The organism is Paucibacter sp. DJ2R-2, assembly GCF_025717675.1.
Taxonomy (GTDB): Bacteria; Pseudomonadota; Gammaproteobacteria; order Burkholderiales; family Burkholderiaceae_C; genus Paucibacter_A.
Window position 1 is genome coordinate 112,737 of sequence record NZ_JAJIRT010000005.1, and the last position, 55,877, is coordinate 168,613.

Below are 55,877 nucleotides of genomic sequence, written 5' to 3' on the forward strand. Positions count from 1 at the left end.
AAGATGAAGAGACGCGCTTCTGATCGGCGGGCCGTCGGCGCCGCCCCATGGCTGGTGCTTGCTTCCCTGAATTGCTGTGTTGCAGCGGCTTTTGCGCAATCCAGCGATGAAAAGGGACCGGCTTTTTTTGGCTTGTCCTTGGAGCAGCTGGCGGAGGTCAAGGTGGCGGCCGCCAGCTTTGTGGCGGTGGCGCAGTCCCGAGCGCCTGCGATCGTTTCAGTGATCGGCCGCGAGGAGATCGAGGCCTGGGGTGATCGCTCGGTGGCCGATGCTTTGGCCCGCGTGCCGGGCTTGTATCGGGTCGATGCCCAAGGGTTTCAGGACCTTGGCGTACGAGGCTTGTTTGGTGGCCAGCGAGCCTGGAATCGTCAGATCAAACTGATGATCGACGGCCAGCCACAAGCCTTTCGGCCCGATGCGGCCAATTTCCTCAGTGCGGCTTTGATGCCCATGAGCACCATAGACCGCATTGAAGTCGTGCGAGGCCCAAGCTCGGCCTTGTACGGCGCCGATGCCTTTCTTGCCACGGTGAATGTGGTCACTCGCAAGCACTATGTGGGTGCTAACGACGCAAGCTTGCGGGCCCGTGCCTATGGTGGTCGAGCGAACGGGCTGGACTTCAGCGTGGCGGGAGGCAATGGCCGCCTGGGTTTGTTGTTCGCGGTGCAAGCGGAACGCTATCAGCTCAATTATTTGCGCGTCCCGAAAAGCTCGCCAATCCTGGGCGCTCAGCCCAGCTTGCGTGATTTGAAGTCCAGCGATGCCTGGCAGCGCCCGCTGTCCTTGCTGGCGCGCGCCAGCTTGGATACGGGCGCGCTGCAAAACCAGTTGGAGATCAACTATTCGCGCATTGACAGCGTGGCTCAGTTCTTGGATTTTGGAACGCTCAGCCCTGGCAATCGCTATTCACAATACCGCGCGCAGGCCGGTTGGCAGTCGTTCTGGGAAATCAGCCCGCAATGGCAGGCCAGGTTTCGCTGGAATTTCAGTCGAGCAGCGCCAAGCCCCGCAGAGCGACTCTCGATCAACTCAAGCACCAACTACCCCCAGAGGGACTTTTCTTCCCTGGCCAATGATTTGGGCTTGAACATCAATTGGGCGCCGAATCCCGATCACAGCTTCAATGTGGGGCTGGATCACACCGATGATCGGCAGCAGAGCATGCAGGTGACTCGGGTTGCTTCGAACGGGAGTACCAGCCTGCAGGGCAAGCCCAGTACTGCTTTGCGCTTGTCCAACACCGGCGTTTTCGCCCAATACCTGTGGCAGTTCACCGATCGCCTGGGGCTCAGCGGCAACTGGCGACAAGATGATCACAATCGTTTCGGAAGCAATCAAAACTGGCGAGCTGCTGCGGTGTACGAGCACAGCCAGCAGCTCAATGCCAAATTGATCTGGAGCACCTCGTACAAGGCACCCAGCGTGTTTGATCTGATGGCGCAGCCCTTGTACAGCGGCGATGTCGTCGGCAATGAATCCTTGCGCGCTGAGACCGCGCGTAACACCGAACTTCAGATCAACTGGCGACCCAGCCCCAAGCTCCATCTCAGTGCCAATGTCTATCAATTGGAGGTCAGAGACAAGATTGAGTTGCAGCAAACCGGGCTCAACTACCAGCCCGTCAATCGTGGGCGCTTCTCGGGTCAGGGTGCCGAGTTGGATATTCGTTATGAAGACGGGGCGCATCGTTTGGGCCTCGCTTGGACCGGGCTGAACCTGACTGAGCGCGATCCGATTCCCTTGGTGGGCGACTTGGTCCGGCCGCCGGAGCGATTCCCTGAACACTCAGTTCGAGCGGAGTGGCGCTGGCATTCAGCAGATTTAGGGCAGTGGGCGACCGAAGTGCTCTACGCCTCGCGGCGCCACGCCACTTTCAGCAACGCCTTCGCAAACTTCTTGACGCCCTATTCCCTGGCCCCGAGCACCCGGATGAACTTGGTCTGGACGAAGACTTGGGCCGCCCATGAGGTACAGATGCGCATGGACAACCTGTTCAATGCCAGCTATTCCGAGGTGGGCTATGGCAGTGTTGACTTTCCCGGCAATGGCCGCAGCCTCATGCTGAGCTATCGCTATCGTTGGAACTGAGCATCATGAGTACATCCATGTTTTCTGTGCGCAGCATCGTCGGCCTGGGTTTGATCGGTGCGGCCTTGTTGAGTGCCTGCGGCGGTGGCGGCGTTGAAGGCAGCAGCGCTCAGGCCGAAGGTCCGGTGGGCAGCATGCGTCCGGGTATTCAAGGCGAGTTGATGATTGGCGTGCTCTACCCGTTTTCCGGCACGTCCTCCGCCAACTACGACTCCCGTGAACGCTACATTCGACAGGCGGTCGCGGAGATCAATGCCGCCGGGGGCGTCAACGGCAAAACTCTGGGCTATATGGTCCGTGATACCAAGGCGGGCACCACCGAGGGCAGCGAGGCGCAAATTGGCGAGTATCTGGACCTGGTCAATGCAGGTTGCTTTGGCGTCATCGGCCCTTTGACCAGCGCCGAGGCTCTGCTGCTGGCGCCGACCATCATCAAGACGGGGGTGCCCGTGGTCGCCACCGGTCCCAGCACCACTGATCTCGACACCATGGATCGGGGAACACCTAGCGTTTTCTATCGACTGATCGTTTCCAATTCCTTTTCCGGCGGTGTGGCCGCTCAGATTGCTCGACGCGATGGCAAGGCAACTGTCGCCATCATTCACTCCGACGATAGTTTTGGTGTGTCGGCGCGCGACAATTTCAGCAAGTCTTTTGTTGCCCGTGGCGGCGTGGTGCTGGCGAGTTCTTCGTTCAAGGCGGGCAAGACCTCGGACTTTGCGGCTGTCGTCAGCCAGGCCATGAGTGGCGGCCGGCCGGATGCGATCTACATCGCCGCCCAGTCCGCTGAGGCTGTTGGGCTGAGCAAAGATCTGGCCTCGGGTGTGGCGAAGCCGCGTCCGTCGATGTATGCGGCGAGTTCGCTCAGCACCTCGCAGTTTGTCACCACCGCGGACGCCTCGGTGGTCGAAGGCATGACCATCATGGGGGCAGACAACAACCCCAAGCGACCTGAGTACCTGGCCTTCGCAGACTTGTTTACCCAAGCCTATGGCACGCCGCCCGATGTGGGCATCAGCCCTTCCGGCTATGACGCGGTCTATCTGTTCGCGCTGGCGGCGCAGGCAGGGGGCAGCACCGACAAAGCTTCTGTGGCCAAGTGGTTGCGTCCTGTCTCACGCCCCGACACGGCCTCGCCTTTGAAGATCACCCCCGGGCAGTTCGGCTTGGCCCTGAAGAATCCAGGCAAGGACTGGGACTATGAAGGCGCCAAGACCGCCGTGAACTGGGATGCTCGTGGCGACTTGAGCACCGGCTCGTTCATTGTCTACAGCGTCAAGCGAAACAGTGCCGGGCAACTTGCGCTGGTGCAGGTGGACCAGGTGGCGCCGGACTGAATACCAGGTGCGGCGGCTGCATCGGGTTGATTTCAGTCAGGCAAGTGCCCAGCGCAGCCCGGCTGGGCTGATCTGTGTTCATCAGCTCTTCAAGGCCAGCACCGGCCGCATGGCCATGGCCTTCAAGCCATGGTGCAGGCTGGCGAGCAAGCTCACCAAGAGCAGGCCCAGCAGGGCCAGGGTTTGCGGCCACAAGCCCATGGCTGCCCGGTCGGCAAACTGGCTCAGATAGCTCTGGCCCAGGAACCAGGACAGCGGCAGGGCCAGCAGGGCGGCGATCAACAGCAGGCCGGCGAACTCGCGCAGCAGCCGGGTCAGGGCCTGGCGCGGCGAGGCGCCGTAGAGCTTGCGCAGCACCAACTCACGTGCATGGCGCTGCACCAGATAGGCCGCCAGCGCATAGACGCCGAAGCCCGCCAGGGCCAGGGCCAGCACGCTGCTGGCCGTGACCAGCTCGGCCAGGCGCAGGTCGGCGCGGTAGGGCTCCTGCATGGCCGCTTCCACCGCCTCCAGCTGCATGGGTTGATCCGGCACATAGCGCTTCCAGATCGGCGCGATGAAGGCCTCGGCCCGCGCCAGGCTGGCGGGTTCACCATCGCGCAGGCGCAGATTGAGCACCCAGGCGCCGCGCCCTGTGGCCAGCACCTGCTCGCTGGTCTTGAGCGCGAAGGCATGGGGCTGGCTGGGTTGGCGCGTGTTCTCCAGCACCTGCCGTGGCACCACGGCGGCAACGCGCCAGCTCTGCTGACGCTGGCCCAAGCCGGTGTAGGCGAAGCGCAGTTCCTGACCCAAAGCCTCAGCGGGCTGGTTCCAGCCCATGGCGCGCAGTGCCGGCAGGTCCAGCACCGCGGTGTCCTGCGTGCCCGCACGCAGCTCGCCGCTCAGCAGGGGGATGCGGTAGAGCGCAAAGAAGTCGGCATCGACATGGATGACACGCAGCTTGCTGGCCTCTCCGGTTTGCCCATCCCGCAGAAAGCCGCCCTCCCGCTCGATCCGGCCGCTGCCGGGCACGCTGTCGCTCCAGGCCAGGGCCTGCACTTCGGGGCGCTGGGCCAGGGCCCGGCGCAGGTCTTCCGCCAGGGCCGGGCTGGCGCCATCGGGCATGCGCAGGGCCAGCACGCCGTGGGGGTCAAAGCCCAGCTCACGCGCCAGCACATGGCGGTTTTGCAGGCTCAAGACCAAGGCCAGGCTGCTGGCCAGCAAGGCCACGCCGAATTGCAGCACCGTCAGCGTGCGGCGCAGCCAGCGGCCCGAGGCGCCTTCGCTGGCCTGCCGGCCCTGCAGGGCGGCGGCCGCGTTCATGCGCCATGCCAGCCAGGCCGGGTAGAGACAGACCAGCAAGCCCAGCAAGGTGCAGCCCGCGGCCAGGCCCAGCAGGGGCAAGGCTTGCAAGAGGCTGTCCGGCACCGGCAGCTGCAGCACGCCGGCCAGCCAGGGCACCATCAGCCAGGCCAGCAGCACCGCCAGCGCGGCCGCCAGCGCGATGCTCAGCTGCGCCTCGGCCGCGAACTGCAGCAGCAGTCGCAGGGGGCCCAGGCCCAGGCTTTTGCGCACGGCGATCTCGCGCTGGCGCTGTACCGTGCGCACGCTGCTGAGGTTGATGAAATTGAGCAGGGCCAGGCTCAAGAGCAAGGCCGCCACCCCGCCCAGGGCCAGCAAGGCCTGCACGCGCAGGCGGCCCTCGCGGCCCTCGAAGGGCAGGCAGGTGATGGGCAGGGCTCGCATGAAAGCGGCCTTGCGGCCACCGGCCGTCCAGTCCTGCGGCAGCATCTTCATGATGGGGCTGGCGTCGAGCAAGGCTTGCGACAGCGTGCCGACTTGATCGGCGCTGGCGCCTGGGGCCAGGCGGCCGTAGATCCGCCCCGTGATCTGGAACCAGGCACTGCGCATCTCCTCGTCCAGCTCGGCGGCGGGCGAGTCAAAGCCGACCAAAGCCGGCTCGCGCAGCGTGCTCTGCGAGCCAGCATCGGGCAGCAGGGCGCAGACGCTGAGCGGGTGCTTGCCGGCACGGAGCACGCGGCCCAGCGCCCGCTGCTCGCCGAAGAGTTGGCGGGCCAGGCTCTGGCGCAGGGCGATGGTGTCGGGCCGGGCCAGGCAGGCTCGCAGATCGCCCTCCACGCTGCGCAGGCCGAACAGCTCGACGGCGCTGGCGTCCAGGGCCAGCACGGCGCTGCGCTGTTGGCGCTCGCCCACGCGCAAGGTCAGCCAGTCGCTGCTGCTGCGGCTCAAGTGCTGGAGCGGCGCGCCGGATTTCTGCAGCGCCTCGTGCAGGGCAAAGGGCGCACCCAGAAACCAGTCCTCCTGGCGGCCCGGCATATTGCCGTGGAAATCGAGCATCACGATGCGCTCGGGTTCCTGCAGCGCCGGGTCGGGCCGGTAGCGCTCGCCCAGCATCACCGCCAGCAGGTAGCTCGCGGCCAGGGCCAGGGCCAGGCCCAAGATCAGCACCGAGGCATTGAAAGGGTCGGCCCGCAGCTGACGGGCCGCCACACGAAGGTCCAGAAAGCGCATGGTGCGGCGGCCTCCTTCAGTCAGTCGCGCAAGGCCAGGATGGGCCGCATGGACATGGCCGCCAGGGCATGGCGCAGGCCGGCCAGACCGCTCATCAGCAAGGTGACCAGCGTGGCCGCCAGCATCGGCCAGCCGCCCATCTGCGCGCGCTCGACAAAGCCACTCAGGTACTGCTGGGCGATCCACCAAATCAGCGGCAGGCTGATCAGGGCAGCCAGGCCCAGCAGGGGCGCGAACTCCTTGATCAAGAGCGCGGCGATGTGACGGTGGCCGGCACCGTGCAGCTTGCGGATGACGATCTCCAGCGCCGCGCGGCGCACCGTGTAAGCCGCCAGGGCGTAGACGCCAAAGGCGGCCAGCAGCAGGGCCAGCAGGCTGGTCGCGGCGATCAGGCGGCCGATATTGCGGTCCAGGCGGTAGCGCTGGGCCAGCTCTTCGTTCACGCTGTTCATCACCAGCACATCGTCCGGAAAGTAGCGCGGCCAGGCCTCGCTCACGGCCGCACGCAGGGCGGCCATGTCCGGGCCGTTGAGGGTCAGCACGCTGTGGCCGTTCTGATGCAGCATGAAGAGCTGGGGCTGTTGCAGCTGGCGCGCCGACTCTTGGCGGATGGCGCCGGCCACGGCGACCACGCGCACCTGCAGCTCATCGGAGCGGATGATCTGCCCCAGTGCCTCCTGGGGCGATGCGTAGCCGAGAGATTGGGCTGCGGTGGCGTCGATCACAGCGGGCCAGACTTCCTTGGCCGCCTCGGGGCCGCGGGGTGGCTGCTCGGGGATCTGAACACCCTCCAGGCTGCCGGCCAGGAAAGGGATCTCGTAGCTGCGGAAGAAGCCCGCATCGCCGGCGCTGTTGCGGGTCGAGACCTTGGTCTCGCCGCGCACCATGGTGGTCACGCTGCCGATGCCGTTGCGGCCCGGGATGTCGTCGCTCATTCCCAGCTGCTTGACCGCAGCCTGGGCTTGCAGGACATCGAACAGGCCGCGCTTGGCCTCTCGCTTGGCGGTCTCGGGCAGGTCGATAGCCAGCAGGCCTTCGGTCTTGAAGCCTGGGTTGATGCGGGCCACGAACTCGCTTTGCCAGACCACCACCACGGCGGCGCCCGACAAGGTCAGCGCGGCGCCGAACTGCAGCACCGTCATGGCGCGGCGCAGGCGGCGGCCGGCTGCACCTTCGCTTTGTTTGCGGCCTTGCAAAGCCGGTGCACAGTGCACGCCCAGGGCCACGCGCGCCGGGTAGAGCCCGGTCAGCGCACCCAGCAGCAGGCAAGCCAGGGCCAGGCTGATCAGCTGCGCCGGGGCGAACAACTTGGTGGCGAACTTCACATCGAGCAGATCGGCAAAGCCCGGTGCCAGCAACCAGGCCAGCAGCAGGCCCACGCCGCCGGCCAGCAAGGCCACCAGGCTGGACTCCAGCACGAACTGCAGTCCCAGGCGCGCCGGGCTGGCGCCCAGGCTCTTGCGCACCGCAATCTCGCGTTGGCGGCGCAGGGTGCGCACGCTGCTGAGGTTGACGTAGTTGATGGCAGCCAGGGCCAGCATGGTCAGCGCCATGAGGCTGAGTGCGCTGTACAGCATCAGCCGGGTCTGGCTGCCGCTGCCCTCGAAGGGGATGCGGGTCAGGGGCACGGCGCGCACGAAAGCAGTCTTGCGGCCACCGGCGCGCCACTCGGGCGGCACCTCGGTCGTGCCGGGACTGCGGTCGAAGATGGACTGCATCAGGGTGCCGAGCTGTGCCGCACCGGCGCCGTCGGCCAGGCGGGCGTAGACATTGCCGTTGATGTAGTACCAGGCGCTCAGCATCCACGGCGCTTGGTTGGCCGCTGGCGATTCGAAACTGGCCAGCACATCGAACTCCAGCTCGCTGTTGGCGGCCTGGCGCGGCAGCAAGGCGGCCACGGTCATTTCCTGGCCGCGCATGCGCAGGCGCTGGCCCAGCACATCGCTGCTGCGGCCGAACAGGCGCTCGGCGGCGCTGGTGGTGAGTGCCACCGTGTCCGGCTTGCTCAGCGCCGCCTTCACATCACCGCTCAAGGCCTTGAGGCCGAAGATGTCGACCAGCTCTGGGTCGGCGAACATGATGCGGTTCTTGCTGATCTGCTCGCCCACGCGCAGGCCGAGGTTGCTCTCCGTCACCCGCGCCACATGGCTGAGCGGCGCTTTCGCATCCCGCAGGGCGGAGCGGAAGACATAGGGCATGGAGCTGAACCAGTCGTCGTTGCGACCGGGGATGTTGCCCTTGAATTCCAGGCGTACGACCCGGTCGGGCCGCGGCACGCTGGGGTCAGGCAGCCAGCGGTCATTGAGCAGCAGGGCGATCAGATAGGCCGCGGCGATGGCCACGGCCAGGCCCAGCACCACCACCAGGGAGTAGGCAGGTTCGGCCAGCAGCTGGCGCCAGCTGACGCGCAGGTCTTTGAGTTTCATGGGCGTGCTTTCGGGTTCAGGCTGCCAGAGCGTCCACGAGGACGCGGCCGTCCAAGAGTCGCAGGCAACGCGAGGCATGGGCGGCATGGGCCGGCGAGTGCGTCACCATCACCAGGGTCGTGCCTTCCTCGTTGAGCTCCCGCAGGATGCGCATCACCTCGTCGCCTTGCGCGCTGTCGAGGTTGCCGGTCGGCTCGTCGGCCAGCAGCAGGGCCGGGCGCGAGACGATGGCGCGGGCGATCGCCACGCGCTGCTGCTGGCCGCCCGAGAGCTGTGAAGGCCGGTGATTGGCGCGGTGGTCAATGCCCAGGCGCTGCATGGCGGCATCCACTCGACCGGCGTGTTCGCTGCGCGGTACATCGCCGTACTCCAGGGCCAGCTCGATGTTCTCGCGCACGCTCAGGTCGTCGATCAGGTTAAAGCTCTGGAACACAAAGCCGATGCGGCCGCGGCGCAGGGCGCTGAGCTGGCGCTCGTTCCAGCCGGTGACGTTCTGGCCCTCGAACCAGTACTCGCCGCTGCTCGGTGCGTCGAGCAAGCCCAGGATGGACAGCAGGCTTGATTTGCCGCAGCCCGAGGGCCCTGTGATGGCCAGGTATTCGCCGGCCTCGATCTGCAGGTCGATCTGGTTCAGGGCGGTGGTTTCGACCTCGCTGTTGCGGTGCAGCTTGCTGAGGTTTTTCAGTTGGATCATGGGGTGTTCCTTCCTCGTGGAGTGTTCTGGGCAAATGGGGTGGGGTCAGGTCTTGAGCTTGAGCAGCGGCGCGTCGCCGTAGGCGCGCACCTTGGAAACGATCACGCGCTCGCCGGGCTGCAGGCCGTCCAGCACCTCGATGCGGCCGGCTGCACGGCGGCCCAGGCGCACCGTGCGGCGCTCGGCGGCGCTTCCTTCGGCATTGAGCACATAGACCCAGGCGCCGCCGCTGTCGCCGTAGAAGGCGCCGTCGGCTATCAGGCGGGCGCGGCTGGGCTGGCCCAGCACGATGCGGGCGTCCAGGCTCTGGCCGGCCTGCAGGGCCGGCGGCATGCCCTGGCTGAATTCCAGCTCGACACCGAAGCGGCCGTCCTTCACCTGCGGCAGGCGCTGGCTGACGGTCAGGGGCCAGGTCTTGCCTGCGGCCTCCAGCGTCGCTTGCAGGCCTTTCTGCACGCGCGCCAGGTAGAACTCATCGACATTGCCGGCCAGCTTGAAGCTGGCGATGTCGTCGATGCGGCCGAGGCGGTCGCCCGGCTTGACGCTGCTGCCCACCTGCAGGCTGAAGCCGCTGAGCTGGCCGTCGCGCGGCGCCCGGGCGGAAAGGCCGGCGGCGGCCTGCCGCACCACGGCCAGGCCTTCGCTGAGGCCCTTGACCGCGCGTTCCATCTCGGCCACGGCCTGCTCACGGGTGCGGATCTCGGCCGCGCCGTCCTCGCGCGCCTGGGCCAGCAGGCGCTGCTGTTGCTCGCGTTTGAGCTGCGCATCCTCCAGCACCGATTTGGAGACAAAGCCCTGCGCGGCCAGGCTTTGCTGGCGGGCCAGGTCGTTCTCGGCCCGGGTCAGCTCATGCTGCAGACTGCTGAGGTCGCGGCGCAGCATGCTCTGTGCATTGGCCAGCGCCGTGCGCTGCATGGCTAGATTGGCCTGCTGCTGGGCCACCTCGGCCGAGCGCTGCAGCACCTCCTGCTCGCGCTGCGGGTTGGACAGGCGGTAGAGCAGGGCGCCGGCCTTGAGCATGTCGCCGTCGCGCACCAGCACCGCGTCGACGCGACCGGCGTCGGTCGCATCCAGCAGAACCTGGTGGGCCGGCACGACCTGGGCGCGCAGGGTCAGCTCATCGCGGAATTCGCCGTCGGCCACGGTGGACAGGCTCAGCTCGCTCAGCGGCACCGACAGGCCGCGCGGCACGCTGAGGTAGAGCGCGGAGGCCACCGCCAGCGCGGCCAGGCTGAAACCGGCCCAGCGCAAGGCGCGGGCGTACTTCTTCTTCGGCAGGGGGCGGTCCATGGCGGCGCCGGTGACGGGGGGCAGGCGGTGCAAGTTCGCATTCATTCCGGTATTGAACGCAAAGCGCATGCCAGCTTGTACTGCCTGGTTTTCGGGCGCAATGGCGCCGGGCCTGTCCGGGAGCGGACACCCGGCTGCCGCTTCGCCTGAACACCTGTCCGGAATCGGACAGGTGGCCGGCCCGGCGCGCTGCTAACCTCGCGTCATGGCGATTTTGATTCTGGACGACGACCCCGATGTGGCCTTGGCGGCGCGCTTGCTGCTGCAGCGCCGCTTCGGCCCGGTGCGTCTGCTTCAGCAGCCCGAGGACCTGGCCCCGGCCCTGGACTCGGGCGATGTGGAACTGCTGCTGCTGGACATGAATTTCCTGCCCGGCCGCACCGATGGAGCTCAGGGTTTGGAGCTGCTGCAGCGCGCTCTGGCGCACAGCCCGGAGCTGCCGGTGATCGTGATGACGGCCTACGCCGAAGTGAACCTGGCCGTGGCCGCGCTCAAGGCGGGCGCTTTCGATTTCGTCACCAAGCCCTGGGACAACGCCAAGCTCTGCGCCACCGTGGCCGCGGCCCTGGCCCGGCGTGCGCCGCAGGGCGGAGCCGGCCAGCCTTCGACCTTGCTCGGCGAAGCGCCGGCCATGCGCGAGCTGCGGGCCTTGATCCAGAGCGTGGCGCCGACCGAGGCCAATGTGCTGGTGCTGGGCGAGATGGGCTCGGGCAAGGAATTGGTGGCGCGCGAGATCCATGCCTGGAGCAAGCGTGCCGGCGAAACTTTCCTGGCCGTGGACCTGGGGGCCCTGTCCGAGACCACGCTGGAGAGCGAGCTCTTTGGCCACAAGCGCGGCAGCTTCACCGATGCGCGCCAGGAGCGGCCCGGCCGTTTTCAGGCGGCCGCCGGAGGCACCCTGTTCCTCGACGAGGTGGCCAACCTGCCCCTGGCCGGTCAAGCCAAGCTGCTGACCGTACTGGAGCGGCGCGAGGTGACGCCGCTGGGCGCCGACCGGGCGCTGCCGGTCGATGTGCGCATCGTCAGCGCCACCAATCTCGACGAAGCGGCGCTGTTCGACCCGCAGCGCTTCCGCCCCGATTTGCTTTACCGCCTCAATACCATCGTGCTGCGCGTGCCGCCACTGCGCGAGCGCCGCGAAGACATCCCGCTGCTCGCCCGTCACTACCTGGCCGCCTATGCCCAGCAGTACGGCAAGCCCCTGCGCGACTGCAGTGCCGCGGCCTGGCAGGCCTTGCAGGCGAACGACTGGCCGGGCAATGTGCGCGCGCTCCGCCATGCCTGCGAGCGAGCCGTGATCCTGGGGCAGGGCGCGCAGCTGGAGGCGGCAGACTTTGGCTTGAGCGCCGCCACCAAGCCCGCCCCAGCGGCTGCGGCGACATCGAGCGCCGGCCCGAGCCTCAGCCTGCATGAGCGTGAGCGCGAGGCCCTGGACGAAGCCCTGCGCCAGGCCGAGGGCAATATCAGCCAGGCCGCGCGTCTGCTGGGCCTGAGCCGCGCAGCGCTCTACCGGCGCATGGAAAAGCATGGGCTCTGAGCGCGCGCCGTTGTCGCCGGCACAGCTTCAGCAGCGGCGCAGCCAGCGCCTACGCGGCCGCGTGCTGCTCGCCGCCTTGCTGCTGGCGCTGGGTGCCGCTGGCCTGGTCTGGCAGCAGGGCTCGCCGCGCTGGCAGGTGCTGATCGTGCTGGCCCAGCTGGCCGTGGCGCGCTGGGGCTGGCTGGCTTTGGGTCGTTTGCAGCTGCCCGCGCCCGCCCTCGATCAGCCGCAGGGCAATCCGGCGCTGCAGGCCGATCTGCAGCAAAAGCTGAGCCTGCTGGAGGGCGAGTTGGAGCATGTGCCGGTGGCCTTGCTGCGCATCAGCGGCGAGCATGTGACGGCGCTCAATGTGCGCGCGCGCCGCCTGCTGGCGCCCGGTGGGGCGCTGGAGCGCGAGGCCCTGCTGGCCCAGCTGCGCGAGGCCCGCGGCGAGGCCGGGCGCGAGCTGCTCAGCATCGCCACCGAGCGCGGCCAAGAGCGCTGGTTGCTGGCCGGCAGCCATCTGAGCTTGGGGGGCGTGGACGCGCGCCTGCTGGCCCTGCTGCCGCTGGAGTCGGAGCTGGAGGCGGAAACCCTCAAGGCCTGGCGCCAGCTGGTCCATGTGCTGACGCACGAGATCATGAATTCGCTGACCCCCATCGCCTCGCTCTCGCGCACCGCGCGCGAGATGCTGGGCGACCCCGAGGCCGGCCCCGACCTCAACCTGGCCCTGGACACCATCGCCCGCCGCGCCGCCTCCCTCGCGGCCTTCGTCGGCCATTACCGTAGCATCAGCGAGCTGCCCGCGCCCCAGCCCGAGGTGCTGCAGCTGTCCGAGCTGTTTGCGCGTTTGGAGCAACTGGTGGCTGCCGACTGGCGCGCCCGTGGCGGCGAGGTCAGTTTCACGGTCGAGCCCGAGAGCCTGAGTCTGCGCGCCGACCCGGGCCAGTTGGAGCAGGCCTTGCTCAACCTGATCAAGAACGCCGCCCAGGCCACCACCGGCCTGGCTCAGCCGCGTCTGAACGTGCGGGCCCGCCTGGTGCGCGGCGGCCGCCTGGCCCTGGAGGTGCGCGACAACGGCCCCGGCGTGCCGCCGGGTCTGGAGAACGACATCTTCCTGCCCTTCTTCAGCACCCGCAGCGCCCCCCAGGCTCGGGATGACGGCAGCCACGGCATCGGCCTGGCCCTGGTCCGCAAGCTGATCCACGGCATGGGTGGCACGGTGCGTTACGTCAAGCCGGTGGCGGGCGGGGCGTGTTTTGTTTTGAGTTTCTGAGCGTGGGGGCTTTCACCTGCCACTCTCGCGATGGGTGGGCCGCGTAGCGGGACGCCAGCCGCCGGCTGCATCGCAAATGGCATTTGGAATTGGAGTTATGTCTGATTTGCGAGGCTCGCTCGAGAAAAGGTGGCGCTGCGGCGAGCTTGTGCCGCGTTGCTGAGTGGCTTTAGCGAGGCCACACCACGCGAAACTGCTCGCAGGCCAGCAACAGGTCTTCGCTGAAACGGCGGCCGGCGCGCTCGCATTCACGTGTGAAGTAGGCGCGGTGCGCGTCTTGCCAGTAGGCCAGGGAGCCGTCACCCTCGCCTTCGATGGCGGCGAACTCGGCCGTGACCTGGTCGAAGGGCAGCACATCCACCTGTGTGGTCTCGATGATGCACAGGGGTCGGCCTTCAGCGTCCGTGACGATGCTGAACAGGCCCGGCCGCGGCAAACCCAGGCCCGAGGCTTCGTAGGACCAGACGGCGCCGGCGGTCGCGCGCTTGCGGCCGCTCAGCACCAGTTGGGCCAGCTCATCGATCAGAGCTGGCGAGTCGCCGAACTGGCAGGCCTCGTAAAAGCGGTCCTCGGACAGGCCGCCGACGCTGGCGGCGTAGGCCTGCCAGATGGGGCGCAGATGGGATGGGATCTGGGTCATCGCTCGCATTCTGTCTCGGGGCGAGGAGCCAGTTCAACGTGCCGCGTCGCTAGCCATCAATCCATGCGGCATATGGGCTTCGAGCAAAGCCATGGTCCGCTTCACCGCATCCTCCTTCTCCCCCACCGGCGCCACATAGTGAATCGCCTCGCGCGCCGCCTCGACACCTTGCAGGCGAGCGATCAACCAGGCGGCCAAATAGCTGGAGGCCAGGCAGCCTCCGGCGGTGGCGACATTGCCGCGGGCGAAGAAGGGCTGGTTCAGCACTTCGACACCGGCTTCCTGCACCCAGGGCTTGGTCGTCAGATCGGTGCAGGCGGGCAGGCCGCCCAGCAAGCCCAGCTTTGCCAGGATCAAAGCGCCTGAGCATTGCGCCGCCAGCAGTTGCCGCTGCGGGTCCAGGCCTTTCAGTTGCTGCATCAGGGCCGAATCTTGAACCAGCTCGCGGGTCTTGATGCCGCTGCCGATCAAGACGGCATCGGCGGAGACGGCGTCTTCCACCGTGCACTGTGCTTCGATCGTCAGGCCACTCAAGGAAACCGGCCGGGCCACGGGGCTGGCGATGCTGACGCGCCAATCAGGCGTGCGCGCGCGCATCAGGATGCCGTAGGCAATCAGGGAGTCGAGCTCGTTGAAGCCGTCGAACGTAAGGATGGCAATGTGCATGGCTTGGGTGCGCTTGGGTGGAGCGTTTCGGATCCCGATTGGATTTGCGCCCATGCTAGGAAGAAACACCATGACAATCAAAAAATTGTCATGGATACATTGCGATGGGCGAAGCGCGTTACAAACAGGTGGTGGACCGGCTGGCGGCCGAAATCCGAGCGCAGCGCTTGCCGCCGGGCAGCCGCCTGCCCACCCATCGCAAGCTGGCGGCGCAGCATGGCCTGGCGCTGGCGACGGCCACGCGTGTCTATGCCGAGCTGGCGGCCATGGGCCTGGTCAGCGGCGAGACCGGGCGCGGTACCTTTGTCCGCGAAACCCAGCTGCCGCGCGGCCAGGGCATCGAGCAGCAGGTGGACGACGCGCGCATCCTGGATTTGAGTTTCAACTATCCGACCTTGCCGGGCCAGGCCGAGTTGCTGCGCAGTGCCTTGCGCCAGCTGGCATCTGGCGGCGATCTGGAAGCCTTGCTGCGTTACCAGCCCCATGGCGGCCGCCCGCATGAACGCGCCCAGGTCGCGGCCCATCTGGCGCGGCGAGGGCTGACGGTGAGCGGGGGTCAGCTGCTGCTGGTCGATGGCGCCCAGCATGGGCTCAGCTGTACGCTGATGGCCTTGCTTCAGCCCGGTGATGTGGTGGCAGTGGACGCGCTCAGTTACCCCGGCTTCAAGGTCTTGGCCCAGGCCCTGCATTTGGAGCTGCTGCCCCTGCCTGCAGCTGGCCAGGGGCCGGACCCGCAGGCGCTGGACGCGCTGTGCCGGCGGCGCCGGGTCAAGGCGCTCTACACCATGCCCACCTTGCACAACCCCCTGGGTTGGGTCATGAGCCTCAGCCACCGCAAGGCTTTGGTGGCGGTGGCGCGCCGCCATGGCTTGCTCATCATCGAGGACGCGGCCTACGCCTACTTGGTCGAGCCGGCGCCACCCCCGCTGGCCGCTCTGGCGCCGGAGCTGACGGTCTACGTCAACGGCTTCTCCAAAAGCGTGGCCACCGGCCTGCGCGTCGGTTGTGTGGTGGCCTCGATTGAGCGGGTGGAGCGCATCGCTCGCGCCATACGTGCCACCACCTGGAACACGCCCGGCGTGATGACTGCGCTGGTCTGCGGCTGGCTTGCCGATGGCACGGTGGCGCGGCTGGAGACCGCCAAGCGCGCGGACGCCCGCGCCCGTCAGGCCTTGGCCGCGGAAGCCCTCGGGCATGTGCGGCGCCTGGCGCATCCGGCGTCCTATTTTGTCTGGCTGCCGCTGGGCGAAGAGGTCCGCGCCGACCGGGTCGCGGCCGATTTGCTGCGCGAAGGGCTGGCGGTGTCGACGGCCGAGCCTTACGTCAGCGCAGGCCCGGTGCCGCACGCCTTGCGCTTGGCGCTGGGTTCATTGCCGCTGGCACAAGTCGGGCCCGCGCTGGCGCGCGTGGCGGCGGTGCTCGACGCGCACAGCTTTTGAGCATCGAGCCGGCAGCGCTCCGATCAAGGCAGCAGGTCGGCCACGTCGTTCCAGGCCTCCGGCGCGATGCGGCCTTCGTAGCGGCGCACCACCCGGTTCTGTGCGTCAACGACCAAGGTCAATGGCAGCTTGTTGGGGCTGGGGCCGGCGTCCAGATGCAGTGAGTGCAAGCCTGGCACGGGCTTGTGCATGACGTTGCGAATCTGCTCATAGCTGCGCCAATCGTCGGCCAGTTTGTCGACATTGACCTGCACCACCGACACCGGTTTCTTGCTCCAGCCGGCCAGGTTGGCGCGCAGCTCGGGCAGCGTGTCGCGGCAGACAGCGCAGCTGGTGGACCAATAGAACACCACGGCGACACGGCCTCGCAACTGGCTGGGTATGAAGGCCTCGCCGTTGAGGCTGCTGGCTTGCAGTTGCCAATTGCTGGGCAGGCCTGCACCACTCGGGCCAGCCATCAAGAGCGCATTGAAGTCGGTGTTGCCGCTGTTGATGTTCGCCGCCGAGGCCTGCAGAGTGGCCGCGGTCTTGCCGGAGGCTTTGCTTGGAGCGGGGGTCTGGCTTTGGCTTTGGCCAATCGCGCTGTGGCCGACCACGGCCATGGCCACCAAGATTGGAAGCGCAAACAAGCGGCGGCTTTGGCAGGACGAGGGGCTGGGCTTGCGGCTTGAGGGCAGTGGCATCGCTGAAAGTCCTGGGATGGTGGTGAAGTGCCAGCATGCTCAGCTTGGGCCAGGAATTCAACTGCGAACATGGGGGTGGGGAATATCACCCGGGCTGCACTGTAAACTTATCCAGTGATTTCGACCGATGCCACCGTCCCCGCACCGCCCACGCTCACTCGCCCGCAGCTGAGCCGCCTGATGAAGATCTGGCGCTCGGGCGGCTGGCCCTGCCGCGACCCGCTGGAGATCGACCTGCTGGCCGGCGGCTGGGTGGAGTTGCGCTGCCCGCCCGGCGGCCACGAGACCCTGCAGCTGACGCCGGCCGGTATCGCTGCGTTGGCGGCCTCGCGTCAGCGTGGCCAGCGGGCCTTGAGCCTGCATGACCGTCTGGCCCGGCGCATGAGTGAGCAGCTCATGCAAAAAGACGGCCGCGTCGTCTGGCGCGAGCTGTCGCTGCGCGCGCAAGTTCAGGCCGAGGAGATGGTGCCCACCATGACGGCTTCGCCGGCGCCCTTGTTGTTCGGCGAAGACCTGCTGGACGCGCCGAACGAGGCCCGCCCGAAGCGGCCCTGGCGCATGGCCCGCCCCGATCTTTTTTCGGTGCGCAACACCTCGGTGGCGGCCTATCTGCAGCCGGTGGTGCACGAGGTCAAGGCCAGCCGGGCCGATCTGCAGTCCGATCTGCGCCATGCGGCCAAGCGCGAGTCTTACCAATGGCTGTGCAGCGCCTGCTACTACGTCTTCCCAGCGGGTGTGGCCGAGCCCGAGGAGCTGCCGCCTGAATTCGGCGTTTGGGTGCTGCATGGCAAGGTCGAGACTGGCCGGCTGGAGTTGCTGCGCCCGGCGCGCTACCAGCCCTGCGAGCTGCCCTTTGCCGTCTGGATGGCGCTGGCGAAGGCCACGCCCGACCGGCTGGAGGGCGAGAGCCCGCAAGCCCATCTGGGCGAGCCGGGGGCGCAGCCCGAGGCGGATCTGCTCGGCGATCCAGGCAGCACGGTGTGAGCGATCTCGCTGCAGCCGAAGAGCTGGTCGTCGCCGTCCGCGCCCTGTGCGAGTTCAGCGCCAAGGCCGGCGATCTGGATCTGCGCTTCACGCCGGCACCCTCGGCGTTGGAGGGTATGGCCGGCCATGCCCTGGTGGCCGGCCGGCGTGGCAGCGGCTACCAGACCGAGCTGAGCCTCAGCGGCGTTTTCCTGGAGTCAGACAGCGGCACCCGTTTGCGCGTACGCGGCCGCGCCGATGGCTGGGACGCCGGACGCCAGCGCCTGGAGGAAATCAAGACCCACAAAGGCAGCCTGGACGCTCAGCCCGCCAACCACCGCGCACTGCACTGGGCCCAGCTCAAGGTCTACGGTGCCCTGCTGTGCGCGCAAGAAGGCCTGTCCCGGGTCGAGCTGGCCCTGGTCTATTTCGACGTCATGGCGCAGAGCGAAACCGTGTTTGCCGAGACGCACGGTGCCGCCGATCTGCAGGCTTTCTTTGCCGAACAATGCGGGCGTTATGTCGCCTGGGCGCAGCAAGAGCAGGCGCACCGCGAGGCGCGCGACGCGGCCCTGCTGGCTCTGGCGTTTCCGCACGCGGACTTCCGCCGCGGGCAACGTGCCCTGGCCGAGGGGGTCTACAAGGCCGCGGTCTCGGGCCGAGTGCTTTTAGCCCAAGCGCCCACCGGCATCGGCAAGACGGTGGGCACCATCTTCCCCATGCTCAAGGCCATGCCGGGCCAGAAGCTGGACAAGCTGTTTTTCCTCACGGCCAAGAGCTCCGGTCGCCAGCTGGCACTGGAAGGCGTGGAGAAGCTGAAGACCCCGCCAGGCAGCTTGCGTGTGCTGGAACTGGTGGCGCGCGACAAGGCTTGCGAGCACCCCGACAAGGCCTGCCACGGTGAGAGCTGCCCGTTGGCTCAGGGCTTTTATGACCGCTTGCCGCAGGCTCGCGCTGCCGCTGTGCAAAGTGGCCTGGCGCTGGAGCGGGCCGCCGTGCGCGCCCTGGCCCTGGCCTTCGAGGTCTGCCCCTATTACCTGAGCCAGGAGCTGGTGCGTTGGGCCGATGTGGTGGTCGGCGACTACAACTATTACTTCGACAGCAGCGCTTTGCTTCACGGGCTGACTCAGCAGAACGGCTGGCGCGTGGGCCTGCTGGCCGACGAGGCGCACAACCTGCTCGAACGCGGACGAAAGATGTACTCGGCCGAGCTGGAACAAGACAGCTTGCGTGGTGCCAAGCTGGTGGCGCCGCCCTCGCTGAAAGCGCCGCTCGATCGCCTGCAACGGGCCTGGACCAAGCTCAGCAAGAGCACGGCCGGCGAAGAGGCGGCCGAGCCCTACCAAGTCTTGAAGGAGTTGCCCGAGGCCTGGATGCAGGCCTTGCAGCAGGCCACCGCGGCCATCAGCGAGCAGCAGGCCGGCTCGGCCAAGCCGCTGGAGCCGGCGCTGCAGAACTTCTTCTTCGAGGCCCTGGCCTTTGCCCGTCTGGCCGAGCAGCTCGATGCCAATTCGCTCTGCGACCTGACCCTGCGCAACAGCAATGCCCCCGGCTTTGCAAAGAGCCAGGCCAAGCTGCACACCACCCTGGCCCTCCGCAACATCGTGCCCGCGCCCTTTTTGCGGCCGCGCCTGCTGGCCGCCCACACGGCCACCTTGTTCTCGGCCACGGTGCAGCCGGCCGGCTTTTACGCCGACCTGCTGGGCCTGCCCGAGAACTGGGCCTATCTGGAGGTGGAGTCGCCGTTTGAGGCCGCGCAGTTGGAGGTCAAGGTGGCACGCCAGATCTCGACCCGCTACGCCGATCGCCAGCGCTCTCTGGCCGCCCTGGTGACCCAGATCGGCGCGCAGTTCGAGGACCGGCCCGGCAACTACCTGGCCTTTTTCAGCAGCCACGACTACCTGCAGCAGGCGGCCGAGCTGTTCGCCCGCGAGCATCCCGGCGTGCCGCTCTGGCCGCAGGCGCGGCGCATGAGCGAGGCCGAGCAACAGGCCTTTCTGCAGCGCTTCACGCCCGAAAGCCAGGGCATTGGTTTCGTGGTGCTCGGAGGCTCCTTCTCGGAGGGTGTGGACCTGCCCGGTGCGCGCCTGATCGGCGCCTTCATCGCCACCCTGGGCCTGCCCCAGGTCAACCCCGTCAACGAGCAGTTCCGCGCGCGGCTGGAGCAACTCAAGGGTGCGGGCTACGACTACACCTACCTCTACCCGGGCCTGCAAAAAGTGGTGCAGGCCGCCGGCCGCGTGATCCGCACGACTGACGACCGCGGTGTGATCCATCTGCTGGACGACCGTTTTGCGCGGCGCGAGGTGCGGGCTTTGCTGCCGAGCTGGTGGCGGGTGGAGGGCTGAGGCCTGGGCTCATGAGCGGCGCTTGGCTCGGCAGCGCTTGTGCCGATGGGTCTCGAGACCTGGTCTTGGGTCCAAGGTCGGATTGCACAGCGGTCCGCATGTTCGGACACTGACCCGGCTGAAGTGTTGGTGAGCCTGTTGGGCGAAGCCAGCCCGCCGTGCCTCCCACACCCTTCAACCCGAGAGAAACCGATGCATGCTTTGACCAAACAGACCTTGAAGACGGTCGCCCTGCTGGGCGCCTTGAGCTGCGCGGGCCTGACGCAAGCCGGCCCGGTGTCTGGGCAAGGTACCTGGGAAACCACCTTGCTGGGGCGTGATCTCGACGGCAATGCCGCGAATGGCTTTGAAGCCTTCTACGACACGGTCTTCAAGGTCACCTGGCTGCGTGCCGGCAGCAGCAAAGGGATGGTCTGGGCAACAGCCAAGAGTTGGGCCGAGCAGGATCGCTTCGGCCTGAGCGGCTGGCGCTTGCCGACCACGGTGGACAAGGGCAACGACGGATGCAGCTACAGCAACACGGGTGGCACCGATTGTGGCTACAACCCGGACAGCAGCGTCACCACCGGCAGTGAGATGGCGCACCTGTTCTTTCAGGTTCTGGGCAACAAGAGCATACGGGTACCAGGCAGCTACGCTCAGCAAGCGGGTTATGGCTTGACGAACTCGGGTGATTTCGAACATCTGGATTCCCGTGGCTACTGGTCCGGTACGGACAACGTGACCAATCCCAAAAGCAGCGCCTGGGGCTTCCACATGCTTTGGGGCTTCCAGGACATCGCCTCCAAGAACACCGCCAGGTACGTGCTGGCTGTGCGCGATGGCGATGTCTTCGCCGCAGTGCCGGAGCCCCAGAGCCTGGCTCTGACGCTGCTCGCCTTGACCGGCGCATTGTGGGCCAGTCGCCGGCGCACATTCAGAGGCTTTGACGCGTCGAGCTCTTCAGGTCTTGGAGCCAGGCCGCCCCGCATGGGCGGCCGAACTTGCAATCCGCTTGCTGGCCTTCGGCGTGCCAGCCATCCGCTCCAATGCTGGGCGCAGCGCGAGGCGCGGGTCATGCTACCGCGCTGGTGGCAGATCGGGGATTGAATGGCGCGACCTTGGGTGGCGTGGCCCGGGGCTTGTGCCATGCCTCGGCCGTTCCATTTTTCTTTGATTTGGCGCCGCTATCCTCGGGCGCCATGAAACCGAGTTCTACCGCACTGCTTGTTCTGACCCTTGGGCTCACCCTGGCGCTGGGTCTGTCGGCGGCTCAGGCCGAGGTTTCGGCGGCCGAACGCCCTCGTTGGCGAACCCTCGGAACCGGGCAGTTCGGTGACCTGAAGGTAGGCATGTTGCAGGAGCGATTGACCGGCTATGTGGCGCCGCAGCTGCTGGCCGGTTGGCCGGCCGCCATCATGCAGCGCTTCAATGCGGCGCGCGCGCAAGAGCTGAGGGCGCAAGTCCGGGAGGATCTGGCCGATCCCACGCTGAGTTTGGAAGACACCGGCCATCGCCGCCTGGAGTGGTTCTCGCGCGACTGGCTGGTCTGGTGGAACTACACGTGGACCGCTTACCGCGACCCGCCGCATCCGGGGGTGTCGGTCAGCAGCCAGGTCTTTGATCTGCGCACGGGCGCGGAGGTCGATGTGCTGTCAACCTGGTTTGAGGACTCGCCTGAGCTCGACCGCTTGCTCGTGCATGAGCTGCGCAGTCCCGGTAAGGGGGCGCTGCGAGGCGGCTGCGAGTTCTTCGAACAAAGCCCAGACGCGGCGCTCTACACCCGCAACGAGGCGGGCCGTCCGATCTTGCGTGTCGGCATCCGCGCGGGGTCGTTGCCGACCTCGTCCGATGAGGTGTTGCTGGTGCCCACGCGGCGGGGTCTGGCCTTGCGAACCGACGGTTGGGCCGAGCCCTCGCGCACCTGCCGCGGCGAGGACCTGGCCCTCATCTCATGGGCGCGCTTGCGGCCCTTCATGAAGCCTGAACTCCAGGCCCTGTTTTCAACTCAGGGACGCCGTCTGCGTGAGTCATCCTTGCGGGCTCAGTCCCGCTGATAGGGCGGCAGCACTGCCCCGCAATGGCGGCAGAACTTGGAGTCGGCCTGGTGGCCTTCGCTGAGGCAGGCGTGGCAACTGCGTGTGGTGGCCTTGAGTGGAGTGCCCATGCGCAGTGCGCTCATTTCCGCCGTCACGATGCCCGTGGGAACGGCCAGTACGCCCCAGCCCAGCAGCATCATCAGGGAGGCAATCGCCCGGCCCAGATCGGTCTTGGGCGTGATGTCGCCAAAGCCCACTGTGGTCATGGTGGTGATGGCCCAGTAGACGGAGGTCGGGATACTGCTGAAGCCGTTGGCCGGCCCTTCCACCACATACATCACCGTGCCCATCACCAGCACGATCATCAGCACCGCGGTGATGAAGACCGAGATCTTGCGCGAGCTGGCCCGCAAGGCCTGAGCCAGGCTGGCGTACTCGGCCACATAGGCATTGAGCTTGAGGATGCGAAACACCCGCAGCAGGCGCAGCACGCGCACATCGACCAGGGCGTAGAGCTCCGGCACGAAGAAGGCCAGGTAGGTGGGCAGCACGGCCAGCAGGTCGACGATGCCATAGAAGCTCAGCGCATAGCGCAGCGGCTGGCGTACGCAAGCCAGGCGCAGCAGGTACTCGACCGAGAAGATGGCGGTGAAGAAGATCTCCAGCCCGGTCAGCCAGCGGCCATGCTCGTTGTGAATGCTGGCCACGCTGTCCAGCATCACGGTCAACAGGCTCAGCAGCACCATGGCGATCAGGCCCAGGTCAAAGAGCCGGCCGGCGCGGGTGTCGGCCTCGAAGATGATGGTGTAGCAGCGCAGGCGCCAGCCTTGAAGTGGGCGGCCGAACTCGGGCGGTCGGGCAGAGCTTGGAGACGAAGTCATGCCGGCGATTGTGCCGCTGCTAAGAGGCATCCCAGGCGGCGTGCCATTGTTCTGCTTCGCCCTGGTCGAGCGCCCGCACCAGGCAGGCCGAGGCCGCACCGGTGCGGCGCGTGGCCGTGACGCGCTCGCTATCGGTGATGCCGCCGATGGCCACCACCGGCCGGCCGGCCATGCGCACCCACCAGGCCAGGTTGTCCAGGCCTTGCGGCCGCCAGGGCATGTCTTTGGTGACCGTGGCCCAGACCGGACCGCCGGCGATGTAATGCGGCGCCAGGCTGCGCGCGCGCGCCAGCTCCCAGAGGCTGTGGCTGGACAGGCCCAAATGCACGCCGCTGTCCAGGATCTGCTGGCGCTGGTCGTCCGTGAGCGCGGTCCAGTCCTCCTGGCCCAGGTGCAGGGCTCGGGCGCCGGCTTGCAGAGCCAGCTGCCAGTGGTCGTTGATCCACAGCGTTGCGTTTGGGTGGCTGGCGGCAATTTCCACCGCGGACGTGATGGCCTGACGCAGCGCAGCCTCGCTCAGGCCCGGGTGCGACTTGATTCGCAGTTGCAGCTGTGGATAGCCGGCCCTGGCCAAGGCGGGCAGGCGCTGTGGGTCATCGGTGATGGCGTAGAGGCCTAGCGCTGCCGGCGAAACTGCTGTGGGCGCGCTAAGTACCTGACACCAACGTTGCACGGTGCCGGCATTGAGCGGTTCGGCGCCAAAGCTCAGCACCGGCATGGCGCTGGGGTCGGCGATGAAGTCGGGCCCGGCGCGCACCGGGCCGGCGCCTGCGCCCGCCGCGTGGCCGGCGCGCAAGGCGCTCCAGGTGGCCATCTTGGCCAGCACCAGGGCATCGGCCAGTGGGAAGCCGCGCGCCAGGGCGGCTGCGGCTGAAGTAGCAAAGCTGCAGCCGGTGCCATGGTGGTGGTGGCTGGGCAGGCGGGGCAGGGCCAGCCAGCCCTGGGCTTGATGGTCCTGCGCCTGCACATCGAGCCAGTCCAGGGCCAGCTCCCGCTGGGCCGGGGCGGAGGCGTCGTCACCGCCGGTGATGCAAACCGCGCACGGGCCCAGCTCGCGCAGGGCTGCGGCCAGGGCAGGTGGGCTGTCGGGACTGCCGGGCGGCAGGCCCAGCAGGCGTTCGGCCTCGCGCCGGTTGGGCGTCAGCAGGTCGCAGCGCGGCAGCAGCTGCTCGCGGTAGGCTTGCAGCAAGGCCTCGTCGCAAAACGCGGCGCCGCCGGCCGTGGCGCCCAGCACCGGATCGATGACCAGCAGCACCGTTTGATCGCGCCGCAAGGCGTCGATGACCTCGCACAAAGCCTGCACGGCGGCGACCGAAGCCAGCAGGCCGGTCTTGATCACCCGCGGGCTCAGGTCTTGCGCAAGGGCCTGCAACTGGGCGCGGACCTGGTCGGCGGGCAGCGGGAAGACGGCCGCCACGCCTTGCGAGTTCTGCGCCGTCACGGCGGCCAGCACCGGGCAGAGATGCACGCCAAAGGCCGCCGCCGCGCGTGTGTCGGCCGAGAGTCCCGCGCCGCCCGCGCTGTCGTGGCCGGCCAGGCTCCAGATCACCGGTGGCGCCGGGTCTCGCAGCCAGTCGGCAAGGGGCTGGTCGGCCGCCCAGGGCGAGGGCAGGCTGGGGTGGGGGTAGAGCCTCGCGCCTGGGGCTTCGCTCATGGCGCGCTCCCGAGCAGAAAGGCATGGCCGCTGACCGGGGTCGAGGGCACGGCGAAGTCCTGTGCGGCCATCAGCCCGGCGCGGTAGGCGGCGCGGCCGGCCTCGATGGCGGACTTGAAAGCGCCCGCCATGACCACCGGGTCGCGCGCCTGCGAGACCGCGGAGTTGAGCAGTACGGCATCGAAGCCCAGCTCCAGGGCCTGGGCCGCATGCGAGGGCGCGCCGATGCCGGCGTCGATGATCAAGGTGGTGTCCGGCAGGCGCTGGCGCAGGCTGCGCAGGCCGGCAATGTTGTTCAAACCCTGGCCCGAGCCGATCGGCGCGCCCCAGGGCATGAGCAGGGGGCAGCCCGCGTCGAGCAGGCGGCGGCACAGCACCAGGTCTTCGGTGCAGTAGGGAAACACCTCGAAGCCTTCGCGCACCAGGGTCTGGGCGGCGCTGAGCAGCTCGAAGGGATCGGGCTGCAGGGTGTGCTCGTCGCCGATCACCTCCAGCTTGATCCAGCGCGTGCCGTAGAGCTCACGCGCCATCTGCGCCAGGTTGATGGCCTCGCGCGCGCTGCGACAGCCGGCGGTGTTGGGCAGCAGGCGCGCGCCCTGGGCTTGTGCCGCTTGCAGGGCACCGGCGACAAAGCCGTTGTCGCCCGCCTGCAGGGTGCGCTTGAGGCCGACCGTCAGCACCTGCGTGCCCGAGGCGGCAATCGCGCGCGCCAGGGTGTGTGGGTCAGGGTAGCCGGCGCTGCCGAGCAGAAAGCGGCTGTTCAGTGCGACGCCGGGGAGATGGAAAAGATCGGTGTGGGTGCTCATGGCGGAAGGGCTTTGCAATCGGGCTTAGCCGCCGACGATGGGTTGAAACAAGAGCACTTGATCGCCCGCTTGAAGCGTGGTGCTGGCCCGCGCTTCGCGGCGCAGGAACTGTCCGTTCAGGGCCGTACCCACGCTCTCGGGCGGGCGCTCCAACTGCGCCAGCAGATCGGCCACGGTGTGGCCGGCCGGCAGGGTCAGGTCTTGCTCGTCGAGGCGGATGGTGATGTGGGGGGCAGCATTCATGTCGTGGCGGTGCAAGGTTCTTCGTGGGCCGCGAGCGAGGCCAGGCCGCAGTGCAGCAGCAGCAGCTGGACCAGGGCGGGCGCCAGCAGCCAGCCGTGGCGGTAGAGGCCGTTCAGGCGCAGCAGGCCGGGCTCCGTCAAGCTCAGCGGGCGGTGGTCGGGCAGGGCGGGGCGCAGATTGACATCGAGCCGCGTGATGCGCGCCTCGGCCAGCGCGGGCATGACGCTGTGGGCGGCGGCCATCAGCTCGACTGCGCTTTGCAGGCTGACGGGCGAGCGGTCCTCGCTCTCGATCTCGCTGGCGCCCAGCACCAGGCTGTTGGGCGTGCGCGGCACGAGGTAGATGCGGTGGCGCGGATGCAGCAAGCGCAGCGGTCGCTGCAGGCCATGGCCGCTGAGGCTCAGATGCACCACCTCGCCGCGCACGCCACGCAGGCCCGCAACTTGCGGCCGGGCGCCCAGGCCGCGGCAGTCGATGGCCCAGTCCGCGGCGATGCGCTGGCCGCCTTGCAGACGAAGCTCGCCGGCCTGCACAGCCTCCACCGGCGATTGCCAATGCCAGCGCACGCCGGTGGCTTGATCGTGCAGCGCAGCCATCAGCCGCGGTGGATGGATCAGGCCTTCGCCCGGCAGCAGCCAGGCGCGTGGTCCACGCAAGAGGCTGGGCTCCATGTCTTGCAGTTCGGCCTCGCTCAAGGCCTGCGCCCGGCCGAGTTCGGGGTGTTCACCCAGGCGGGCCAGCACCCGCTCGGCCGCGCCCAGGTCCTGGCGGTGCGCAAGCAGCAGGCTGCCCTGGGTTTGCAGGCAAGACCTGAGCGCCAGCGCCTCGCAGACCTGGGGCCAGAGCTGCAGCGAACGCCAACCCAGCGCGGCCACCTCGGCCTCGGCCCGGTCCAGCTCGGCCAGGGGGCTGAGCATGCCGGCGGCGGTGAAGGCGGCCGCGCCATGGCCGTCGAAGCGCGGTTCGGGGCCGGGGCCGGCCTCGAAGACCTGCACGGCGTGGCCGGCGCGGCTCAGCGCCCAGGCGAACAGGCGCCCGGCCAGGCCGGCGCCCGCGATGGCGATCTGCAAGCCCATCTCAGACGGGCTGGATCGGGATGTAGATCTCGCTGCCCTGAGCCTTGAACTCCGCGCTCTTGGCCGCCATGCCCGCCTCGGCTTCCAACTGAGCGGAGTATTCGCGCACGTCCTGCGTGATCTTCATCGAGCAGAACTTGGGGCCGCACATGGAGCAGAAATGTGCGACCTTGGCGCTGTCCTTGGGCAGGGTTTCGTCGTGGAAATCGCGCGCGGTTTCGGGGTCCAGACCAAGGTTGAACTGGTCCTGCCAGCGGAACTCGAAGCGGGCCTTGGACAGCGCGTCGTCGCGCGCCCGGGCGCCCGGGTGGCCTTTGGCAATGTCGGCCGCGTGGGCGGCGATCTTGTAGGCCATCAGGCCGGCTTTCACATCGTCGCGGTTGGGCAAGCCCAGGTGTTCCTTGGGCGTGACGTAGCAGAGCATGGCGCAGCCGAACCAGCCGATCATGGCCGCGCCGATGCCGCTGGTGATGTGGTCGTAGCCGGGGGCGATGTCGGTGGTCAAGGGGCCAAGCGTGTAGAAGGGCGCTTCGTCGCAATGCTTGAGCTGTTCGGTCATGTTCGCCTGGATCATGTGCATGGGCACATGGCCGGGGCCTTCGATCATGGTTTGCACATCGTGCTTCCAGGCGATCTTTGTCAGCTCGCCGAACGTGCGCAACTCGGCGAACTGGGCCTCGTCGTTGGCGTCCGAGAGGCTGCCCGGGCGCAGGCCGTCGCCGAGCGAGAAGCTGACGTCGTAGGCCTTCATGATGTCGCAGATCTCTTCGAAGTGCGTGTAGAGGAAGTTCTCCTGGTGGTGGGCAATGCACCACTTGGCCAGGATGGAGCCGCCGCGCGAGACGATGCCGGTGCGGCGCTTGACCGTCATCGGGATGAAGGGCAGGCGCACGCCGGCATGGATGGTGAAGTAGTCGACGCCTTGCTCGGCTTGCTCGATCAGCGTGTCGCGGAACAGGGCCCAGGTCAGGTCTTCGGCCACGCCGCCGACCTTCTCCAGCGCCTGGTAAATCGGCACGGTGCCGATGGGCACGGGGCTGTTGCGGATGATCCAGTCGCGGGTGGTGTGGATGTTGCGGCCGGTGGACAGGTCCATCACCGTGTCGGCGCCCCAGCGGGTGCTCCAGACCAGCTTTTCCACTTCCTCCTCGATGGAGGAGGTGACGGCCGAGTTACCGATATTGGCGTTGACCTTCACCAGGAAGTTGCGGCCGATGATCATCGGCTCCAGCTCGGTGTGGTTGATATTGGCCGGGATGATGGCGCGGCCGCGTGCCACCTCGTCGCGCACGAACTCGGGCGTGATGATGCGCGGGATGGCTGCACCCATGGGCGTGCCGGCCAGGCGGGCTTCGCGCTCGGCATCGGCCTCGTACTCGCGCATCCATTCATGGCGCTGGTTCTCGCGGATGGCGATGTACTCCATCTCGGGCGTGACGATGCCGCGGCGGGCGTAGTGCAGCTGGGTGACATTGAAGCCAGCCTTGGCGCGGCGTGGCGTGCGGCGCAGGCCGGCGCTCAGGGCCAGCAGAGCTTCTTGCTGCTCACTCTCGCGCAAGCCGTCGTCCATCAGCTGGATGGCACGGCCGGCGTAGGGCTCGGTGTCTTGGCGCGCTTCGACCCAGGCGGCGCGCGGGGTGGGCAGGCCACGCTTCACATCGATGGCTGCGGCTGCATCGGTGTAAGGGCCGGAAGCGTCGTACACGCTGACCACCTCGCCGTTGCTGAGCGCGATGGCGCGCATGGGCACGCGCAGCTCGGGGTGTTGCTGGCCGGCGAGATAAATCTTGCTGGAGCCGGGCAGGGGCGTGCGGGTCAGCTCAAGGCTGGTGTTAAGGCTGTCGCTGGCGCTGGCGGTTTGCAGGCCGGGGTCGGTGATGCTGTTCATGGGGATGCATTCCTCGCTGTGCTGGTGGGGCTGCGAGGGCTGGCATCGACATGGTTGCGCTACGGCACAAGGGCGGGCACGACCGGGCAGCGGCGGGGCTGCTTCAACAGGACTGGGGAATGCGGGGCCCAGGACGGGCGTCGGGCCGGGGTGTCACAGCGGCGGTGAGGGCGGACCGGGCGCCACCTTTGAGGTGTGGTCTCGTTCGCGTTCACTGCGGCTGGCCCTGGTGCGATGCATGTCCAGGGCCCGCACCCCAGGCGGGGGTCGGGCTCTTCTTACGCCGGTATCAACCGGATCAAGTTCAGCGGGTCCGTGGCTTCCACCACATCTCAGCCCGGTGCATCGTGAACGATTGCACAACAGGGCCCCCCGGAGCGAGGCCGCAGTATATCCACATTAGGTGCAGCACTCTGTACTGCGGGCAAACCCGAGCAAGCGCAAGGCCCGGCCTTCCCTAAACTTCGGTTCGCCGCAGTCTGCGGCCGCGCGCATTCCCCCATTTTCAAGGAGCACAGCATGTGTCGAAGCAAGCGCCGGGCCCCGAGTCTGGTGGGTCTGGCCGTGGCCCTGGTTACCAGTCTGGCCGCCGTGCCGGCCGCCCAGGCGCAAGCCGGAGCGGACGCCAGCAAGGCCAAAACGGAGTTGAGCCCGACCGAGCGGGCCCAGCGTGACGCCGACAAGGTGTTCCAGTGGATACGCTTTCACGCCGACAAGCCGGGCGCCAAGCCCGCCATCATCCTGCCGGGGCAGAGCGCTGCGGCGCCCGCTCCGGCGCCTGCCGCGGTGGCCGCCAAGCCCAACAACAACCGGGCCCCTGAGCGCAATGCCGATGCGGCCGGTGCGCGGCGCAATGCTGCCGCGGGCAACCCTGACCGGCGTGGCATCACCGAAACGGTCGCCGATGTGGCGGTCGAGGCGGGCCGCGCCGAATCGACCGCGGCCCTGAGCCCTGAAGCCACCCAGCTGGCTGCGGCCAGCTTGAGCGCGACGAATGTGCCAGCCGTGCTGCCCGAGACCTTGGCGCCGACGGCCGCGCCGGCTGCAGCCGCTGTCTTTGCCGAACCGCCACCGGTGGTGGAAACCCCGCTCAAGGCCATCAAGATGGTGGAGCCGGAGTTCCCCCGTCAGCTGCAATCGACCTTGCGTTCGGGCACGGTGCAGGTGCGCTTCACGGTCATGCCTGATGGCTCGGTCGGCCGCGCCGAGGCCATCCAGACCACGCATCGCCGGCTCAACCCGGCTGCCCTCGATGCCGTCAATCAGTGGCGCTTCGAGCCGATTGCCAAGGCCCGCGAGGCCACGGTCGAGCTGGTCTTCCGAGTCGATTGAAGGCAGCCGCGCGAGCGGCCCTTCTCAATTGCCGCGGCGCACGCCCAGCCGCGCCAGCAGGCTTTCCATCAGACACCATTTCGTCACGCCGCTCTGCAGCAGATTGAGGCCGACGAAGGCCGTGAAGGCCAGCCACCAGCTGGAGACAAACAGCGGGCTGGACGGCAGGCCCAGGGCCAGCGAAATCAGGATGAAGCTGCCGGCGGCGATGCGCACGATTTGCCAGGTGCTCAGAGTGTTCATGTGAAGTTCCTTTCGGCTTGGGTGGTAGAGACGGGTGGCTGGCGATAGGCCATGAAATACAGCAGCGGAATCACCACCAGCGTCAGCGCGGTGGAGACGGCGATGCCGAAGATCAGCGAAATGGCCAGGCCATTGAAGATCGGGTCGTCGAGGATGAAGAAGGCACCCAGCATGGCCGCCAGGCCGGTCAGCAGAATCGGCTGAGCGCGGGTGATGGCGGCGCTGACGACGGCGCGTTCCAGGCTCATGCCGCTGCGCAACTGCACTTCGATGAAATCGACCAGCAGGATGCTGTTGCGCACGATGATGCCGGCCAGGGCGATCATGCCAATCATGCTGGTGGCGGTGTACTGGGCATGGAGCAAGGCGTGTCCGGGCATCACGCCGACCAGGGTCAGCGGGATGGGCGCCATGATGATCAGCGGCGTCAGGTAGGAGCCGAACTGGGCCACCACCAGCAAGTAAATCAGCACCAGGCCCACGGCATAGGCCAGGCCCATGTCCCGGAAGGTCTCGTAGGTGATCTGCCATTCGCCGTCCCACTTGACCGCATAGTCCCGCTGGGCTTCCTTGGGCGGCCGGACGAAGTACTCGAGCAGCGGCCCGCCACCGGGCACTTGGATGTCCTTGAGTTCACCGCGCAGGCTGAACAGGCCGTAGAGCGGGCTGTCGATGCGCCCGGCCATGTCGGCGTAGACGAAGTGGACCGGCAGCAAGTCCTTGTGAAAGATGGGCTGTTCGCGAGTGCTGTCGCTGATCTGCACCAATTCGCGCAGCGGCACGGCCTGCCCGGCACTGCCGCGCACGGTCAAAGCCAGCAAGGCCGCGATGTCCCCCTGCGTGCTGTCGGGCAGTTGCAGCCAGGCCGGCATGGGCAGCTTGCTCTGGTCGTGCAGATAGATGGCCGCCTCACCGCCCAGGCCGGCGGCCAGGGTGCTAACGATGGCGCTCTGCGGCACACCCAGAAGGGCAGCCTTGCGGCGATCGACCTGCAGCAGCTGGCGCGGGGCGCTGGCGATGCCCGAGTCGTCGATGTCGACCAGGCCCGGTGTGCGCTCGAACAAGGCGCGCAGTTGCTGGGCCACCTGCCGGCGTCCGGCGGCGTCGGGGCCGTAAACCTCGGCCACGATGGGCGACAGCACCGGCGGGCCCGGCGGCACTTCCACCACTTTCAGCGTCGCGCCATGGCGTCGGGCAATCTCCTGCAGCAGCGGGCGCAGGCGGGTGGCGATGGCATGGCTTTGCTCGCTGCGCTGATGGCGGTCGAGCAGATTGACTTGGATGTCGGCCTGCTCCGGCGCGCTGCGCAGGCCGTACTGGCGCACCAGGCCATTGAAGTTGATCGGCGAGGCCGTGCCGGCATAGGCTTGGTAGTTCAGGACCTCGGGCTGGCGGGCGAGCAGGGCGCCGAGCTCGCGCAGCACGCCGGCGCTGCGCTCCATGGGCGTGCCCACGGGCAGGTCGACGATCACTTGGAACTCCGACTTGTTGTCAAAGGGCAGCATCTTGAGCAAGACCAGGCCCGTGGCCGGCAAGGCCAGTGAAACAGCGATCAGGGCGGCGACGGCCAGGCCCAGCAGGCCGCGCATGCGCCGGCCGCTGCGGGCGTCCAGCAGGGGATGAAAGATGCGCTCGAACAGGGGCGCGAGCCGGGCGCTGAAGCCGTGCAAGGCATGGGCGTCAGCGGGTGAGCCTGTGTCTGTGTCTGTGCCTGTGTCTGGTTCAGCCGGCAGCGAAGGCTTCATCCACAGCCGGGCCAGCCAGGGGGTCAGCACAAAGGCGATGGCCAGAGACAGCAGCATGCCCATGCTGGCGTTGATGGGGATGGGGCTCATGTACGGGCCCATCAGGCCGCTGACAAACGCCATCGGCAGCAGGGCGGCGATGACGGTCAGCGTGGCCAGGATGGTGGGCCCACCGACCTCGTCCACCGCGCCGGGAATCAGCGCCACCAGCGGCTTGCCGGGAAAGAGCTGTTGGTGGCGGTGGATGTTCTCGACCACCACGATGGCATCGTCCACCAGGATGCCGATCGAGAAGATCAGCGCAAACAGCGACACCCGGTTCAAGGTGAAGCCCCAGGCCCAGCTGGCAAACAGGGTCAGCATCAGCGTCAGGATGACGGCGGTGCCGACGATGGCGGCCTCACGCCGGCCCAGGGCGAAGAAGACCAGGGCCACGACGGCCGCCGTGGCGAACAGCAGTTTCTGGATCAGCTTCTGCGCCTTGTCATTGGCCGTGGCGCCGTAGTTGCGGGTCTCGGCAACCTCGATGTCGGCCGGGATCAAGCTGTTGCGCAGGCTCTCCATGCGCTCGCGCAGGGCCAGGGCCACGTCGATGGCGTTTTCGCCGGCGTTCTTGCTGATCGACAGGGTCACCGCCGGGTACTCCTGGCCGCCGGCTTCGCCGTGCCAGACCGACTGGCTTGCGCGCATCGGCCCTTCGCTGATCGTCGCCACCTCACTGAGGAAGACGGGCTTGCCCGCATGCACGCCGACCACCAGCTGCTGCACCTCTTCGGCCGTGCCCAGCCAGGCGCCGGCTTCCAGGGCCAGGGCCTGGTTGTTGATCAGCAGCGAGCCCAGCTCGGCCGAGCCGTGCGCGCCCTGCAGGGCCTGGCGCAAATCGGCCACGGTCAGATCCATGCTGGCCAGGCGCGCCGGGTCCATCGCTATGCGCAGGGCCCGACCCGGGCCACCGATGGTCTTGACTTCGCGTGTGCCGGGCACACGCTTGAGCTCAATCTCCAGGCTGCGCGCCACCCGCTCCAGCTCATAGGCGCCGATCTCGGGTTTGCGGCTGAACAGGGTGAAGCTCATCATCGGCACATCGGCGATGCCCATGGGCTTGATCAGCGGCGGCTGAACGCCGAGGCCGCGCGGCAGCCAGTCGGCATGGCCGCCCACCGCTTCTTGCAGGCGCACCAGCGCCTCGCTGCGCGGCACGCCGACCTTGAATTGCACGGTCAGCAGCGCCATGCCGGGGCGCGACAGCGACATCACATGCTCGACGCCCGTCATCTGCGACAGGATTTGCTCGGCCGGTGTGGCCACCATCTGCTCGACGTCGCCGACGCCAGCGCCCGGAAAAGCGACCATCACCTGGGCCATGGTCACATCGATCTGCGGCTCCTCCTCGCGTGGTGTCACCAGCACGGCGAAGACACCCAGGAGCAGGGCCAGCAAGGCCAGCAGCGGCGTGATCTGTGCCGACTGGAAGTAGGCCGCGATGCGGCCTGACACGCCCAGCTTGTGCTCGGGCGTCTCTTGAACAGGGGTCGGAGTCATTGCTTTTGCCCTCCTTGTGCCAGCGGTGGAACCGGCTGGCGGGCGGCGACGGCCGGTTCGGTGGCAATGCGTTCGCCGGCGCTAAGGCCGCTGAGTACTTCGACCTGATCACCTCGCTTCGCGCCCAGGCGCAGCTGGCGCAGCAGGGCCTGGCCGGTCTGCGGCACGATCACATAGACGAGATTCAGTTCGGCGCGGCGCAGCACGGCACTGCGTGGGATCAGCAGTGGCCGGCCGGCTTGCGCGGCAGGCGCCGGGCTGGCGTCGTCCAGCCAGACGCGGGCGAACATGCCTGGGCTCAGGGCGGGCTGAGCTGCCGTTCCTGCCGCCACTTCCGTCTCCGTTCGTGCGGACGTTTGTGGCAGATCCAGGCGCAGCTCCTGGCTGTGCGTGGCCGCATCGACGGTGGGCATCCACTGGCGGCGCAGCGGCAGCAGGCGTGCGGTCTGGCCCGGGATCTCGATCTCGATCAGGCCCTCGGTGGTCTGTGCACCGGCCTGGCTTTGGGGCACATGGGCTGTCACGCGCAGGGCTTTTGGGTCGTAGACCGTCAGCAGGGGGCGGCCGGGCATGGCCATATCGCCCAGGGACACCGGGATCTCGGCCACCACCGCGTCGTAGGGGCTGCGCAGCAGATGCTGGCCGCTTTGCGTGCGCGCCACGCCCAGCTGGGCCAGCTGAGCGTCCAGCTGTGCGCGTGTGGCCTGGTACTGGTTCAGGGCCTGGTCCAGCGCCGCTTGGCTGATGTAGTGCTGCTTGAACAGCTGCTGCTGGCGCTCCAGCTCGCGCTGGGCCAGCTGTAGGCCGGCGCGTGCGGCCTGGCCTTGCGCTTCGCTGGCGCTGGCCGCTTGTTCGGCGGCACGCGCGTCCAGGCGCATCAGCATTTGTCCGGCGCGCACCCGGTCGCCCGGCCGCACGGCAATTTCGACGATGGCGCCGGCCACTTGTGCCGCCAGCACCGTCTGGCGCTGGGCCTCGACCACGCCGTCAACACTTTGCCGGCGTGTGGCGCCGCTCGCCTGCACCACCAGGCTTTGCAAGTTGGGCGCAGAAGCTGTGCTTGCTGCTGGTGCTGCGGTCGCGGCAGCGCTGAGCAGCAGCAGGCCGGCCGTGCCTTGCCGCAGCAGGGCGCGTACCGGCATCACCGCTGCGGCAGCAGCGCGCAAGGTCATGAAAGCGTGGGGCAGATTCATGGTCGGCAGACCAGCGCGGGGCTGGACGAAAGATGATTGATGGTTCATTATTTGCGCAATCACGCAAATAGTCAATCAAGTGAACACGCAAGGAGCCTTTAGAATGACAAGCCTGCCAGCCTCCTGCCGAATCCTGCACACCATGGAAGACCTGCCCCTTGCCGCGCTGACCCAGGTGGCGGCCTATTTCCAGGCCTTGTCCGAGCCGACCCGCTTGCAGATCCTCAATTTGCTGCGCCAACAAGAGCGCAAGGTGGGCGAGTTGTCCGAGCTCTGCGGCTGCAGCGTGGCCAATGTCTCCCGTCATCTCGGCGTGCTGCAGCAGCAAGGCTTGGTTGAGCGCGAGAGTCGCGGCACCAGTGCCTTTTTCCGGATCGCCGATCCGGCGGTCTACCAGCTCTGCGATCTGGTCTGCGGCAGCATCGCCGGAAACAATGCGCGTGCCGCCGAGGCCGGCGCGGCCTTTCTCAAGGCCCGCTGACATATCCCGTTACAAAAACGGTGGCCATTCAAGGGTGAATCCCTGGCCGGGCGCATTGACGCGCCCGACGCTTTGGCGGAACCTTGCCGGCTTTCGCCTGCCCGTCCACCCGCCCGTGTGCGCAGGCGCCTCAAGCGGGAGCTCCTATGAAGAAGGTATTGAACGCGGCCAAGTGGGCCATGCTGGCCGTGCTGGCTGTGAGCACAGTGCAGGCGCGCGCGCAGGCCTCGACGACGGGCCTTCTGCCGACATCGGGCTACGCCGGTCTGGTCGTGTTCGGCGACAGCCTGGCCGACAGTGGCAACAACGCCCGCCTGGTCGGCACCGACCCGACACAGCAGATCACGGGTGACAGCTACTTCGCCAGCCTGCCCTTTGCCACCGGCCGCTACAGCAACGGGCCGGTGTGGGTCGAGCATCTGGCCGAACGCTTTGGCCTGAGCGCCTCGGCCTCGCAACTGGGCGGCAGCAATTTCGCCTATGGCGGTGCCGCCACCGGCAGCGACGGCACGGGCACGCCCATCCCCGGTTTCCCCTTCAGCATGCGCAGCCAGCTCGGCCAGTATCTGGCCACCGTGCCCATGGCCGGCACGCCGGCACCGGCGCAGAGCTTGTTTGTGCTGTCGGGCGGCTCGGTCAATGTCAGCGCGGCCATGGAGGCCGCAGCCATGCATCCCGAGCAGGCCTTTGGCATCCTGTCGGTCGCGGCCCAGGCCTATGCCTTCGATATCGCCGCCATGGTCGACGGCTTGCAGGCCGCCGGTGCCGAGCACATCCTGGTGCTCAATGTGCCGAACTTCGGCCTGACGCCGCGCGCGCAGAGCTATGGGCCCCAGGTCGCCGCGCTGGGCTCGCTGGCCGCCGGCCTGATGAACGATGCCCTGGGCCTGGCCCTCAACACCGAGCCCGGCGTGCGCGTGTTTGACCTGTACGGCAGCCTGAACCAGGTGGTGGCCCATGGCTCGGACTATGGGCTCAGCAATGTCAGCCAGGCCTGCGGCGCCCTGATCAACGCCTGTGATCCCGCCACTGCCTTGTTCTACGACGGCCAGCACCCCACAGCCTATGGCCACCGGTTGATTGCCGACCTGGTCTTCAGCTCCGCGGTGCCGGAGCCAAGCAGCGCTGTCTTGTTGCTGCTGGGTGGCGTTTGTGTGCTGGCGCGTCGGCGCCGCCAGGCCGAGCCGGCCTGAGCCGCCTCAGCCGGCCGGCTGGCCCGGGCAGCTGGCCAGGGTCGCCGCGGCGGCCTCCAGAAACACTCGGGTGCGCAGTGGCATCAAACGGCGCTCGGGGAACACGGCCCAGCAGCTCACGGTCGGCAGACACCAGCCCGGCAGCACGCGCCGCAGCTGGCCACCCGCGACCCAGGGACCAGCGAAATGCTCGCCCACGGCGGTGATGCCGACACCGGCGCAGGCCAGGCGCAGCAGCATGTCGGGGGCGTTGACCAGGCTGCGGCGGGCCGGTGTCCCGCTCCAGCTTTGTACCCCGCCATCGGCAGCGCTGCGCTGCAGCTGCCAGGGCGGCGCGTCGCCGGCGCGGTTGAGGATCATCAGACCATGCTGGTCCAGCAGGTCTTCGGGATCCTGCGGCTCGCCATGGGCTAGCAGATAGGCGGGCGAAGCGTAGAGGCCGTTGTTGAACACGGCCAGGCGGCGCGCGGCCAGCTGGCTGTCGCTGGGCAGCTCGCCGACGCGCACCGCCAGGTCAAAGCCCTCGGCGATCAGGTCAACACGGCGCGGCGACAGGTCCAGCATCAAGGTGATGTCAGGGTGGCGGCGCGTGAACTCCGCCAGCATGTCCCCAAAAGCATGGTGGGCCAGATCGGCTGGCATGGACACCCGCAGGCGGCCACTGGGCCGCAGCTGGCGCTCTGAGGCCAGGGCCAGGGCGCTCTCGACCTCGGCCGTCAGTGCCCGCGCATGCTCAAGCACGCCGGCACCGAACTCGGTCAGGGCCAGGCGCCGGGTGCTGCGCTGGAGCAGCTTTTCGCCCAGACGCTGCTCCAGCGCGGCAATGCGACGGGACACGCTCGATTTGGGCAGCTGCACCCGTTCGGCGGCGCGGCTGAAGCTGCCGCTGTCCATCACACGGGCGAAGAGCAGCAGGTCGTCGGCATCGGGGCTCATGGTAGCGTGGTTCCTTTGAATGATGCTTTGATTGATGCTTTGGTGGAGCAATCTTATCCAAACCGATGGCTTCTGTAGCTCCGGGGTTCTCAATACAGTGAGCCCATCGCCGCTTCAAGGGATGCGGCATTGACACTCAACGAAGGAAACCCCCATGAGCCGCATTCTGCAAATCAACTCCAGCGCCCGCCGTGTCGTCGACGGCCAAGGCTCCGTGTCCACCCGCCTGGCCCAGGAGCTGGTGGCACGCTTGCAAGCCCAGCAGACCGGCACTGAACTGACCGTGCGGGACCTGGCCCTGCAGCCCCATCCGGTGTTGGACGAGGCGGCCCTGCAAGCCTTGTTCACCCCGGCCGAGCAACGCAGCCCCGAGCAGGCCGCCCGCGTCGCCCTGGATGACGCCCTGATCGCCGAAGTGCAGGCCGCCGATGTGCTGGTGATCGGCTCGCCCATGATCAATTTCGGCGTCAGCGCCCAGCTGAAGAACTGGATCGATGCGATCTCGCGGGCCCGTGTGACCTTCCAGTACACGGCGAACGGCCCGGAAGGCCTGCTCAAGAACAAGAAGGTCTATGTGCTGCTGGCGCGTGGCGGCATCTACCGCGACCAGCCCAGCGACACGGTCGTGCCCTATTTGCGCACGGTGCTGGGTTTCCTGGGCATGAGCGATGTGCAGTTCATCTACGCCGAAGGTCTGGCCATGGGCCCCGATGCAGAAGCGGCCGCCTGGGTGGCCGCGCGCGAGCAGATCAGCGGCGCGCTCGCTACCATCGCCTGAGCCGATTCTTGCCACTGAAGCCAACGAGAACGAAGAAAGGTCACACCCGATGAGCAGCAGCAAGCCCCAAGCCTCTGTGCAAGCCCCCGTGCGCACGCCCCGTGCGGTGGAGCGCTTGGTTGCCGGCCAAGCCACCAGCGACGGCGCCGGCGTCAAGCTGACCCGCGTGCTGACCCAGGACCTGCAGCGCCGCCTCGACCCCTTTTTGATGCTCGACGCCTTTGGCTCGGACAAGGCCGATGACTACATCGCCGGTTTCCCCAGCCACCCGCATCGCGGCTTCGAGACCGTCACCTATATGCTCGAAGGCCGCATGCGCCACCGCGATTCCGCCGGCAACGAAGGTCTGCTTGGCAATGGTGGGGTGCAGTGGATGACGGCCGGCCGCGGCGTCATCCACAGCGAGCTGCCCGAGCAGGAAGAGGGCCGCATGGAGGGCTTCCAGCTCTGGCTCAACCTGCCCGGCCACGACAAGATGCGCGCGCCCTGGTACCGCGACATCCCCTCCGGCGAGATTCCTGAGTTCCAGACCGAGGCCGGCGTCACCGTGCGCGTGATCGCAGGCCACAGCCACGGCGTGGCCGGCGCGGTGCAGCGCGAGCACACCGAGCCGCTGTATCTGGACCTGCATCTGCCGGCCGGTGCTCGCTTTGAGCAGGCCCTGCCCGAGGGGCATAACGCCTTCGTCTATGTGTACCGGGGCGCGTTGGAATTCCCGAGCGGCTGCCGCGTGCCGGCTCAGCGCATGGCCATCTTGGCCAACACGCCGGGCAGCGACGGCCTGGTGCTGCAGGCCGCGGCGGATACGGTGGACACGGCGACCCGCGCCATCCTGATCGCCGGCCGGCCGCTGCGCGAGCCGATCGCCCAGCATGGCCCCTTCGTGATGAACACGCATGAGGAGCTGGTGCAGGCGGTGCGTGACTATCAGGCCGGCGTGCTGGCCTGACGGTGGTTCAGGGTTGGCTGTTGCCGCTGCTGCTGGCCTCTTTGGCCAGTGGTGCGGCCAGCGCCGCATTGATGTCGGCGGCGATCGCATCCAGCGCGCTTTCGCTATAGCCCTTGTAGAGCCGGATGATGCGACCGTCACGGCCGATGATCAGCATGTGCGGGATGCCCTGCACCCCGAAGGCTTGTTGGGCCTGCTTGTCGGGGTCGTAGATCATCTGCAGCTTGAAGTCCTTGAGCGCGCGCTTGGCCCGGCGGAAGACATCGCGCGCCTCGGTGTTCACCGCGATCACCTCCAGTTTTTCGCGGCCGACCAGGTTCTGGATGTTTTCCAGCACCGGCAACTCCTTCAGGCAGTAGCCGCACCAGGTGGCCCAGAAGGTCAGCACCACGGCGCGGCCTGAGTACTGGCTCAGCAAGATGGTGTCGCCATCGAGGTTTTTTCCGACGGCATCGGGCGGCAGGTCGCCAGCGCCCGGCACGCTGGGTTTGGCCTGGGCCAGTGGTGCGGTCAGCAGGGCCAGGCACAGCGGCAGGTAGCGAAGCAGTCGCATGAGGGGGCCTCGTTGGAGTCGGCGTGAATGCATGGGGGGCGAGAGCGGTCGATCAGCGATTGTGGATGGCGCGTTCGAAAGCCGGGATGCGGAAGTTCGTGGGGTACACGTCTCGGGTGTGCAGGGCGAATCGCACGGAAACTTGGCCTTCGACCGGGCGGTTGTTGACGCGCTGGGCTTCGAGGACCCAACCCTCAAACGAGGCCTTGGCAAAGCGCCGAACCGACTCCGGCATGCCAGGCAGCATGTGCACATCGACCTTGTGACACAGGCCTTCAGGGCTGACATGGCAGGTCGCTTGCACGCCGCCCTCCCAGCCCGGGGTGCGACGCAACTCGCGCGGGTAGCTCGCCATATAGCGCTTGATGGGCAAGGGTGCCATCGACAGGCCTAGAAACTTCACTTGATCGACTTCGTCCGGCTGGGCCGCCGGCAGCAGCTGGTAGTTCAGTCGCACACCGGTGCGAAAGGTGGCCGGTGAGCCGTCGCTGTCCTTGACCGCCTGTATGCGCGCCGACTGAAGCTGGCGCTTGACCAGATCGGCAAAGGCTTGGGGTAGTTCCGCCTCGTTCGGCAGATGGAAGGCCAGATTGCGCCCGTCGGGGCCAAACAGCACATCGGCCCAGATCTCATAGCGTTGGCCGTTCGCCGCGCTGATCTGGGCCGTGGCGTCGGCGTCGTCCTGAGCCTGGACGGCGCCGGCGGCCAAGAACAGATGGGTGCACAACAGGGCCGACATGCCATGTTTGGAATAGCAACGAGAGCGGGGTGAATGCATGACGGACATGGGTGCTAGCGGCCGGTGGCGGGATCCGCGCATATTCTGCGTCAGCCCAGGCCCTGCCCGTGGCTGGCAGGCATCACCCTGAAGAGGGAGGCGGTGGCGAATCCTCAGCTGCTGCTGCTGCTTTCGGCGGTCTTGGGCCGCCAGCGCCGCAGCAACAAGGCATTGCTGACCACCGACACGCTGGAAAACGCCATGGCCGCGCCGGCCAGCACCGGGTTCAGGAGACCGAAGGCCGCGAGTGGAATACCGACGGCGTTGTAGGCAAAGGCCCAGAACAGGTTCTGGCGGATCTTGGCGTAGGTCCGGCGCGAGATGGCGATGGCGTCGGCGACCAGGGCCGGGTCGCCGCGCATCAGGGTGATGCCGGCGGCGGCCATGGCGACCTCGGTGCCGCTGGACATGGCCAGGCCCACATCGGCCGCGGCCAGGGCCGGCGCGTCGTTGATGCCGTCGCCGACCATGGCCACGCTGCGGGTCTGCCCATCCGGGCCGCGCTTGAGTTGGCTGACGATGTCGGCCTTGTCTTTCGGCAGCACCTCGGCATGGACCTCGTCAATGCCGAGCTGCCGGGCCACCGTGCCGGCACTGCCGCGGTTGTCGCCGCTGATCAGGGCCGTCTGCACGCCCATGGCGTGCAAGCGCAAGATGGCTTGCGCGGCGCTGGGCTTGAGCCGGTCGCCAAAGGCCAGCAAGCCGAGCAGCTGCGGCGCTTCCTGTTCGCTGCGGCCCAGTGCCGCCAGCCAGGACAGGCTGCGCCCTTCGTCCTGCAAGGCGGTGGCGCGCGCCTGCAGCGGCGCCAGGTCCAGCTTCAGCTCGTTCATATAGCGGCTGCTGCCCAGGCGCAACTCGCGGGCTTCGCCCTGCCAGTCCACCTGGGCGGCGACGCCGCGGCCGGCCACGGCCCGCATCTCGCGCGCGGCCGGGATCTGCAGCCCCGCCTGCTCGGCCGCCGCCTCGCGCACGGCGCGGGCCAGCGGGTGCTCGCTGCCGGCCTGCACGGCGGCGGCCAGGGCGAGCAGATCGGCGTGGCCTTCGTGCGCCAGCAAACGCGGCCGGCCCTCGGTCAGGGTGCCGGTCTTGTCGAAAGCCACCAGCTTGAGACTGTGGGCCAGCTCCAAAGCTTGAGCATCCTTGATCAAGATGCCATAACGCGCCGCCACGCCGGTGCCGGCCATGATGGCGGTGGGCGTGGCCAAGCCCAAGGCACAGGGACAGGCGATCACCAACACCGAGACCGCATGCAGCAGGGCGGGCTCCCACAGCCCGGTGCCCAGACCCCAGCCCAGCAAGGTCAGCAGGGCCAGCAGCAGGACCACGGGCACGAACACCGCACTGACCCGGTCGACCAGGCGCTGGATCGGCGCCTTGTGGCCTTGGGCGTCTTCCACCATGCGGGCAATGCGAGCCAGGGTCGATTCCGCGCCCAGGGCTGTGCAACGCAGGCGCAGCAGGCCTTCGCCATTGACGGCGCCGCCGGTCAGGTGTTCGCCGGCCTGCTTGGCCACCGGCAGGCTCTCGCCGGTGATCAGCGATTCGTCGACCTGGCTGCAACCCTCCAGCACCAGGCCGTCGACCGGGATCCGTTCGCCCGGCCGCACCAGCACCTCGTCACCGAGCCGCAGCTGTTCCAGCGGCAGCTCCTGTTCCCGGCCCTCGCGCAGCACGCGTGCGCTCTGCGGCTGCAGGGCCTGCAGGGCGCGGATGGCCTCGGTGGTCTGGCGCTTGGCGCGCGCCTCCAGCCATTTGCCCAGCAGCACCAGGCAGATGACCACGGCCGCCGATTCGAAATACAAAGCCATGCTCATCGGCCCATGGGCCCAGAGCTCGTACAGCGACAAACCAAAGGCCGCGCTGGTGCCCAGGGCCACCAGCAGGTCCATATTGCCGCTGCCGGCGCGCAGGGCGGCCCAGCCGGCCTTGTAAAAGCGTGCGCCCAGCCAGAACTGCACCGGTGCCGCCAGAGCCAGCTGCCAGTAGCCGTTCAGCATCCAGTGCTGGCCGATCAGCATGCCCAGCATGGGCAGCACCAGGGGCGCGCAGAGCAGGGCGGCGATCAGCACCGGCCAGACGCTGGCGGACCAGGGCGGGCCGCTCGCGCCGGAATCCTGGGTGTCCAGCAGGCTGGCTTCGTAACCGGCTTTGCCGACGGCGGCGGTCAGCGTCGCCGCCGTGATGCCTTCCAGCACCTGCACATTGGCGCTTTCGATGGCCAGGTTCACTTCGGCCGTCAGCACCCCCGGCAGCTTCAGCAGTGCCCGCTCGACCCGGCCGACGCAGGAGGCGCAGGTCATGCCCTGGATGCGCAAGCGCCAGGTTTTCAGTTTGAGCGGATAGCCGGCCTGGGCCAGGGCGGCGGCCAGGCTGGGCAAATCCGGTGCACCCGTCAGCACGGCGGTTTCGGTGGCCAGATTGACCTCGGCCGAGAGGACCCCGGTTTGTTTGCGCAGCAAGGTCTCGACGCGGGCGACGCAGGAGGCGCAGCTCATGCCCGAGAGCGGCAAGCGCAGGCTGGCGGAGGAATCAGGGCGGGCAGGGGTGGCATTCATATGCGGCTAGTGTCGCGCCAAGCAGCCCGAGCTGCCCTAGACTGGCAGTCATTGCCCTTTTTGCACCGGGAACCCCATGAGCGAATTCACCCTCCCCGATATGAGTTGTGGCCATTGTGTGGCCGCCATCACCGCGGCCCTGAAGGCGCTGGATCCGCAGGCCAAGCTGAGCTTCGATCTGCCTGCCCATCGTCTGCAGGTCGAAGGCGGCGCGCAGAGCGAGGCCGCGCTGGCCCAGGCTCTGAGCGAAGCGGGCTACCCGCCGGCCTGAGCGGCGCCGGCATTCCTTTCCCTGCAGCTTGCCCCGCATTGCCCATGCTGGACGCCATCAAGCGCGCCGCGGCCGAGGATGAGGGCTCGGTCAACCCGCATTACCTCGACCATCTGGTCGCCACCGCCGAGCAGCGCGAGATCGAGGCCACCGAGGACATCGTCAGCGGCAGCGGCATCAAGCTGCTGGCGCGTGGCAGCAAGATCAGCGCCAGCCTGCGCGATCGCCTGCTGCAGCACAAGTTGCAAAAGCCGCTCGAGCATTGCCTGGGCCTGAGCGAGGGCATCACGCCTCAGCGCTTGAGCGAGCTGGCGCAGGAGCTGCTGCAACGTCATCCGCTGCTGCAGCAGCTGTGTCAGCACGAGCGCGCCCGTCCGGCGGCCGAATCGCTGGGGAAGCTGCCCTTGTCGCCGCCTTTGCAGGCCTTGCTGACCGTTTACGCCCAGCGCGGCCCCGACCGGCTTGAACATGCGGTCGGTGTGGCCTTGGCCGCACTGGGCCTGGCGCGCCGCCTGCTGCCCGGCGACATCGAGGGCCACCGCCTGCTGGCCCGTGCCGGCCTCTTGCACGATGTGGGTGAGCTCTATCTGCAACCCGAGTACCTGCGCCGCGACCTGCCTTTGCATGCCGAGCAGTGGCGCCATCTGGTCAGCCATTCCATCATCAGCCATCGGGTTCTGAGCGGCATTGCTGGCGGCGGCCCGGCCCTGGCCGACTTGGTGATCAGCCACCATGAGCGCCTGGACGGCTTTGGCTACCCGCAAGGCCTGCGCGGCGAGGCCCAGCTGGGTCTGCCGGCGCAGATCCTGGCCGCCGCCGAGTGGCTGGTCGGCCTGATGGAGAGTGGCGCCAGCGCCGTCGTGCACGCCAGCATCGCCACCAAGCTGATCCCCGGCGAGTTCGGCAGCGGTTTGCTGGAGGAGCTGCGCCGGGTCTCGCTGGCCTGCGCCGGGCCCAATGCCCTGCCCGACGAGGCGGCCAGCCTGTCCGATGCTCTGCCCAAGGTGGTGCGCGTCGCGGCCGTGCTGCGCAGCTTCCGCGCCTCGCGCGAGCTGATCGACGCGCGCATGGCCGACGCCAGCCCGGCCTTGCGGCGCATGTTGGAGCTCTTGCTCCACCGCATGCTGCAGCTGCAGACGTCCTTCAGCAGCGCTGGCCTGGACACCGGTGCGCCCGCGAATGTATTCGGCGAGCTGGTCGCGCAAGCCGGCCCGGTCAAGGTCGAAACCGTCTCTCTGGTGCGCGAATTCAGCTGGCGCATGCGCGAGCTGGAGCGCGAGTCGCTGATGCGCGCCAGCCAGTTCAGCGCCGAAGATCAGACCTTGTTGCAAGGCCTGATCGACACGCTCAAGGCCGACCTCAGCCCTTCTTGATCAGCAGGGCCGGGTCGATCGGCAGCTGGCGCAGGCGCACGCCGGTGGCGGCAAAGATGGCGTTCGCCACCGCCGGCGCCAGGGGTGGCGTGCCGGGTTCGCCGATGCCGCCGGGCGCTTCTTGGCTGGCCACCAGATGCACCTCCACCTTCGGCATTTCGCTCATGCGAACGACCGGGTAGTCGTGGAAATTGCTCTGCTCGACGCGCCCGTTCTTGTGCGTGATCTTGCCGTAGAGCGCGGCCGAGAGACCGTAGCAGATGGCACTCTCGACCTGATGCTGGATGGTCAGCGGGTTGACCGTCTGGCCGCAGTCCACGGCTGCCACCACGCGGTGCACCTTGGGCGCGCCGTCCTTGCCCACTGAGACCTCGGCCACCTCGGCGACAAAGCTGCCAAAGCTCTCAGCCACGGCGATGCCGCGGAACACGCCCTTGGGCAGCTTCTTGCCCCAGCCGGCCTTGGCTGCAGCCAGGCGCAGCACCGCTTGCATACGCGGCTGCTTGCCCAGAGCCGCGAGGCGGAATTGCAGCGGGTCGGCGCCGGCCGCGTGGGCCATTTCGTCGATGAAGCTTTCCAGGAAAAAGGCGTTCTGTGAATGCCCCACCGAGCGCCAGAACCAGACCTGCGGGCCGGGCTCGGCGCGGCCATAGGCGATGCGCAGATTGGCGATGTCGTAGGGCTGGTCGGCCAGGCCCTCCACGGCCATGGAGTCCACGCCGTTCTCGGGGATCTTCATAAAGCCCGAGGCCGCCATGATGGACGGCGAGCCCACATCGGCGCGCAGCATGGTGGGCCGGCCCTGGGCGTCCAGCGCGCCTTCGAACTGCACCACCGAGGCGGGGCGGTAGAAGCCGGCGGCCATGTCGTCGGCGCGGTCGTAAATCAGCTTGACCGGCCGGCCGCTGATCTTGGACAGCAGGGTCGCGGCAATGGTCACATCATGCGCAAAGCGGCGCCCGAAGCCGCCGCCCAGCAAGCTGGTGTTGACCTTGACATTGGCTTGCGGCACGCCGGCCACCTGGGCCACCACCATCTGTGTCGGCCCGGAGCCTTGGGTGCCGGTCCAGACCTCAGCGCGGTCGGCCTGCACCCAGGCCAGGCAGTTGAGAGGCTCCATGCAGGCATGGGCCAGATAGGGCACCTCGTAGCGCGCGCTCAGGGTCTTGGCGGCCACGGCGGATGCATCCTTGAGATTGCCCTGGTCCACCGCCACGGCCGAGGCCTGCTCGGCGCCTTGCAGCAGCAGGGTGCTGACCTGGGCCGAGGACAGCGTCGCCTGCTCGGGCTTGGCGCTCAGGTCCCATTCCAGCTTGAGGGCCTGGCGGCCTTGTTGTGCGGCCCAGTAGCCTTGGGCCAGCACCGCCACGCCGAAGGGCAGGGTGATGACCTGCACCACGCCTTTGACGGCGCGTGCTGCCGCTTCATCCATCTGCTTGGGTTTGGCGCCCTCGAAGGGCGCGCGCGACAGCACGGCGATCACCATGCCCTCGACCTGGGCGTCGATGCCGTAGCGGGCCGTGCCATTGGTCTTGGCCGGTGTGTCCAGGCGGCGGGTGGGGCGGCCCAGAATCTTGAAGTCGGCCGAGGCCTTGAGTTTGGGCGCGCTGGGCACGGGCAGCTGCGAGGCCGCGGCGACCAGGGCGCCGTAGGCCACTTTCTGTCCGGCCGGGCCCAGCACATGGCCGCGCTCGGTGCGCAGCTGGGCGGCGGGCAGCTGCCACTGGGCCGCTGCGGCCGCCACCAGCATCTCGCGAGCCGCGGCACCGGCCTGGCGCAGCGGTGTCCAGTGGGCGCGCACCGTGGTGCTGCCGCCGGTGGCCTGCATGCCGAACATGGGGTTGTTGTAGCGGCCATCGGCCGGCGCCTGCTCGACGCCGACCTGGCGCCAGTCGGCGTCCAGCTCTTCGGCCAGCAGCATGGGGATGGCGGTCAGCACGCCCTGGCCCATTTCCGAGCTGCCGCAGAGCACGGTGACGCGGTTGTCTGGCGTCAGGCGCAGCCAGGCATTGGGGGCGAAGGTGTTGCTGGCGGCTTGCGCCTGGGCGCGGCGCGCGGCCAGCGGCAGGGCGAAACCGATGCTCAGGGCGGCGGCGCCGCTGGCGCCGGCCTGCAGCAGCTGGCGGCGGTTCAAGGTGGCGGCCTTAGGGCTTTGGGTCTTGTGCATCTCAAGCTCCCTTCTGGCTGAGCGTGGCCGAGGCGTCGTGGATGGCGACCCGGATCTGCTGGTAGGTGCCGCAGCGGCAGATATTGCCGCTCATGGCCTGGTCGATGTCGGCGTCACTGGGCTTTTTCTTGGTCGCCAGCAGGGCGCAGGCGCTCATGATCTGGCCGCTCTGGCAGTAGCCGCACTGCGGCACATCGAGCTTGACCCAGGAGGCCTGCACGGCACGCCCGGTCTTGCTGGCGCCCACGCCTTCGATGGTGGTGATCTTCTTGCCTGCGGCGGCCGACAAGGGCGTGGAACAGGCGCGCACGGGCTGGCCGTCCAGGTGCACGGTGCAGGCCCCGCACAAGGCCATGCCGCAGCCGAACTTGGTGCCGGTCAATTGAAGGTCTTCGCGCAGCGCCCACAGCAAGGGCATGTCGAGGTCGGCGTCGAGTGTGGCGGCCTGGCCGTTCACGGTCAGCTTGATGCTCATGAGGGGCTCCTGGGGCAAAAGATGGGGCAAAAGACGGGGCGTCCGGGCACGAAGACCCGGTGGGGGCGTCGCGCAGCTTACACAGAGCCGGACTTTCTTGCTTGCCTGTCACACCATGCCGGACGCTCGGTCCCCAGCGCTGGGATGAAACCCCGGCGCCGGTACAGCAAAACCCCGCTTGTGCGCAGGGCGCTCAATTACAGTGGCGTGCGAGCCCCCAGCCGCGGCCGGTCTGGCCTTTGAATCCTGTCGCTCGGAGTCGCCGATGTCTCTTGAAACCCCGCCGCTGCCCAGCCTGGATGGCTCCTCGCCTCGGCACGGGTCAGCTTGGCGCCGCTGGGCCCTGCCCCTGGCTTGGGTGCTCTTGGCCTGGACGGCGGTCAGCCTGCTGATGGCGGCCACCCTGTACGCCGATGCGGCCCGCCGCGGCGGAGTCGATGCGCCCTTTCAGGGCCTGGTCGACTCCCTGGCCAGCGTCGGTCTTCTGGCCACCTTCAGCTGGCTGCTGTACTTGGTCTTTGAACGCTGGCCGGAGCGCTGGATGCGTGCGCGCTCGATGGCTGGCCTCTATTTCATGAGTGTGGTCCTCATGGTGCCGTTGGTCATCAGCGCCAAGCTGCTGTCGGTGATGACGCGGATCGGCAAGCCCTGGCACCTGCTCGGCGGTCTGCTGCTCAAGCAGGAGGGCGTGCTCTGGTGGTTCGAGACCATGATGATCACCGGCACCTTTGCCGCCGTGGTGGGGGTCAGCGTCTGGCAACGCAGCCGCCGCCGAGAGCAGGCCTGGCAGGCCGCGCAGAGCGACAACTTGCGTCTGCGTCTGGCCTTGCTACAGGGACAACTGGAACCACATTTCCTGTTCAACACCCTCAACGGCATCTCCTCCTTGGTGCGCGCCGGCGAGCGCGGCCAGGCGCTGTCGGCCCTGACCCGGGTCAGCGAATTGCTGCGTTATGCCTTGCGCGTCAGCAAGCGGGATTGGGTGACGGTGCAGGACGAGCTGGACTTTGTGCGCGAGTACCTGGCGCTGCAGAGCTTGCGCTTTGGCGACGACTTGCAGCTCGATTGGCAAATCGCCGCGGCCGACTGGCAGCAGGCAGCCTGCCCGCCCTTGTTGTTCCAGCCCCTGGTAGAGAACGCCATTCGCCATGGTCTGGAGGCGGGCGCTGGGCTGGGGCGGGTAACGATCGCCCTGCGTACAGAGGGCGCTCGTATCGAGCTGCGCATCGAGAATGCGCTCGGCGACAGCCCCAGCAGCCAGCGCGGTCATGGCGTTGGCCTGAGCGCCACACGCGAACGCCTGGCCATGCTCTACGGCGCCGCAGCCGGGCTGCAAACCCACCAGGAACAGAGCCGTTTTGTCCTAGAAATGAGCCTGCCATGGCGGGAAGTGAATGATGAAGATGTGGAACGCACTGATCGTTGACGACGAGGCCTTGGCGCGCAGCAATCTGCAGCTGGCCTTGGCCGAACATCCGCAGTGGCGCTGCGTGGGTGCATGCGCCAGTGCCGCCGAAGCGCGCGTGGCCCTGGCGCAGCGCGAGGTCGACCTGCTCTTGCTGGACATTCAGATGCCGCGCCAGAACGGCCTGGCCTTCGCGGCCGAGCTGGCCCAACAGCCCTCATCGCAGACGCCCTTGGTGGTTTTCGTCACCGCCTACGACGAGCATGCCTTGAGCGCCTTCGATGTGTTCGCGCTCGACTACCTGCTCAAGCCCTTCGACGACCAGCGCTTTGCCGCCATGCTGGGCCGGGCCGAGCAGTGGCTCGGCCTGCAGCAGGGTGCGGCCCTGCAAGCCGAGGCCATGCAGGCTTTTGTGCGCGAACAGCAAAGCCGCGCCGCCGGCGACGGCCTGCCGGAGCTGCCCGTCCTCAGCGTGCGGTCGGTGGGGCGGGTTGAACGCATTGCCGTGGCCGAGATCGAGTGGATTTCCGCGGCCGGCAATTATGTGGAACTGCATCTGGCGCCAACTGCATCTGCGGCGGCGCGCGTGGTCCTGCATCGCTCCACGCTGGCCGCGCTGGAGGAGAGACTTCCGCGTGGGCAGTTCCAGCGCGTGCACCGAACGGCTCTGGTGCGACCCGAGACCTTTGCCAGCTTGGCCGTCACGGGCGACAGCACTTACGCACTGAGCTTGCGTTCGGGCGAGGTGGTGCCGGTCAGCGAGCGCTTTGTCAAAGAGGTGCGGGCGCGCTTCGGCTGAAGCAGGCGTCCTGTGGGGCTCAAGGCCTTCCTTCGGTCCCACCTCAGCCTGGGCGCAGGCAGGCGCTCAGGCCTTCGACAGGCGTCGGACAGGCCGCAGGGCCTGTCCTCGGTCCTGTCTTAGAACTTCACGTCGTAGGAGACGGTGAGCTTGACGGCGCGGGCGGCGGCGGTGGCGAGGGTGCCGTTGGCGGTGGCATCCACGGCCACCGACCGGATCACATTGCGGTCTTCGCGCACGGTGATGGCTTGCTGGCGGTTCAGTACATTGAACACATCGACCTTCAGGCCCAGGCCCTTCAGAGCACGCGGCTGGTAGCTCAGGTTCAGATCCAGACGCTGCTCCATGGGCAGATTGCCGATGGCGCCGCGCGGTGAGAGCTGGCCCTCGCAGTAGTGGAAGTTGTAGGACGGCGAACCTGCGCCCTGCCCAGGGGCGGTCGTGTAGGTGTTCAGGCAGCTGATGGGGCGGCCCGAAGCCAGCACTGCGGCACCACCGACGGTCCACTCGTCATTGAACTGGTAGAAGCCATAGGCCTTGAGCTGGTGGGTGCGGTGGTTGGCCAGCGGGCCGTAGGCGCCGATCATCACGTCGCCGTTGTCCCATGTCTGGGTGGCGGCCACATCGGTCTGCGCCACATCCGACAGCGTCTGCCCTTCGGTGTTGCCATAGTTGCGCGACCAGGTGTAGTTGACCTTGCCGTACCAGCCGTTGCGCAGCGCGTGCTCCAGGAACAGGTCCAGGGCCACATAGCTGCGTTTGGCCTTGGGCAGGCCCATCTCTTCCGGCGTCAGGCTCACGCGGTGGTACTTCTTGCCGTCACCGGCGAAGTCCACATCGAGATCGACCTTCTCGCCCGGGTTGACCGAGGCGCAGTTGAAGCCGGGGTAGTTCGAGTTGTCCACACCATTGGCCACGGCCCAGGCGTCGATCGGCGTCTGGTCGCAGTAGTCGTCGATGGTCGAGCGCAGCTTGCGGTAGGTCAGGCGGGCACCGAAGGCCAGGTCCTTCTGCAGCGCCTTTTCGAAGCCGAGGACGATTTCGTCCTGGTAGGTCGGCTTCAGATTCGTGGCGGTGATCTGGCGCACGTCTTTGCGCTGACCCAGCTCGTTATTGGCCGAACGAGGTTCGGACACCTGGTTCAGGCCGGTCGGTGCACCGGTGGTCGGATCGATGCCGGTATAGCCGAAGATCTGGCTGGTGCCTGTTGAAGGGCTGGCTCCACGCACGGCGAGGTGGGTCGGGATCTGGATGAAATAGCGGCCGGCCGAACCGAAGAGCTTGAGCGAGCCGTCGCCGTTCACGTCAAAGGCGGCCGCTAGACGCGGGGCGATCTGGTTCTTCTGGTCGATGAACTTCTCGTTGAAGTGGTTGCGGTTGTTGTAATCCTCCTTGCGGATGCCGGCCGTCAGCAGCAGCTGCTTGTTGACCTGCCAGCGGTCTTCCAGATAGAGCGCGGACTGGTCGGAGTAGGCATCGGTCAGGTCATCGAACAGGGCGCGCACGACGTAGAAGCCCTGCTTTTGCAGCGCGGTCGGCGCCGGGCCGCCGGTCAGCAAATTGAAGGTCTTGCCGGCCAGGCGCACGGCGCTGGGGTTGGGGGCCTTCACGAAGCTCCAGGTGCCGCCACCGGCGGTGAAATCACCGGCAGCCACCGAGCTCAGCTTGTTGTCGTCGATGCCGGCGCGCAGGGAGTGGCTGCCCAGCTGGTATTCGACGTCGATGCGCTTGCTCTTGATGGTGTCATGCGCGTCCTTGCCGCTCATCAAGGAGCCCACCAGAGGGTTGGGGTTGAAGTAGTTCAAGCCGGGCGCCTGGGTGCCGGCCGGGAACGTGACGCCGAACAAGGCTTTGGCCGGGTCGTAGATGTCGGCGCCGGCGATGCCGTTGAAGTGCTTGACGCGGCTTTCACCGACCAGGGCGGTGACGGTCAGGTCCGACGTCAGGTAGCCGGTGTACTTCAGGATGTTGACGTCGCCGCCATCGGGGGTCTGGCCGGCGATGTTCTTGTAGTTCAGGGTGATGGGCGCGCCGGCTACGCGGCTGAAGGTGCTGTAGTCATAGCCCGAGTAGGTGCTGTCGCGGGTGGAGTTGTCGCGGATGGCGGTCAGCTCCAGGCGGTGTTCGTCGCTGAGGTTCCAGTCCAGCTTGGAGAACAGACGCTGGCTGCGGTCCTTGTCTTCGGTCCAGCCCCACTTGAGCACCGAGGCGTTGTCGGTCGACAGATTGTTCAAGCGCACGCGGCTGTTCTTGTTGTCGTTTTGCTGGGCCGCGATGAAGAGGAAGAGCTTGTCCTTGATCAGCGGGCCGCCGACATAGGCGCCTACTTCGGTCTTGCTCAGGCTGTCATCGGCGCGGAAGCGGCGCAGCTGGCCGTCGGTCTTGGCATTCACGGCCGCGCCCGTCGTCGGGTAGTTCAGGTTCACGCTCTTGCCGCGCAGCCCTGCCGGCTCGGTGCTGAACATCACACCGCCTTCCCATTGGTTGCTGCCGCTCTTGGTGATGATGTTGACGACGCCGCCCACCGAGCGGCCGAACTCGGCGCCCATGCCGCCGGTCAGCACCTGCAGTTCCTGGATGGCACCGAAGGGCAGCTCGCTGGCGCCCAGCTGGGTGAGGGGGTTGGTGACCGGGAAGCCGTTGATGTAGGAGGCGTTCTCCGAAGCCGCGCCGCCGGCGAAGCTGGAGCCGCCCGAGTAGCGGCTGTCGGCCGCCGTGGTGTTGGGGGCGAGCAGCACGACGGCGGTGACATTCTTGGCCACCGGCAAGGCGGCCAGCTTCTCGGCCGAGAAGCTGGTGCTGCTGCTGGTCTTGGTCACGTCGATGACCTTGCGCGTGCCGGTCACCAGCACCGCTTCCAGGGTGTTGCCGGCGTTGGCAAAGCTGATTTCCTGGTTTTGGCTGGCGGACAGTTCGATGTCGTCACGCGTTTCGACGACCTTGCCATCGCGCAAGAGCTGCAGGCGGTAGCTGCCCGGCGGCACCGAGGCGAAGTTGAAGCGACCGCTGGCATCGCCGGGCACGCTGCGCTTGGCGCCGGTGGCCTTGTTCTCGAGCTGGATCACGGTGCCGGGAGCAGCGCTGACCGTGCCGTAAATGGAGCCGGCCGTGTTGGACTGGGCCAGCACGGGCGCGGGCATGCTGAGCATCAGCACCGCGCTGCCGAAGGCCAGCGCGAGTGAGCGGGCCAGGCTTGTTTTCTTGTACATGGGGAATGTCTCCGAGGGCTAGAAGCTGGTGGAAAGGTTTTGAGAGCTCCACACCCGGCCGCAATGCGCTCGGCCTGCAGGGGTGGGATGGCGCGACTCTAGAAATCGCCGCGCTCCCTGCTGTTTGGCAGTGACGAAGGTCCGCTCTGCTGACGCCGGCCCGTCAGCGCCGTTGCCAAAGGGAACAAACGCCGACGGTCTGTGAGCAAAGCCGGCGTACGGTGGCCCGAACCCGGGGCGACCCGGCTTCGTCACTCCGCACTTGAGGCGCGAGGCCGCGCCTTCCACAGTGCGAGCCAATCCGCCACCGGCCCGGTCGGCGCATCACCCTGCCCTCAAGGAGACCGCCATGCCCGAGAAACGACCCCGCTGGAATCGCCTGAGTGCCACCGAGCTGGAGCGCGAACGCGCCCAGGTTCGCGCTAAGGAGCGGCAGCTGCGCCAGCGCCTGGCCCGCCAGGAACAGGCCGCGGCCGGCCGCCGGCTCGGGCCGCAGCACGCCCACAGCCTGGACCAGCTGCGCCAACAGGTGTCTGGCATGCAGGCCACGGCCCTGGCCCTGCAAGCGCGGGCGCAGCAGCGCTGACCGTTGTATCCCGGTGGACCTGGCGGCCTCTCGCGGGCCTACTGCCCCCCCCCGATTCGTGATGGACTTGGCACTCTTTACAGCGCCTTACCCCTTGTTGCAGCCTTGCCCGAGTCGGCGCGGCACCATGAAGACGCTCAAGAAAGAAAGATAGATAGAAAAGAGTGGGGCCTGTTCAGGGACAGTGCCCTTCACGGCGTCGATGGGGGTACATCATGAGATTCGAAGGCAAGCTGAGTACGTGGACCGCTTTGCGCGGCTACGGCAGCATCGCCCCGCTGGACGGCGGGCAGGAGTTGTTCGTACACATATCCGCATTTCCACCCGATGGCGAGCAGCCGGTGCTGGGTGAGGTCTTGAGCTTCGAAGTGGTCAGCGGGCGAGACGGCCGCAAGCAGGCACAGCGGGTCATGCGCTCCACGCGCAAGCGGGTCGACCAGGCGCCGCCTATGCCACCCGGCGGGCGTCTGCAGGGCGCCGCCTACCACCAGCGCCGGCAGCTGCAGCGCCGCCTGGCTTGGGCCACGGCCTGCGCGGCCCTGCTCTTGGCCTTGGGCACGGTGGTGTGGCTGGACCTGAGCCGCGCCGATGCCGGCCCGGTCTTGATGCAGCATCTGGCCCACGGCCCCAGCCGCTGAATGTGGCCACTTGTGGCCGGCTCAGGCGCCTGGCCTCAGTCCTTGACCCAGGACACGCCGCCGCCGCCACTGCCTTTGCGTTCCGCGTTCTTGCGCGTGCGCAGCACCGCTTCGAAGGCTTGCTGGGCGCCGTTGCTGATGGCCACCAGCAAGCCGCTCATGTCCTCGCTGCTCAGGGTGTCGGTGTCGCGACGGAACTGCTTGATCGCCGGCGCCAGCATCTCCTTGGCCACGGCCGGATGGGTGACGGTGACCACCAGCATGGATTGGAAGAGGTCAGGGAAGCGCGTGCACAAGGCCTTGATGCGTTTGAGCGCCTGGGCCGGCGAGCTGCGGTGGCCGGGGGCAATCCATTTCACCTCGTCGTTGGCCTCGACCAGCTCGGCTTCGAGGATGCGGATCCGGGTCAACAGGTATTCGCAGTCGCGCGCGGCCATGGCCTGCAGTTCCGCTTCGTCGTCGCTTTCGGCGTGGGGGTAGCGCTCTTGCACCATGCGCGCGAGCGCTGCCTCAAGCTCGGGCAAGGTGGGGGCAGGGGCTTCAGCCATGGCGAGACCTGGGAAAGCGGCACGAAGTCGGAGTTTCGGCCGCGGCCCGCAGAACTTGAGGCGTGGGTCGGTCTCATGACGGTTTTTCGACCGGCCCGCCCGGGCTTGTCCTAGGGTGCAAGGCGCGGCCGGGCTGGTCACAATGCCCGGCTCTGTCTTGTCATGCAGTCCCTCCACAAGCCAGCCAGCTTCGCCACACTGCACACGACACGGACCCCGTATGAGCACTCAAGACAGTTTCCTGAACCGGCGCGGCTTTGTCGCCGGATCCCTGAGCTTGGGGGCTGCCTTGGCCCAGGCCGCTGAACCGGTCGCGTCTGTGACGCCCCTGCCACCAGGCCGCCTCGACGCCCTCGACCTGCAAGGCGTTCAGCAAGGTCTGGCCAGCGGTCAGCTGAGCGCGGAAAGCCTGACCCGCCATTACCTGCGCCGCATCAATGCGCTGGATCGCCAGGGGCCGCAGCTGCGTTCGGTGATCGAGCTCAACCCACAGGCGCTGGCGCAGGCGATCGAGCTGGACCGCGAACGCCGCGACAAGCGCCGTGGCCCGCGCGGACCGCTGCACGGCGTGCCGGTGCTGCTCAAGGACAATATCGCCACCGCCGATGCCATGAGCACCACGGCCGGCTCGCTGGCGCTGGCCGGCCTGCACGCCAGCCGCGACGCCTTTCTGGTCGCCCGCCTGCGTGCCGCCGGCGCCGTCATCCTGGGCAAAACCAATCTCAGCGAATGGGCCAATATCCGTTCGAGCCGCTCGACCAGCGGCTGGAGCAGCCGCGGCGGCCAGACCCGTCACCCCCATGTGCTGGCGCGCAACCCCAGCGGTTCCAGCTCCGGCTCGGCCGTGGCCGTGTCGGCCGGCTTGTGCGCCTTGGCCGTGGGCACCGAGACCGATGGCTCCATCATTTCACCGGCCAGCATCTGCGGCATCGTCGGCCTCAAGCCCACGGTCGGCCTGGTCAGCCGCAGCGGCGTCATCCCCATCTCGGCCAGCCAGGACACGGCCGGCCCCATGACCCGATATGTGCGTGATGCCGCTGCCTTGCTGCAGGTGTTGGCCGCGCCCGATACCGAGGACCGCGCCACCGCCGCCGCGCCCAAGCCTGTTGATTACCTCACCGGCCTGCGCAAGGACGCCCTGCGCGGTGCCCGTATCGGCGTGCTGCGCGGCGCCCAGCCGCCCCAGCCCCAGGTGAACGCCTTGTTCGAGCAGGCCCTGACCGTGCTCAAGGCCCAGGGGGCAGTTCTGATCGATCAGGACCTCAAGATCCCGCACCAGGAGAAGTACGGCGACAGCGAAATGACCGTGCTCATGCACGAGTTGAAGGTCGGCCTGGCCGAATACCTGGCCGCCTACCAGCCCGATGCGCCGGTCAAGGACCTGGCCGGCCTGATCGCCTGGAACCAGGCCCATGCCAAGACTGTCATGCCCTTCTTCGATCAGGAGTTGTTCGAGATGTCCCAGGCCACTCAGGGGCTGGACAGCGAGGACTACCGCAAGGCGGTCGAAAACAACCAGCGCTACGCCCGCAAGGAAGGCTTGGACGCCTTGTTCGCCGAGCACCAACTCGACGCTGTGGTGGCGCCCTCGGGCAATCTGGCCTGGCTCACTGACCCGCTGCTGGGCGATCACTTCACCGCGGGTGGTTTCACCTCGCCCTTTGCCGTGGCCGGCTATCCGCACC

Annotated in this window: 45 protein-coding genes, 1 pseudogene and 1 riboswitch (1 of these 47 only partly in view); of the genes and pseudogenes, 22 read left to right on the forward strand and 24 right to left on the reverse strand. The window is 67.7% G+C overall.

The window, feature by feature from the left end; genetic code table 11:
- Nucleotides 1-3: 3 nt before the first annotated feature.
- The 3 genes and pseudogenes from LNV28_RS25215 to LNV28_RS13865 form a co-directional block, all read left to right on the forward strand.
- Nucleotides 4-459: pseudogene (locus tag LNV28_RS25215) on the forward strand (TonB-dependent receptor plug domain-containing protein); the annotation flags it as partial.
- A gap of 324 nt (nt 460-783) precedes the next feature.
- Entirely contained in the window at nt 784-2,088 is a 1,305-nt protein-coding gene (locus LNV28_RS13860; protein WP_263519097.1) for a TonB-dependent receptor plug domain-containing protein, read from the forward strand.
- Nucleotides 2,079-3,425: a branched-chain amino acid ABC transporter substrate-binding protein gene (locus LNV28_RS13865; RefSeq protein ID WP_263519096.1), complete on the forward strand. Its 1,347-nt coding sequence runs from the start codon at nt 2,079-2,081 to the stop codon at nt 3,423-3,425. The genes LNV28_RS13860 and LNV28_RS13865 overlap by 10 nt, the downstream gene beginning before the upstream one ends.
- A gap of 81 nt (nt 3,426-3,506) precedes the next feature.
- Here the strand turns inward: LNV28_RS13865 and LNV28_RS13870 are convergent, their stop codons facing one another.
- From LNV28_RS13870 to LNV28_RS13885, 4 genes are read right to left on the reverse strand one after another with little or no spacing between them, the layout of a single operon-like run.
- Nucleotides 3,507-5,936: an FtsX-like permease family protein gene (locus tag LNV28_RS13870; protein WP_263519095.1), complete on the reverse strand. Its 2,430-nt coding sequence runs from the start codon at nt 5,934-5,936 to the stop codon at nt 3,507-3,509.
- A gap of 20 nt (nt 5,937-5,956) precedes the next feature.
- Nucleotides 5,957-8,362: an FtsX-like permease family protein gene (locus LNV28_RS13875; protein WP_263519094.1), complete on the reverse strand. Its 2,406-nt coding sequence runs from the start codon at nt 8,360-8,362 to the stop codon at nt 5,957-5,959.
- A gap of 16 nt (nt 8,363-8,378) precedes the next feature.
- Complete coding sequence (locus LNV28_RS13880) at nt 8,379-9,056, reverse strand: ABC transporter ATP-binding protein (protein WP_263519093.1); 678 nt, start codon at nt 9,054-9,056, stop codon at nt 8,379-8,381.
- A gap of 45 nt (nt 9,057-9,101) precedes the next feature.
- Complete coding sequence (locus LNV28_RS13885; protein ID WP_263519092.1) at nt 9,102-10,391, reverse strand: efflux RND transporter periplasmic adaptor subunit; 1,290 nt, start codon at nt 10,389-10,391, stop codon at nt 9,102-9,104.
- 160 nt (nt 10,392-10,551) lie between these two features.
- Here LNV28_RS13885 and LNV28_RS13890 point away from each other — a divergent pair, with 160 nt between their 5' ends.
- Together LNV28_RS13890 and LNV28_RS13895 are read left to right on the forward strand one after the other, a co-directional pair.
- Nucleotides 10,552-11,883, forward strand: coding sequence for a sigma-54-dependent transcriptional regulator (locus tag LNV28_RS13890; RefSeq protein WP_263519091.1), 1,332 nt, complete (start codon nt 10,552-10,554; stop codon nt 11,881-11,883).
- Nucleotides 11,873-13,138: a sensor histidine kinase gene (locus LNV28_RS13895; RefSeq protein ID WP_263519090.1), complete on the forward strand. Its 1,266-nt coding sequence runs from the start codon at nt 11,873-11,875 to the stop codon at nt 13,136-13,138. The genes LNV28_RS13890 and LNV28_RS13895 overlap by 11 nt, the downstream gene beginning before the upstream one ends.
- A 169-nt stretch (nt 13,139-13,307) precedes the next feature.
- On the opposite strand, the gene LNV28_RS13900 is transcribed toward LNV28_RS13895, so the two are convergent.
- Nucleotides 13,308-13,778, reverse strand: coding sequence for an ASCH domain-containing protein (locus LNV28_RS13900; RefSeq protein ID WP_263519089.1), 471 nt, complete (start codon nt 13,776-13,778; stop codon nt 13,308-13,310).
- A 33-nt stretch (nt 13,779-13,811) separates the two neighbouring features.
- Nucleotides 13,812-14,444, reverse strand: a complete 633-nt coding sequence (locus tag LNV28_RS13905) for a DJ-1/PfpI family protein (RefSeq protein ID WP_263519088.1) — start codon at nt 14,442-14,444, stop codon at nt 13,812-13,814.
- A 104-nt stretch (nt 14,445-14,548) separates the two neighbouring features.
- On the opposite strand from LNV28_RS13905, the gene LNV28_RS13910 reads away from it, so the two are divergent.
- The gene (locus LNV28_RS13910; RefSeq protein ID WP_263519087.1) at nt 14,549-15,883 is read left to right on the forward strand and encodes an aminotransferase-like domain-containing protein; all 1,335 of its coding nucleotides are present in this window, start codon (nt 14,549-14,551) and stop codon (nt 15,881-15,883) included.
- A 23-nt stretch (nt 15,884-15,906) separates the two neighbouring features.
- On the opposite strand, the gene LNV28_RS13915 is transcribed toward LNV28_RS13910, so the two are convergent.
- On the reverse strand, nt 15,907-16,566 hold the full coding sequence (locus LNV28_RS13915; RefSeq protein ID WP_263519086.1) for a TlpA family protein disulfide reductase: 660 nt from the start codon (nt 16,564-16,566) through the stop codon (nt 15,907-15,909).
- Nucleotides 16,567-16,680: 114 nt separating this feature from the next.
- Between LNV28_RS13915 and LNV28_RS13920 the strand changes: the two genes are divergently transcribed.
- The 4 genes from LNV28_RS13920 to LNV28_RS13935 all read left to right on the forward strand — a co-directional run bounded on the left by LNV28_RS13920 (nt 16,681) and on the right by LNV28_RS13935 (nt 21,913).
- Nucleotides 16,681-17,550 (forward strand): hypothetical protein, encoded by an 870-nt coding sequence (locus LNV28_RS13920; RefSeq protein WP_318013856.1) that lies wholly within the window; start codon nt 16,681-16,683, stop codon nt 17,548-17,550.
- Nucleotides 17,547-19,877 carry an ATP-dependent DNA helicase gene (locus LNV28_RS13925; protein ID WP_263519085.1) on the forward strand — a complete coding sequence of 777 codons (2,331 nt, stop codon included), beginning with the start codon at nt 17,547-17,549 and terminating at the stop codon, nt 19,875-19,877. The genes LNV28_RS13920 and LNV28_RS13925 overlap by 4 nt, the downstream gene beginning before the upstream one ends.
- Before the next feature lie 192 nt (nt 19,878-20,069).
- On the forward strand, nt 20,070-20,966 hold the full coding sequence (locus tag LNV28_RS13930; protein ID WP_263519084.1) for a PEP-CTERM sorting domain-containing protein: 897 nt from the start codon (nt 20,070-20,072) through the stop codon (nt 20,964-20,966).
- Between the two features lie 92 nt (nt 20,967-21,058).
- Complete coding sequence (locus LNV28_RS13935) at nt 21,059-21,913, forward strand: hypothetical protein (protein ID WP_263519083.1); 855 nt, start codon at nt 21,059-21,061, stop codon at nt 21,911-21,913.
- On the opposite strand, the gene LNV28_RS13940 is transcribed toward LNV28_RS13935, so the two are convergent.
- The 6 genes from LNV28_RS13940 to thiC are packed head-to-tail and all read right to left on the reverse strand — an operon-like array spanning nt 21,901 to nt 28,443.
- Complete coding sequence (locus LNV28_RS13940) at nt 21,901-22,776, reverse strand: ion transporter (RefSeq protein ID WP_263519082.1); 876 nt, start codon at nt 22,774-22,776, stop codon at nt 21,901-21,903. The two genes, LNV28_RS13935 and LNV28_RS13940, sit on opposite strands and share 13 nt — an antisense overlap.
- Before the next feature lie 19 nt (nt 22,777-22,795).
- Entirely contained in the window at nt 22,796-24,430 is a 1,635-nt protein-coding gene (locus LNV28_RS13945) for a PfkB family carbohydrate kinase (protein WP_263519081.1), read from the reverse strand.
- On the reverse strand, nt 24,427-25,236 hold the full coding sequence (locus tag LNV28_RS13950; protein WP_263519080.1) for a thiazole synthase: 810 nt from the start codon (nt 25,234-25,236) through the stop codon (nt 24,427-24,429). Before LNV28_RS13950 ends, LNV28_RS13945 begins: the two co-directional genes overlap by 4 nt.
- Before the next feature lie 24 nt (nt 25,237-25,260).
- Nucleotides 25,261-25,479: a sulfur carrier protein ThiS gene (gene thiS, locus LNV28_RS13955; protein WP_263519079.1), complete on the reverse strand. Its 219-nt coding sequence runs from the start codon at nt 25,477-25,479 to the stop codon at nt 25,261-25,263.
- Nucleotides 25,476-26,555 (reverse strand): FAD-dependent oxidoreductase, encoded by a 1,080-nt coding sequence (locus LNV28_RS13960; protein ID WP_263519078.1) that lies wholly within the window; start codon nt 26,553-26,555, stop codon nt 25,476-25,478. The genes thiS and LNV28_RS13960 overlap by 4 nt, the downstream gene beginning before the upstream one ends.
- A gap of 1 nt (nt 26,556) precedes the next feature.
- Complete coding sequence (gene thiC, locus LNV28_RS13965) at nt 26,557-28,443, reverse strand: phosphomethylpyrimidine synthase ThiC (RefSeq protein ID WP_263519077.1); 1,887 nt, start codon at nt 28,441-28,443, stop codon at nt 26,557-26,559.
- Nucleotides 28,444-28,701: 258 nt separating this feature from the next.
- A riboswitch (TPP riboswitch) is annotated at nt 28,702-28,828 on the reverse strand.
- 134 nt (nt 28,829-28,962) lie between these two features.
- On the opposite strand from thiC, the gene LNV28_RS13970 reads away from it, so the two are divergent.
- On the forward strand, nt 28,963-29,775 hold the full coding sequence (locus tag LNV28_RS13970) for a TonB family protein (protein WP_263519076.1): 813 nt from the start codon (nt 28,963-28,965) through the stop codon (nt 29,773-29,775).
- Between the two features lie 24 nt (nt 29,776-29,799).
- Here LNV28_RS13970 and LNV28_RS13975 read toward each other — a convergent pair whose 3' ends face one another.
- The 3 genes from LNV28_RS13975 to LNV28_RS13985 are packed head-to-tail and all read right to left on the reverse strand — an operon-like array spanning nt 29,800 to nt 34,498.
- Entirely contained in the window at nt 29,800-30,009 is a 210-nt protein-coding gene (locus LNV28_RS13975) for a YgaP family membrane protein (RefSeq protein WP_263519176.1), read from the reverse strand.
- A 5-nt stretch (nt 30,010-30,014) separates the two neighbouring features.
- Nucleotides 30,015-33,305 carry an efflux RND transporter permease subunit gene (locus tag LNV28_RS13980; RefSeq protein WP_263519075.1) on the reverse strand — a complete coding sequence of 1,097 codons (3,291 nt, stop codon included), beginning with the start codon at nt 33,303-33,305 and terminating at the stop codon, nt 30,015-30,017.
- Entirely contained in the window at nt 33,302-34,498 is a 1,197-nt protein-coding gene (locus LNV28_RS13985; RefSeq protein WP_263519074.1) for an efflux RND transporter periplasmic adaptor subunit, read from the reverse strand. The genes LNV28_RS13980 and LNV28_RS13985 overlap by 4 nt, the downstream gene beginning before the upstream one ends.
- A 142-nt stretch (nt 34,499-34,640) precedes the next feature.
- On the opposite strand from LNV28_RS13985, the gene LNV28_RS13990 reads away from it, so the two are divergent.
- Complete coding sequence (locus LNV28_RS13990; RefSeq protein ID WP_263519175.1) at nt 34,641-34,979, forward strand: ArsR/SmtB family transcription factor; 339 nt, start codon at nt 34,641-34,643, stop codon at nt 34,977-34,979.
- Nucleotides 34,980-35,125: 146 nt separating this feature from the next.
- Entirely contained in the window at nt 35,126-36,172 is a 1,047-nt protein-coding gene (locus tag LNV28_RS13995) for an SGNH/GDSL hydrolase family protein (protein WP_263519073.1), read from the forward strand.
- Nucleotides 36,173-36,178: 6 nt separating this feature from the next.
- Here the strand turns inward: LNV28_RS13995 and LNV28_RS14000 are convergent, their stop codons facing one another.
- On the reverse strand, nt 36,179-37,108 hold the full coding sequence (locus LNV28_RS14000; protein ID WP_263519072.1) for a LysR family transcriptional regulator: 930 nt from the start codon (nt 37,106-37,108) through the stop codon (nt 36,179-36,181).
- A 154-nt stretch (nt 37,109-37,262) separates the two neighbouring features.
- Here LNV28_RS14000 and LNV28_RS14005 point away from each other — a divergent pair, with 154 nt between their 5' ends.
- Nucleotides 37,263-37,886 (forward strand): FMN-dependent NADH-azoreductase, encoded by a 624-nt coding sequence (locus LNV28_RS14005; protein WP_263519071.1) that lies wholly within the window; start codon nt 37,263-37,265, stop codon nt 37,884-37,886.
- A gap of 49 nt (nt 37,887-37,935) precedes the next feature.
- Nucleotides 37,936-38,835, forward strand: coding sequence for a pirin family protein (locus tag LNV28_RS14010; protein ID WP_263519070.1), 900 nt, complete (start codon nt 37,936-37,938; stop codon nt 38,833-38,835).
- A 7-nt stretch (nt 38,836-38,842) separates the two neighbouring features.
- Here the strand turns inward: LNV28_RS14010 and LNV28_RS14015 are convergent, their stop codons facing one another.
- The 3 genes from LNV28_RS14015 to LNV28_RS14025 form a co-directional block, all read right to left on the reverse strand.
- Nucleotides 38,843-39,388, reverse strand: a complete 546-nt coding sequence (locus LNV28_RS14015; protein WP_263519069.1) for a TlpA disulfide reductase family protein — start codon at nt 39,386-39,388, stop codon at nt 38,843-38,845.
- Between the two features lie 52 nt (nt 39,389-39,440).
- A complete protein-coding gene (locus LNV28_RS14020) occupies nt 39,441-40,166 on the reverse strand; it encodes a hypothetical protein (protein WP_263519068.1) in 726 nt (241 codons plus the stop codon).
- 113 nt (nt 40,167-40,279) lie between these two features.
- Complete coding sequence (locus tag LNV28_RS14025) at nt 40,280-42,721, reverse strand: heavy metal translocating P-type ATPase (RefSeq protein ID WP_263519067.1); 2,442 nt, start codon at nt 42,719-42,721, stop codon at nt 40,280-40,282.
- 76 nt (nt 42,722-42,797) lie between these two features.
- Here LNV28_RS14025 and LNV28_RS14030 point away from each other — a divergent pair, with 76 nt between their 5' ends.
- Both LNV28_RS14030 and LNV28_RS14035 read left to right on the forward strand, forming a co-directional pair.
- A complete protein-coding gene (locus tag LNV28_RS14030) occupies nt 42,798-42,992 on the forward strand; it encodes a heavy-metal-associated domain-containing protein (protein WP_263519066.1) in 195 nt (64 codons plus the stop codon).
- Nucleotides 42,993-43,036: 44 nt separating this feature from the next.
- Complete coding sequence (locus LNV28_RS14035) at nt 43,037-44,365, forward strand: HD-GYP domain-containing protein (RefSeq protein ID WP_263519065.1); 1,329 nt, start codon at nt 43,037-43,039, stop codon at nt 44,363-44,365.
- Here LNV28_RS14035 and LNV28_RS14040 read toward each other — a convergent pair.
- A complete protein-coding gene (locus LNV28_RS14040; protein ID WP_263519064.1) occupies nt 44,352-46,532 on the reverse strand; it encodes a xanthine dehydrogenase family protein molybdopterin-binding subunit in 2,181 nt (726 codons plus the stop codon). The genes LNV28_RS14035 and LNV28_RS14040 overlap by 14 nt on opposite strands.
- Nucleotide 46,533: 1 nt before the next feature.
- The gene (locus LNV28_RS14045; protein WP_263519063.1) at nt 46,534-47,007 is read right to left on the reverse strand and encodes a (2Fe-2S)-binding protein; all 474 of its coding nucleotides are present in this window, start codon (nt 47,005-47,007) and stop codon (nt 46,534-46,536) included.
- Nucleotides 47,008-47,272: 265 nt separating this feature from the next.
- Between LNV28_RS14045 and LNV28_RS14050 the strand changes: the two genes are divergently transcribed.
- On the forward strand, nt 47,273-48,433 hold the full coding sequence (locus tag LNV28_RS14050; protein WP_263519062.1) for a sensor histidine kinase: 1,161 nt from the start codon (nt 47,273-47,275) through the stop codon (nt 48,431-48,433).
- A complete protein-coding gene (locus LNV28_RS14055) occupies nt 48,411-49,211 on the forward strand; it encodes a LytR/AlgR family response regulator transcription factor (protein ID WP_263519061.1) in 801 nt (266 codons plus the stop codon). Before LNV28_RS14050 ends, LNV28_RS14055 begins: the two co-directional genes overlap by 23 nt.
- Before the next feature lie 119 nt (nt 49,212-49,330).
- Here LNV28_RS14055 and LNV28_RS14060 read toward each other — a convergent pair whose 3' ends face one another.
- Nucleotides 49,331-52,420 (reverse strand): TonB-dependent receptor, encoded by a 3,090-nt coding sequence (locus LNV28_RS14060; protein ID WP_263519060.1) that lies wholly within the window; start codon nt 52,418-52,420, stop codon nt 49,331-49,333.
- 349 nt (nt 52,421-52,769) lie between these two features.
- Between LNV28_RS14060 and LNV28_RS14065 the strand changes: the two genes are divergently transcribed.
- Together LNV28_RS14065 and LNV28_RS14070 are read left to right on the forward strand one after the other, a co-directional pair.
- The gene (locus LNV28_RS14065) at nt 52,770-53,006 is read left to right on the forward strand and encodes a hypothetical protein (protein ID WP_263519059.1); all 237 of its coding nucleotides are present in this window, start codon (nt 52,770-52,772) and stop codon (nt 53,004-53,006) included.
- 215 nt (nt 53,007-53,221) lie between these two features.
- Complete coding sequence (locus LNV28_RS14070) at nt 53,222-53,644, forward strand: cold-shock protein (protein WP_263519058.1); 423 nt, start codon at nt 53,222-53,224, stop codon at nt 53,642-53,644.
- A gap of 35 nt (nt 53,645-53,679) precedes the next feature.
- Here LNV28_RS14070 and LNV28_RS14075 read toward each other — a convergent pair whose 3' ends face one another.
- Nucleotides 53,680-54,192 carry a hypothetical protein gene (locus LNV28_RS14075; protein ID WP_263519057.1) on the reverse strand — a complete coding sequence of 171 codons (513 nt, stop codon included), beginning with the start codon at nt 54,190-54,192 and terminating at the stop codon, nt 53,680-53,682.
- Between the two features lie 220 nt (nt 54,193-54,412).
- Here LNV28_RS14075 and LNV28_RS14080 point away from each other — a divergent pair, with 220 nt between their 5' ends.
- Nucleotides 54,413-55,877 carry the 5' portion of an amidase gene (locus LNV28_RS14080; protein ID WP_263519056.1) on the forward strand. 152 nt of this gene lie beyond the right edge of the window, so only the first 1,465 of its 1,617 coding nucleotides appear in the window; its start codon is at nt 54,413-54,415; its stop codon lies off the right edge, out of view.

Bases quoted from the DNA above. Each gene is read 5' to 3' on its own strand.
- LNV28_RS13995 (WP_263519073.1), top strand. From the start codon at position 35,126: ATGAAGAAGGTATTGAACGCGGCCAAGTGGGCCATGCTGGCCGTGCTG.
- LNV28_RS13915 (WP_263519086.1), bottom strand. From the start codon at position 16,566: ATGCCACTGCCCTCAAGCCGCAAGCCCAGCCCCTCGTCCTGCCAAAGC.
- LNV28_RS13910 (WP_263519087.1), top strand. From the start codon at position 14,549: ATGGGCGAAGCGCGTTACAAACAGGTGGTGGACCGGCTGGCGGCCGAA.
- LNV28_RS14050 (WP_263519062.1), top strand. From the start codon at position 47,273: ATGTCTCTTGAAACCCCGCCGCTGCCCAGCCTGGATGGCTCCTCGCCT.
- LNV28_RS14030 (WP_263519066.1), top strand. From the start codon at position 42,798: ATGAGCGAATTCACCCTCCCCGATATGAGTTGTGGCCATTGTGTGGCC.
- LNV28_RS13900 (WP_263519089.1), bottom strand. From the start codon at position 13,778: ATGACCCAGATCCCATCCCATCTGCGCCCCATCTGGCAGGCCTACGCC.
- LNV28_RS13980 (WP_263519075.1), bottom strand. From the start codon at position 33,305: ATGACTCCGACCCCTGTTCAAGAGACGCCCGAGCACAAGCTGGGCGTG.
- LNV28_RS13970 (WP_263519076.1), top strand. From the start codon at position 28,963: ATGTGTCGAAGCAAGCGCCGGGCCCCGAGTCTGGTGGGTCTGGCCGTG.
- LNV28_RS13950 (WP_263519080.1), bottom strand. From the start codon at position 25,236: ATGAGCACCCACACCGATCTTTTCCATCTCCCCGGCGTCGCACTGAAC.
- LNV28_RS14060 (WP_263519060.1), bottom strand. From the start codon at position 52,420: ATGTACAAGAAAACAAGCCTGGCCCGCTCACTCGCGCTGGCCTTCGGC.
- LNV28_RS14035 (WP_263519065.1), top strand. From the start codon at position 43,037: ATGCTGGACGCCATCAAGCGCGCCGCGGCCGAGGATGAGGGCTCGGTC.
- LNV28_RS14045 (WP_263519063.1), bottom strand. From the start codon at position 47,007: ATGAGCATCAAGCTGACCGTGAACGGCCAGGCCGCCACACTCGACGCC.
- LNV28_RS13875 (WP_263519094.1), bottom strand. From the start codon at position 8,362: ATGAAACTCAAAGACCTGCGCGTCAGCTGGCGCCAGCTGCTGGCCGAA.
- thiC (WP_263519077.1), bottom strand. From the start codon at position 28,443: ATGAACAGCATCACCGACCCCGGCCTGCAAACCGCCAGCGCCAGCGAC.
- LNV28_RS14005 (WP_263519071.1), top strand. From the start codon at position 37,263: ATGAGCCGCATTCTGCAAATCAACTCCAGCGCCCGCCGTGTCGTCGAC.
- LNV28_RS13960 (WP_263519078.1), bottom strand. From the start codon at position 26,555: ATGGGCTTGCAGATCGCCATCGCGGGCGCCGGCCTGGCCGGGCGCCTG.
- LNV28_RS14025 (WP_263519067.1), bottom strand. From the start codon at position 42,721: ATGAATGCCACCCCTGCCCGCCCTGATTCCTCCGCCAGCCTGCGCTTG.
- LNV28_RS13990 (WP_263519175.1), top strand. From the start codon at position 34,641: ATGGAAGACCTGCCCCTTGCCGCGCTGACCCAGGTGGCGGCCTATTTC.
- LNV28_RS13885 (WP_263519092.1), bottom strand. From the start codon at position 10,391: ATGAATGCGAACTTGCACCGCCTGCCCCCCGTCACCGGCGCCGCCATG.
- LNV28_RS14055 (WP_263519061.1), top strand. From the start codon at position 48,411: ATGTGGAACGCACTGATCGTTGACGACGAGGCCTTGGCGCGCAGCAAT.
- LNV28_RS13940 (WP_263519082.1), bottom strand. From the start codon at position 22,776: ATGACTTCGTCTCCAAGCTCTGCCCGACCGCCCGAGTTCGGCCGCCCA.
- LNV28_RS13945 (WP_263519081.1), bottom strand. From the start codon at position 24,430: ATGAGCGAAGCCCCAGGCGCGAGGCTCTACCCCCACCCCAGCCTGCCC.
- LNV28_RS14020 (WP_263519068.1), bottom strand. From the start codon at position 40,166: ATGCATTCACCCCGCTCTCGTTGCTATTCCAAACATGGCATGTCGGCC.
- LNV28_RS13985 (WP_263519074.1), bottom strand. From the start codon at position 34,498: ATGAATCTGCCCCACGCTTTCATGACCTTGCGCGCTGCTGCCGCAGCG.
- LNV28_RS13930 (WP_263519084.1), top strand. From the start codon at position 20,070: ATGCATGCTTTGACCAAACAGACCTTGAAGACGGTCGCCCTGCTGGGC.
- LNV28_RS14015 (WP_263519069.1), bottom strand. From the start codon at position 39,388: ATGCGACTGCTTCGCTACCTGCCGCTGTGCCTGGCCCTGCTGACCGCA.
- LNV28_RS14040 (WP_263519064.1), bottom strand. From the start codon at position 46,532: ATGCACAAGACCCAAAGCCCTAAGGCCGCCACCTTGAACCGCCGCCAG.
- LNV28_RS13870 (WP_263519095.1), bottom strand. From the start codon at position 5,936: ATGCGCTTTCTGGACCTTCGTGTGGCGGCCCGTCAGCTGCGGGCCGAC.
- LNV28_RS14010 (WP_263519070.1), top strand. From the start codon at position 37,936: ATGAGCAGCAGCAAGCCCCAAGCCTCTGTGCAAGCCCCCGTGCGCACG.
- LNV28_RS13905 (WP_263519088.1), bottom strand. From the start codon at position 14,444: ATGCACATTGCCATCCTTACGTTCGACGGCTTCAACGAGCTCGACTCC.
- LNV28_RS13935 (WP_263519083.1), top strand. From the start codon at position 21,059: ATGAAACCGAGTTCTACCGCACTGCTTGTTCTGACCCTTGGGCTCACC.
- LNV28_RS13890 (WP_263519091.1), top strand. From the start codon at position 10,552: ATGGCGATTTTGATTCTGGACGACGACCCCGATGTGGCCTTGGCGGCG.
- LNV28_RS14075 (WP_263519057.1), bottom strand. From the start codon at position 54,192: ATGGCTGAAGCCCCTGCCCCCACCTTGCCCGAGCTTGAGGCAGCGCTC.
- LNV28_RS13880 (WP_263519093.1), bottom strand. From the start codon at position 9,056: ATGATCCAACTGAAAAACCTCAGCAAGCTGCACCGCAACAGCGAGGTC.
- LNV28_RS13895 (WP_263519090.1), top strand. From the start codon at position 11,873: ATGGGCTCTGAGCGCGCGCCGTTGTCGCCGGCACAGCTTCAGCAGCGG.
- LNV28_RS14065 (WP_263519059.1), top strand. From the start codon at position 52,770: ATGCCCGAGAAACGACCCCGCTGGAATCGCCTGAGTGCCACCGAGCTG.
- LNV28_RS14000 (WP_263519072.1), bottom strand. From the start codon at position 37,108: ATGAGCCCCGATGCCGACGACCTGCTGCTCTTCGCCCGTGTGATGGAC.
- LNV28_RS14070 (WP_263519058.1), top strand. From the start codon at position 53,222: ATGAGATTCGAAGGCAAGCTGAGTACGTGGACCGCTTTGCGCGGCTAC.
- thiS (WP_263519079.1), bottom strand. From the start codon at position 25,479: ATGAATGCTGCCCCCCACATCACCATCCGCCTCGACGAGCAAGACCTG.